This window comes from Campylobacter sp. RM16188, assembly GCF_012978795.1.
Classification (GTDB): Bacteria; Campylobacterota; Campylobacteria; order Campylobacterales; family Campylobacteraceae; genus Campylobacter_A; species Campylobacter_A canis.
In genome coordinates this window covers 57,672-115,033 of record NZ_LIWQ01000005.1, presented here as the reverse complement: position 1 = coordinate 115,033, position 57,362 = coordinate 57,672, and the positions used below count along the sequence as shown (strand labels likewise).

Genomic DNA, 57,362 nt, shown 5'->3' with positions numbered 1-57,362 from the left:
TTTACAGGGGAGTTCTCTATAGTAACGCCGTTTTTGAGCCTTCCTAAAAGCTCCACAAGTAGCCATGTCGAGCAGAGTTTTGGAGATATGTTAGCGCCCACCAAGTCCTCAAAATACTTTGCCATCTCGGCAGAACTTACTAAATTTTTAGCATCGTCTTCTTTGATATCGTAATCTTTTATATATCTAGTCACTTTTTGCTCTGCAAGCTCAGGGATTTTGATCGCCTCATTATACATATCTTCAGGAATTTCTACGGGCAATAAATCAGGATCGGGGAAGTATCTATACTCGGCACTATCTTCTTTGCCGCGCATTGACTTTGTAACCAAATTTACCGTATCAAAAAGTCTTGTTTCTTGATAAACTTCCTCATCGTATTTGCCATCTTCCCACGCTATGCTTTGGCGCTGCACTTCGTAATCAATAGCTTTTTGAATAAATTTAAAGGAATTTAAGTTTTTAATCTCAACTCTTGTGTAAAGTTTCGTATCGCCCTTTGGTCTAATACTTACGTTTGCGTCGCAACGAAAGCTTCCTTCTTGCATATTAGCATCGCTTATGTTTAAAAATCTCAAAATAGAATGAAGCTTTTTAAGGTAAGCTACCGCCTCATCGCTACTTCTTAAATCAGGTTCGCTAACTATCTCAAGCAAAGGAGTTCCCGCTCTATTAAGATCAACAAAGCTAACGCTTCCTTCGTGGATGTTTTTACCGGCATCCTCTTCAAGATGGGCTCTGGTGATACCTATGCGCTTTTTCTCGCCGTTTACATCGATAAAAAGCTCGCCATTTTCTACTATAGGCACTTCAAACTGAGAAATTTGATAAGCCTTTGGAAGATCCGGATAAAAGTAATTTTTTCTATTAAAAACCGATTTTTTATTTATAGTTGCATTTACCGCAGTGCCAAAGCTTATAGCCTTTCTAACGGCTTCTTTATTTAGCACAGGCAAGGCTCCGGGAAGTGCTAGACAAACAGGACATACATGAGTATTTGCTTCATCGCCAAAACTCGTCGAGCAGGAGCAGAAAATTTTCGTTTTTGTATTAAGCTGGGTGTGAACCTCAAGACCGATTACGACTTCAAACATAATTAACCTTTTTGTTAAGAATACGCCGTGAATTTATAGCGCAAATTTTAAGCGTTATTTTAGCAATTATTTCTTTTAACTTATCTAAAAACAGCGATTTTATTTGAAATTTGAGGATAAAAATAGTGAGAAATTTTAAATTTTACCGACCGTAGTTTCAGTCGGTAAAATTAAATTTTAATGTTCGTCGCTTATTAAAATAGCGCCCGCAAGATATACATAAGTAAGCATCATAAAGATAAATGTCTGAAGGACGGCCATAAGCGTTAGTAGAGCATACGCAGGAAATGGCGCGATGACAGGTGCAAGCGCAAGCATAACCATAAGAAATAGATCATCACCCTTGATATTTCCAAAAAGACGGAAAGATAAAGAAACTATACGTGAAAGGTGTGAAACAACTTCAACTAAAAACATAAGTGGCGCTAAAACCTTGCTAGGTCCCATAAAATGCGCAAAATACTTAACAACTCCGTTTTTTCTAATGCCTTCAAAGTTATAATAAACAAACACGACAAGAGCAAGTGTCAGTGTCAAATTTAGGCTTGAAGTAGGCGACTCAAAGCCGGGAATAATACCGATAGCGTTTGAGAAAAATACTACAAAACCTATAGTTGCAACAAGCGGAAGGTATTTTCTGGCTAGCTGCTCGCTTCCTAGCACGTCTTTACCCATAGCTGTAACGCCTTCCAAATATGCCTCAACGACATTCTGAGTGCCTCTTGGAACAAGCTGCATATTTTTAGTGGCAAGCTTGGCGACAACTAAAATAATAAGCGTAACAAGCAAGAAATGCGCCGCATAAGTAAAAGAGTGTGAATGTGAAATAAGACCTGAAAAGAGAAACAAATCTTTCATGCATTAACCTTAAATTTATAAATTTTGGTGAGATTTTAGCAAATTTATTGTTAAAAGTTTTTTAACTTTGCCCTATTTTGGCACTTATTTTGATTTTTGAACTTAAGAAGCGAAATAGTCATAAAGAAGTTTTAAGATAGTAGCTCCAACCACAAATAAAAACATCGTTCTTATAAATTTAACCTCTTTTTTAATGACTAAATTTGAGCCTATGAAAGAGCCTAAAATTTGCCCTACCCCCATTAATATTCCAACCTTCCAAAGAACTTGTCCGCCGATGATAAAAACACCTAGAGATACGATATTGCTAACGAAATTTAAAAGCTTTGTGTGTGCAACAGCTTTTTTCATACTAAGTCCTATCAAAGCCACCATAGCGAAAGTCCAAAACGAACCGGCCCCTGGTCCGAAAAAACCGTCATAAAAACCAAGCAAAAGCCCAAAAGCTATGTAAAAAATTTTATAATTCATCCTTGCTTTTTTATCACTATCGCCAATCTTTGGAGTGATGAGAGTATATATAAAAATAGCGATCAGTAAAAATGGAATTACTATTTTTAAGAAATTTGGATTTAAAAACAGGATTAAAGTTGCGCCGAGACATGCGCCGATAAAAGTAAAAATAATGCCCAAAAACGCCTCTTTATAGTCAATCATGCCTTTGCGGGTAAAATTTAAAGTCGCCGTAAAGCTTCCAAAAGATCCTTGAAGCTTGTTCGTCCCAAGCGCAAGATGAGGTGGCACTCCCATAGCCATGATAGCCGGAAGAGTTATAAGTCCGCCTCCACCGGCAATAGAGTCGATAAATCCGCCTAAAAACGCAGCGCCAAAAAATATAAAATAAGCTAAGAGATCAAATTCCATAATTTTTCTTAAATTTGAATTTAAAATAGGCAAAAATAATACTAAAAAATTTATTAAATTTTAATGATATTTTGTGATTTAAAGAATTGAAAGAAAATTTAAAGAGAGCGGCTCCAAAAAAGGAGCCGAGAAAATTATTTTATAACGCCACAAACTAGTCTTGCACCGCCACCGCCAAGTGGTTTTGGATGATCGTGGTGATTATCTGCGCCAACGTGAACCATTAGTGAGTGTCCTTTTAGCTCGTCAAGCGATTTGATCTTTGGAGCTAGTACAGGATATACTGCGTTACCGTCTTTGTCAGCATAAAGGATAGGCAAGTCACCTTTGTGTCCCATATCATCCCAAGGGAATGAGTGTTTTTTAGTATCTGTCGGATCCCAGTGACCGCCGGCTTTCATACCTAGACCTTTTTCAGTAGCACCACAGTCCGCATTCATATGAACGTGAAATCCGTGAGCACCACTCTCGATTCCTTTTAGATTTGGGAAAAATGCTACGCCGTAGTTTGTCTCGATAGCTACAACTTCACCTACGTTTGTATTGCCTTTTTCACCAAGTTGTTCCATAGGGATAACGATATGTTTTTGAGCTTTAGGGTCAAAATGCATATGCTCGTGGGCAAATAGCATAGTGCCAAGCAACGCGCTAAGTAAAAGAGTTTTTTTCATGAAATTCCTTTAAAATAAAATTTATGCGTAACTATATCAAAACATTGTAAATAAAAATTAATAGTAAATATTAATTTTTCCTTTAACTTCGTTCAATAGCCGTTTTAAATGTGTTAAATTATTTTTCTGGATCTAAAATTTTATCAAGCTCTTTGCTCTGCCCTATCCTATAAAGTGCAAAATCATAGCGTATAGGATCAAGCGGATCAAATTCCTTTAGCCTATTTGTAAGCTCACAAACAGCTGTGAAATCATAGCTTTTGCGATTTATCAGCTTTAGTGCAAGCGAAACTCGGTGAGTATGCACATCAAGAGGGATTAAAAGCTCGCTTTTAGGCAAATTTTTAAAAAGCCCAAGGTCGATATCGCTATCTCTTACCATCCAACGAAGAAACATATTATAGCGTTTATATGGTGAATTTGGTTTGTTCTCAAAGCTCTTTCCAAAAAAGAATTCATATCCGTCGGATCTATACGAATTTAAAGAGTAAATAAATTTGATAAGCTCGTTTATGCCCTCAACCATAAGCCCGTTTTTATCAAAGCCGCTTTTGATAATCGCCTCAATATCTCCATCTTTTTTCAGCCTAGATAGAGTAATAAAAATTTGCCTCACGTCTTCAACGCTTTGAAATCGGTATTTGAAATTTTGCAAATTTGAAACGATCTTGCTTTCGCTCTCATCAAGCAAGCTAAAGTCAAGCGAATTTAGAAATTTGAGTATCAAATTTGCATTGCCGTAAGCAAACAAAGCGCATATTAAAGCTATGTTAGGCTCTTTAAATTTGCTTGCCGCTTGAAGCGGATCCGAGGCTGAATAAAGCCCCAGATCGGTATTTTTCTCAAGCGCATGAGCGTCAAGTAAAGATTTTAAATCCGTCATTGTTTAAGCGTTAGTAGAGTATCAAGCATCTTTTCAACAGTCGTTATTATCTTAGCTGCAGCACCGTAGCTTGACTGAAATCTTATAAGAGAGGTTAGCTCTTCGTTTAAATTTACGCCACTAACTGATTGATGCTCGCTCATGGCGGTTTTATTTATCGCTTGGTTTGTATCATGCAAGTAGTTGTTGCCCTGAGTCTGGCTTGCGATATCGGTTGTGATAAATCGATAAAAGCCCTCTATGGTCTCGATCTTATCCGCATGCTTGTTTGAATAAAAATATATCTTTTTATATTGAAGCTGGACCATATCGTTTGCTACGTCATTGTTGCCCGGAGTCGGATTTGAGTAGCCCTTAAGCTTATGCGGATTTTCAGCTAGCTCGGTTTTAACGCCGATATCTTTTGCACTATTTCCATTGAAAAATTTATTTGTGCCGATAATGCCCGGGAAATTTGTTCCTTTATCCACAAACGCTATACTGTATTCGCCCGAGTGTCTTAGAGCCGATACGCCAAACGTTCCCTTTTTGGTCGCTGGATCATACTGATAATAAGCCCTAAAATAATCATTTACGTCGTTGTGTATGTTATTGTCTTTATTATCATCCGTATCTGCGTTAAAGTCTTTGATGATAGAAGTGCCTCTAGTAGGATCATCCATCGTCGTAGTAGCGTCTATGGTTATGGTTTTTCTGGCTACTTCTTGACCTTGGTTGTTATAAACTATCACATCAAAGCTTCCATGCTTGATGTCATTGTTAAAATTCATAAGCGTTCTTGAAGGCTCAAGGAAGCTAAGCTCGTCTGTTGTTATATTTTCTACGGCTGATTTGGCGTAGATGTTATTAGTCTCGGTTATCAAGCCTTTGGCAAAAGTGTTTAGATTGTCTATATATTTTTGAATGATTCCGTCTTGAAATTCTCCGCCCTCGCCAAGATATCTTCCTCTTAGATCAAGCGCCGCTCCTAGTTTGCCACCTGTAAGCTTAGAGGACATATCCACGCGTTTGCCGTCTTCTCTTTCGTAGTAGATATTGTGAAAATCAAATTTATTGGTTGAATTATCAAGCGCAAGCGGATGGAAATTTACACCGTCCACTATAGAAAATCCCGAAATATTAAGATTGTATTTTGAACCTATATCAGTTACCGTAGGGTCTATATAAGCGCTTCCTTGAAGCTCGCCCTTAAAGGCGGTTGCATTAACGAGCTTTGATATCGCAAGCTCAAGCTCATCACGCTTATCGCGCAGGTCATTGGCTCTTGTAGTGCCTACTGACTCCACGCGCTGAATTTGCTTATTGATCTCGGCTATCTCTTTTGCGTATTTATTTATCTCATTTACCGTTACTTCTATCTGCGAATTTACATCTTGCTGAATTTTATGCAGCATATCAGATGTGCCTTTAATGCTCTTTGCTAAAGTCTCAGCCGCATTTAGCAAATTTATCTTTTGAGAACCTTCGGTAGGATTTGAAGCAAATTTATTCCATGCATCAAAGTAGTTTTGTATATCTCGCCCTATTCCTACACTTTTTAAATCAGGAAATCTCTGAGTAATCTCTTCTAAAATTCTCTTTTTATATGCTGAAAATTCAAGATTGCTAGAAGAACTTCTAAGACGGGAAAATACAAATTCGTCATGAATTCTTACTATAGTATCTACCTTGGTGCCTCGTCCGATATCGCCCGGCATCCCGTGCTCAGGCTCTCTTGCAGATTGGATTACGCGCTGTCTTGTATAGTGCTCGTTATCGGCGTTTGTGATATTGTGTCCGGTAGTTGAAATTTGCATCTGGGCAGCATCAAGCCCGCTTATACCGATTCCTAGCGAAGAAAATATATTAGCCATTTTAAACCCTTGTTTTTAGTAGCGTCTCAGGCGTAGGAGTAGCCTTTGCGTAGCCGCTATCGTCTTTTGCGTCTTTAAACATATCTTTAACCAAACTGTCAAAAAATTCTTTAACCGTTACCACGTATCTTGCATACTCTTTGTTTTTTAGATGAAGCTCTTCAAGCTTGCTTCTCATATTGACCAAATTTGCCTTTACTTCATCGTCAAGTATGCTTGCTAGATCAGAGCTGTTTTGCTCTTTTGAAATTCTTAAAAGCTCTTTGTCAAGTAGTGATTTTGTGTTTTCAAATTTTTTTATGAGGTCGTTTTTTAATTTCACACTCTCTTCAACGGCGGAGTGTTTTGCCTCTTTGATATTTTCAATATCAGAATTTGTAGTTTTAATAAGTTCATCAAGCACGCCAATCGCGTCATTTAAATAAGTTTTAAGCATATTTGTCCTTTCTGCAAATTCACACAAAGGACAAATTCATGCTACATAATCTCATCGGCAATTGCGCGAGCGGTTTTTGAAAGATCTATCTTGTAAGTTCCGTCGGCTATCGCTTGCGAAATTTTCGCTACCTTGCTTTCGCTTTTATCCTGTGTGTTTTTAATCTCTTCGCTAACTTCACTTTTTTTAACTTCATTTCGTGAAATTTGCTGAGGGCTAAGCCCAAATTTTGAACCGAGTGTCGATATCATTGTTATGCCTTTTTAAACATTTGATTACCAAATCGGCATAAATGAAATTTTCTTAAGCCCTTTCCTTTAAAAAATTATAAAGTAGCTCACTAAAGCCTAAATTTCCGCTCAAAGCCCTACTCATCGTGTCGTTATACATAGATGAGTAAATTTTATCTCCGGCGTCCTTTGGAAAGAGCGGATTTTCATCTTTAAGCGCAATATCAAGCACGCTTTTAACCAAAAACGCCTCAAAAGCATCTGTTTGCTCTCTTAAGAGCTTATCGTTTTCCTCTTCACTTCTGCCTGCTTTATTCGTGATAGAATTTGTCGCGATACTGTTATATGCGTTTATAGCTAAGTGATTGTCAACGTTCATTATATAATCTCCAAATCAACATGTATAGCACCTACTCGCTTTAAATTTTCAATTATCGCGATGATGTCGCTTGGGCTTGCTCCGAGTTTATTTAGAGCCCTTGCTACGCTTGCTACGGTGGTGCGCTCCCCGCTTACCTTTATCAAATTTGCCACCGGATCTATCGCCGTGTTGTCTTTGATATCTATAGCGCGCTCGCCGTCTTCATAAGAGTTTGGCTCGATCTTTATCGTGATATCTTTATGCGTGATTACGACGGGATCAACGGTGATATTTACGCCACTTACTATCGTGCCCGTGCGCTCGTCTATTATTATCTTATCAAGCGCTTTATAATCAACATCTATCTCTAAAATTCCGGCAAGAAACTCCACCATACTGGCATTTTCAGGCTTACTGACCCTAACTGTTCTTGGATCGATAGCCACGGCCACATTGCCTCCCACATGCAAATTTATAGCGTTTTGGATATTTGAAGCGATTCCAAAGTTTGACTCCTTAAGGCTTAAATTTATAGCCTCTTGATTGTAGATATCATACACTATCTCGCGCTCCACAAAAGCTCCGCCAAATACCGTTCCCGCGGTTGCGTGATTGCCGCTATTTCTGCTTGCACTTTTTCCGCCTATGGTAAGCGAGCCTTGAGCAAGCGCGTATATATCGCCGTCAACGCCCTTTAAAGGGGTCATAAGAAGCGTGCCGCCTTGTAGACTTTTGGCATCGCCGATTGAGGATATCACCACATCAAGCTTATCGCCCTGTCTTGCAAAAGCAGGAAGCTTAGCCGTAACCATAACGGCTGCGGTGTTTTTTGATTTTATATCGTTTGGATCGATTTTTACATTTACGCTTTGAAGCATGTTTGAAAGGGATTGGATGGTAAATTCAGAACTTGAGCCGTCGCCCGAGCCGTTAAGTCCCACTACAAGTCCGTATCCTATCAGTTGGTTTTCTCTAACTCCTACGACATTTGCGATATCTTTTATCTGAGCCGCATTTGCAAATACGCCAAGCATACACGCAGCAATCAGTGATGAAGCTAGCTTCATAGCCGTCCTTTTAGTTTATTTGCCTAAAATAAAGCAAGAAGCATTCCAAATTTACGAGTAGTAGCTTAAGGAGGTGTTTCCGAATTTTTTATTTTTTACAAGAGTAAATTTGCCGATATTTTCAGGCAGAGTGTAAGAGCTTGCATGCTCTATTGCGATTAAAAAAATTTGCTTTTCGTCTAAATTTGATATCAAATTTAAGCACTTTTCATAAATTTCTTTAAAGCCGTCTCTTATATCAAAAGGCGGATCAAGATATAAGATAACGCTTTTTTCGCCAAAATTTTCGCTTTTTAAAATTTCTGGCGTGAGCTTAAAGGTATCTCCGTTTAGCACGCGCAAATTTAGCTCATCGATACTTTTTGCATTTTCGCAAGCTATCTTAAAGGCTGCTTTATCAAGCTCTATAGCATAAGCTTTTTTAGCCTCGTTACTAAGCGCTTCGCACGCCATAAGCGCACTTCCGCAAAAAGCTTCGATGAAAATTTTACCGCGCAAATCATATCTGAAGCTGTCAAAAAAAGAGCCTTTTACTATATTTTTTGTGCTTCTTGTAGTGGCAAGAGAGGGCAAAGCTAGTTTTTTACCTTTAAATTTACCGCTTGAAATAGTTGTAAAAAGCCTTTTCATAGATAAGACTTTATAAGAGCTATGAGATCTTTTTTAAATTTTTCCACCAAATTTGAAATAGCCTCTTCAAGGGCTAAATTTTCATCTTTTTGCTCTATCTTAAAGCTTGCTTTTGGAATTTGGATAGCGGAATAAAACTCTTCAAGCGTATTTAAAAGAGTCTCTTTACTAAAAGGAATTTCAAGATGAGCGGAATTTGCAGCGATTATAAAAACAGGTTTTTTACTATCTATCTTTCTGTCAGAAATTATAAAATCGCAATCCTTTTTATGTGCAATGAAATCTTTTAAAAACAGTTCAAGAGAGTTTTGAAGCAATATACAATCGCAATCAAATGAGATTTTCATACCGAATTTCCTTTTAAAAAGTAAGAAATGTTAGCAAATTTAAGCGTAAATTTTAATTAATTCAAAGAGAGAATTTATAGTATAAAGAAATTTAAAATTATGACGATGTAGGGGAATAATATTGATTAAAACGGCAATCTTTAAAGGAGAAAAGATGGAAATTTTTAAAGTCGCTAGCCAGCAAATGAATACTGTAGCGCACCCTAGCAACGCTCAAGCGCATACTCAAACAAGGGAAGTTGAGCAAACGCACTTACAACAAAACAGCGCGCAAAATAATTTAAGCATAGACAACGAAGATTTAGCAAAAAGACTAAACGAAGCGACCGAAAAATTAAATAGACAGATGGAAGCCCTTGATACTAATGTTCGCTTTGCATATAACGATAAGATAAATTCGCTATATGTGAATGTAATGGAAGTAAAAACGGGCGAAGTTATAAGAAAAATCCCAAGCGAGCAAGTAATGAAACTAAGCGAATACTTCAGGGAGGCTGTCGGGGTATTATTCGACAAGGAGAGTTAAAAATGGCATTAGGTAAGATATCTTCACTAGGTCTTGGAAGTAGCGTTTTAACCCAAGAGGTTATAGATAAGCTAAAAGTCGCCGATCACAAGGGTTTAGTAGATCCGATTTCTAAAAATTTAGAGAAAAACCTAACTAAACAAAAAGATCTTTCGGCAATAAAAACCCTTGTAAGCTCTTTTAAGTCTTCCGTTGCGGCACTTGGCGATGAAACGATGTTTCTTAAAAGAAACGTTAGTACAAACGGAAAAAGTGCCGATTTGAAAGCAGATCCCGGCGTAGGTCTGCAAGATATCGAGATAGACGTAAAACAACTTGCACAAAAAGATATCTACCAAAGCAAGAAATTTACGGCTCCTGAGTCTTTTGTCGGCAAAGAGGGTTCGTTTGCTATCAAATTTGGCTCAAACACATACAAAATAGAGTTAAAACAATCAACTTCGTTTGAAGAGCTAGCCACAAAGATAAACGACGCCACAAACGGCGAAGTACAAGCTAGAGTGCTCAAAGTGGGCGGAGATAAGCCGTATCAGCTGATTTTACAATCCAAAAATACGGGTGCCGAAAACAAGATAGAATTTAGCACCGATGACGGCAGCGGTAATCCGCTAACAAATGCAAACGAAATTCTAACCGAACTTGGCTGGGATAGCGCAAACGTAGCAAATAATAAAATTTCAACCGCTCAGGATGCCGAATTTACATATAACGGCATAACCGTAAATAGATCTACAAACAATATAAAAGATCTTAATATAGGACTAAATTTAACTCTTAAAGAGACGGGTAAAACGACATTTAGTATAAAAGAAGACAATAAAGACATAAAAGCTGAGATAAACAACTTAGTAAAGACTTATAACTCACTTATGAACAATCTTGACGTAGCTACGGACTATAACAGCGATACGAAAAACGCGGGCACGTTTCAAGGTGTTAGCGAGATAACGAGTATCAAATCAACCATAAACAAAGCTCTTTTTGAAAATAAAGCCATAACAATTGACGGCAAAACAAAAAATCTAAATTTGACAGATTTTGGCTTTGAGCTTACTAAAGACGGATTGCTTAAAGTCGATCAGTCAAAACTAAGCGAAAAACTTGATAAGAATTTAGACGAAGCCAAGATGTTATTTACAGGCTCGACAAGCTACTCTCAAGTTATCACGGGAAGCTCTAAGGCTATAAATAGCGGAGCGCTTACGATAGCAAATGAGGAATTTACAATAAACGGCAAAAAGATAAATTTAACCACATCTGCGTCAAATTCGTCAAAAGAAAACGCAATCGCGCTTTTAAAAGCCATAAATGAAGCAGGCATTAACGGAGTACAGGCAAGCCTTAATCAAACCGAAGATAGAATCGTGCTAAAAAGCATAGACGGCACAAACATAGAGGTAAAAGGCGATCCTAATATCCTTGATAAACTAGGACTTGCAAATAGCAACATAGGCGCCAAAAAGACAACGACGGACGGGATTTTTACAAATTTAAACACAAAATTAAAAGACATAGTCGGCAAAGAGGGCTCATTAACGATTTTTGCTCAAAATTTAACTAGCGAAAAGGAAAAATTAGGCAAAGACAAAGAGCGTGCGGTAACCGATCTGAATACCAAATACGACATGATGGCGGAGAGATTTTTAGCTTATGATAAGATGATTAGCAACTTGCAAAATCAATTCTCGACGCTTAAATCAATGATCGATGCCGAACTAAACGCAAAGAGATAGGAAAAATATGATAAATAACACAGCTTACGCGGCATATTCTCAAAACGCTGTAGGAGGCATTGAGTCTCCTCAAAAGCTAATAGAGATGCTATATGAAGGAATTTTAAGATTTATCTTTAGAGCGAAAAAATCGATGCAAGAAAATAACATCGAAAAAAAGGTCTATTTCATCAACCGAGCAAACGCTATCTTTATCGAGCTTTTAAATTCGCTTGATTACGAGCAAGGAGATGTGGCGCACTATCTAAGCGGTCTTTATACGAGGCAAATTCAGCTTCTTTCACAAGCCAATATCTCAAACGATGAAAAGATTTTAGAAGAGGTTGTAAATGTTACCAAGCAACTTCTTGAAGCGTGGAAAGAGGCCACCAATTAGCTATGAAATGGCTGGAAGAATTTAAGATAGCCGTTAGTAACGGCGATGTCGCAAGTCTGGAAAAGCTGATAGAAAATTTTCCGCAGGAATTTGAAAATTTAGAACAGCTTAGCGAGGCTGCAACGCTAACCGAAGGCGCCATAGAGATCATTAAAAGCAAGGTCGATAAGCTAAGCGTGGAGATGAAAAAACTAAAAGACGCTAGAAATTACATGCAGTAAAAGGCTATTTGAGTAATTTTATAGCTATCTAGCCTTTACTCTTTTTGTCGATATTTTTTGAAATTTGCCTATCAAAAATAGCGCAAATTTCAAAATCACAAAGATTACAACAACCTCAAACCAGAAATTTATCTATCAGCTCTTACTGCAAACAATCTCTTCAAAATCACGAAACACAAAAATAATCCAAAACAGCTACGCTTTGTAAACACAAGATAGTTAAATTTGTAGGATTAAATGCATAAATAAAGGCACGGCGATAAGCCGAGTTCTGTCGTGAGTGATTATTTATCTAATCCAAATTTCGCAATTTGGCTCTAGCGAAGGGTTTAACATAAGACTAAAACCATCCCTTCTTGCTGCAAGTCGGGTTTATATAGCCGCCATGCTTTCGCGTGGCGCTGGTGGGCTCTTACCCCGCCGTTTCACCATCACCGCCGAAGCGGTAGTCTGCTTTCTGTTACACTATCCCTTAGGTTTCCCTAGCCATCCGTTAGATGGGACTTTGTCTTATAGCAGCTCGGACTTTCCTCTTTTAAACCGGAATTTAAAAGCAATCACTTGCCGTGCCGATGAGATTATAGCAACTTTGCGCTTAAAATAACCGCTTCTTCATCCCGAATTAAAATCGCTTCGGAGTTATTTATCGCTTTTAGATCTATTTTCTCGCCAAATTTTGCGATTATATTATTACATGCTTCTTCAAACGGAAATTCGCCCAAGTGAGGCAAAGTATAAAAACTCACCAAATTTAAGCCGCTAAGATCCTTTAGCTCCGCTAAATTTTCATCCATTAGCCCTATATACTCGATATCAGGCGATGTTATCACGGCACCTGCCGATTCGCCGATATAAATTTTGCCGCTATTTACAAGGCTCTTTAGCTCGCTTATAACTCCCGATTTTTTAAACTCACTTAAGAGATAAAATGTATTTCCGCCACATACGTAGATGAAGTCGTTTTGGCTAAATTTCTTCAAAATTTCTGCCTTGTCGCTTACCGAGATATCAAGCTCATCAATTCTCACGCCCGCATTTTTAAAGCACTCTTTTGCCTCATCTACGTAGAAATTCACCTCTTCAAATTTGCCAGCCGTTGATATGAAGCAAACACTCTTGCCTTCGCAGTCAAATTTATCCGCAAAGAGCTCAAAGACTCCTGCAAAATAAGAGCACAAAAAGATATTTTTCACGATTTTCCTTTTTGGTTGCTTTTTGATTTTTTAAAATTTTCTTGCTCCTCCTTGATCTCGCAAGGATCTTTTATGTATTCGATATTGCCCTCAAGCTCGCTTTCCCACTCAAGCTTACCGTCTTTGTTTTTATCAAATTTTTTAAACTCCGCTTCGCTAAAATCTCCAAATTTAACTCTAAAATTCTCCATACTCTTTACATTTTTCCACTCGTTCATATCAAGTACGCCGTCTAAATCCATATCATTTTCATAGACGAAAGCTTCCGCAGCAGGAGGAGACTCACAAGCCTTTGCAAATCCCAAAAAACAGGCTAAACACCCTAAAACAATCACAAAATATCGCATATTCTCTCCTTATTCGAAAATATCCTTATGCAAAATTTCTTCCAAAACCACAGTCGCATAAGAGCCCTTTTGCAAAGTAAAATTTATGCCAAAATGCGCTTTTTCAGGATTGTATTTATATTGGACATTTTCAAGATAGCTCCAAGCAAAACGCCTGCTTCCGCTCATTTTTGCTTCAAATTCACTTGCCTTGCTAAAGATCCCATCTTCTATCTTTTTAGCAAGCCCCTCGCTCTTATACGCCCTACTTCCTGCGATAAGCCCACAGCTGGTTCTATCTTTGAGATTAAATTTCTCAACCTCACTTTGCAAATCCTCACACAAAAAGTACTTGCCAAAAGGATAATGCCCCAAAACTTCGCCACGAATTAGCTTAAAAAACTGCTTTTGACTCTTTAACTCCCTTATCTCGTCCACACTCATAAATTTATAAATTTCAGCTAGCTCTTTTGCGCTAAATTCATCTGCAAATCGCGAAATTTCGATACGCTTACTAAGCCAGCGGTTAAAAAGATCGCTTTGATAAGCTGAGATTAAAAACTCGCTCATTTTTGGATTTTTAAGCTTTTTGCCATTTAGAGTTCCGTGCTTTAAAATTTCAAATCCACTAGCTGCATTATCGCCAAATTTGCCAAACCTCTGATAGCCAAAATAGTTCGGATATCCGATCTCATCTAGCTTCTTAATAGCCTGCTCAAGCTTAAGAGCATCGGTTGCAAGGACCTTTTTAAGACGGATAAAAAAACTATTGCCCTTTAAATGACCTATTCTTAGCTTATTGTTATGAGCGTTCATATTTAGAATTTTCATTTTATCGTGGCTAAAATTTGCCAAATTCGTCTCAAATTTACGCGGCATAGAGATAAATTGAGTAGTCATTCCCTGCTTATCCTTAAGCCCCGCATAGCCAAATTCTCTTATCTTAACGCCCGTAAAGTCGCTTAAAGCCTTTAGGGCTTCTTGTGTCGTCATATCTTTTTTGGAAATTTCAACGATAAGATGCTCACCGTCTCCGCTAAATTCGTAAAGCGGTATTTCACGCACCACAAAATCATCCGAATTCTTGCTGAAATAAGCATTTATAGGAGTGTGAGCGAGTGCGTATAAGGGCTTAAAAGTGGTGTTGTCTTGCATGGGTTTTATATCTTCCTTTTGTGATTTTTCCAAAAATATTTATTTTTATGCGAGCTTTTTTGGCTTCGTTTTTGATCCTGTGCAGATTTTTTTTGCTAAACGTAAAAAGCACCTCGTACTCTTCGCCGCTTAGCATTTGATTTTTAGGGATTTGCTTGATAAATTTTACCGCACAACCGCTTGACTTGCAAAGCTTAATCAAATCCGCACCAAGCCCGTCGCTAATATCCATGGCGGAATTTATAAACCTGCTAGCCGAATAAAAGAATTTATCCCTTAAAATCGGTCTTTTAAAGCGAGAATTTCTACTTACCGCTCCGCCGTTCATCAAGGCTTTTAATCCCTTTAAACTTCCCCCAAGCCTTCCGGTAAATGCTATAAAATCGCCTTTTTTAGCACCGCTCCTAAAGATAGGCTTATCGTAAATTTTTGAAACAACGGTTACGCTTATAAAGATTTTATCGCTACTTATCGTATCGCCGCCTATTATCGTTAATCCAAACTCATCGCACGCCTTTTGGATACCTGATTTAAATAAAGAAATTTCAGCGGGCTTTATCTCCTTAGGAAGTCCAAGCCCCAAAAGCGCGTATTTAGGAACCGTATTCATAACGATAGCGTCTGAGATATTTACGATCATCGCCTTATAAGAAACCTCATCAAGGCTAAGCCAAGATCTCTTAAAGTGCGTATTTTCGTAAAACAGATCCTTACTATAGACCCATTTTCCCGCAACTGCACCGTCATCGCCTATAAATGAGTTGCTAAATTTATCGATTATCAGCTGTTCTTTATCCATGCCACATTTTATAAAATTTGACGTTAAAAACTACTTCAAACATTAGTTAAGCTAAAATTTTATAAACTACCCTTAAAAGGACGGCAGATGCTTGAAGTGAGAATTTTTAGATTTAACGCCAAAAACGATGTGTTAAGATACTACAAACCATATTTTTTTGAAAACTACAACTTTAAAAACTTACAAGATTTACTAGACGATATTAAAAAAAACGATCCGTATTTTGATTTTGAAGGGGTTAAATTTGTAAAGATAAACGGCATGGTAGTTAGTCTAGATACTAGCTTTGATCTAATATTAAACCGTTTTAAGAGCACTCTTATCATAGAGCCTTTAAGTACAAAAAGAGCGGTAAAAGATCTCACCATAAACGACGATGACTTTATGGGGAAAATCAAGCTGTTTAGTAATTTTTATACAAAAGAGGATGCTAAATTTTACGAGAGCCTAAAGCCATATTTTTATGCAGGATTTATGAACGAATTTGAGCCAAATTTCATAGGCTCAAGCGCGATAATATTTGCTAAATTTCTATGCGAAAAATATCCTGATAAAAAAGATGAAATTTTAGCCGTCGTAAGCGATAGCAAATTTGGCGTATGGATAGCGGGAGATTTAAAAGAGTGGATATTTTGGAGTGATGAAATTTACAAAGGGGCTTTAGAATTCATAAAATCAAATTTAAAAGAGCCCGAAAGAAAACTGCCTGCTCTGAGTGCTGAAATGAAAATAGAAAAACTAAATTTAAAACATGATTTTAAGGATTTTACAATCGCAAGCTACGGTGAAATTTCGGACGATATAAGAAGTCTAAAGGCGAAATTCATCAGCACCGATAGCCAAAAATTGCCTTGTGGATTTGAGTTGATCGGACTAAATGACGAACTTGCTTTTAAACTTGCCGGCAAAATTTTATTTGACGCGTTTGATAGCGGGGCTGATTTTTTACTGGTTGATAACGAACAAGCCTTTTATATGTTTGATACGCTTTCAAACAAACTGCAAAAGTCAATCGGTAGAAGCTTAGAAAAATTTTATATCCTACGCACAGCCGAGCTTGTAAGCCTAGCAAACGGCGAAATTCCAACAAGTATAAAAAATCATAAGCTAAAAGTAAGATTGGTCTAAATTTAAAATTCTAATCTCTCAAACTTGCTCTTTATGATAATCTAATCTTAAATTTAGCAAATTCCTTTGCAAAAAATTGATTAAGATCCCTTAAACTATCGTCATTCATCTCGATTAGCTTAAGGCAGTTTTTCTTATAAATTTTAATCTTCTTTTTCTTGCGTTTAAGATAAGCGGGCGTTTCAAGCCCCCAAAATTCGATATAAACATCATAATCAACTAGATAAAAATCGCTAATTACTCGCTGATTTGCATTGGGCTTTTTCTCGTAGATAAATTTTACTCCGCGATAAAAGAGCCAGTTTGCTATTATAAGCTCCGCTCTACTCTTTACCATGTCGCCGATATCGCTTTTATAGCGAGTTTGTTTGATCTTTGTTTTTCGCGAAAGCCTTATTAAAAGAGCTATCAGGATCAAAACAAGTATTAAGATAACGAGAGTTTTTAAGTCTATTTGCAAAAGATCTCTTTAAATTTAAACACCGAATTTAAGCCCCAAGATATTTGCGCCTGATCTCGTCGTTGCCTATCATATCTTTTGCAACGCCTTGCATAGCGATTTTTCCGTTTTCAAGCACGTATGCATAGTCGCTTATCTTAAGTGCTGCAAAGGCGTTTTGCTCGACTAAAAGTATGGTTATACCCTCCTCTTTTAGCCTAACGATTGTATTAAATACCTCTCCTACTATCTTTGGAGCAAGCCCAAGGCTAGGCTCATCAAGCATAAGTAGCTTAGGCTCGCTCATTAGCGCACGTGAGATGGCTAACATCTGCGCCTCTCCGCCACTTAAAGTTCCTGCAAGTTGCTGCTTTTTATCGGCCAGACGAGGAAATAGTCTATACATTTGAGAGCGTAAGTGCTCGTAGTTTTCGTCATTATTAAAAGCGCCCATTCGCAAATTTTCATCAACCGTTAGGTTTATAAAGACTCTTCTTCCCTCAGGAACTAGCGCTATACCATGCCTAACTAGAGTGTGCGTCTTGTGCCTTCTTGTATCATAACCCAAGAAATTTATCTCGCCTGTCTTTTTTACGCTGTTTAAAAGTGCGTTTAAAGTGGAGGTTTTACCAGCACCGTTTGAGCCGATAAGAGAGACGATATCTCCTGTTTTAACCTCAAAATCTATCCCTTTAACAGCCTCTATAAGTCCGTAATAAACGTGCAAATCTTTAACGCTAATCATTGAATAAAATCTCCTAAATAAGCAGATACGACCTTTTCGTTACGCACAGCATCACTTGGCTTACCCTCAAAAATTACCTTACCGTAATCAAGCACTAAAACGCGCTCGCAAAGGCGGTTTACAAATTTCATATCATGCTCTATAAGCAAAATGCTAAGTTTGTATTTTTCCCTAAGTATAAAGATAAGCTCGGCAAGATCTTCGGTCTCTATAGGATTCATACCTGCCGCAGGCTCATCTAGCAGCAAGAGCTTTGGGTTTGTCGCCATAGCTCTTGCTATCTCGACCTTCCTTTGAACCCCGTAACTTAAACTTGTAGCAGGCTCATTCGCATAAACGCTTAAATTTAGCTCGTTAAGTATATCCATGGCTTTTTCGCGTGCGATTCGCTCCTCTTTATGAAAGCGTCCCATGTGCAAAAAGCTCTCGATAAAGCTATATTTGATATGTCCGTCAAGTCCGATTAAGACGTTTTCAAGCACGCTCATAGAGCTAAAAAGGCGGATATTTTGAAATGTCCTTGCTATGCCATGCCTAACGATAATGTTTGGCTTTTTGCCGTTTAGCGTAACGCCGTTAAATTTAACCTCCCCGCCGCTTGGTTCGTAATTTCCCGTTATGATATTAAAGATAGTCGTCTTACCCGCACCGTTTGGACCTATAAGACCAAAAATTTCACTTTCGTTTACATGAAAGCTTGTGTCGTTTATAGCGGTTACTCCGCCAAATTTCTTGCTGATATTTTTTAGCTCTAAAATCATCGCTTAAGCCTTTTGATAGCCGATCTAGCTACATCCGTTAGCTCTCTTTTGCCAAAAATTCCCTCTCTTGCAAACAGCATAACAAGTATAAGTATGACCGAAAACACAATCATTCTAAGCCCAGGCATCGCATCAAATGTATGCCCAAACAGACTTATCGGCTCATCTAAAAATCTAAGCCACTCTCCGCCTCCTATCACCAAGATAGTGCCTAAAATAGCTCCCGTCATAGAGCCAAGTCCGCCAAGAACGATGATAATAAGCAGCTGGAAAGTTAGATAAAAATCAAACTCATTCGGCACAATAGAAGCAAATGAGCACGCCCAAAGGCCTCCGCCGACACCTTCTAAAAACGCCGATGTGCTAAAAGCGGTAGTCTTAACGGCAAATGTATTTACACCCATAGCAAGTGCCGCATCCTCGTCATCTCTTACGGCTTTCATCGCGCGACCGAATTTTGAATAAACTATATTTAGCACCATAATAACGCTAATAATAGCAATCCCGCCCGTATAATAAAGCGTAGCGTGCTGAGGTATGGAGCTAAGTCCAAGCGATCCGTTTGTGATAGACGGATAGTTGATGGCTAAAATTTTAATAATAAAACCAAAGCCAAGCGTAACGATAGCTAGATAATCTCCTCTTACGCGAAACACAGGAAAAGAAAGCACCAAAGCTAAGATAGTAGCGCAAACTCCTGCGGCAAGCAATGCTAGCAAGAAATTTGAGGAGTGAAGCCAGAGTATAAAGGCTGATGGACTCTCAAGGTCAAACTGATAGTTTTTAGCATCCGCATCAAGTAAGATAAGAGCCGCCACGTAAGCGCCAACTGCGACAAAGCCGTTTGGCTCGAGCGAAAACTGCCCCGTAACGCCGTTTATGAGGTTGTAGCTAACGGCTAAAATGATAAAAATGGCGATATTGTTTAAAACTCTCAAGGAGTAATCATCAAAAATATAGTGAGAGGTAACCAAAAATCCTACAGCCAAAGCAAAAAATATGATATGCGTAATCTTTGGAACTCTCATCTAAAACCTACTTTTCTCAAAGTTATAGCCTAAAATTCCGGTAGGCTTAAATATAAGAATAAGAATTAAAAATATAAAGGCAAAAGCATCTTTAAAGCCTGAAAATTCAGGACTTAAAGATACTACAACAACTTCGGTAAATCCGATAATAAACCCGCCAAGCACGGCTCCGCCGACCGAACCTATACCGCCAAGAACGGCTGCGGCAAAGGCTTTAAGCCCTATCAAAACTCCCATCATAGGCTCGATAGAAGGATAGTTGAGCGACCAAAACACGCCGCCGATAGCTGCAAGCATGGATCCAAGCGCAAATACTATCGCGATGATCAAATTTGCGTCTATACCCATTAAATTTACGGTATGTATATCAAATGCAAGCGCTCTTATTGCCATGCCGTATTTCGTGCGGTAGAGTATAAAAAGCGTGATAGCAAGCAAAACAAGAGTGATGATAGGCACTAGCACCGCACTCATCGCAACCGTAACATCGCCAAAGGTTAAGACTGTTTGCAGATATTCAGGCACGATAAAGGCTTTAGGCTCGCTACCGAAAATCACGTTAAAGAGATTTTCAAGCAAAAAGCTAATGCCAATAGCGGTGATAAGTAGCGAAATTCTAGGCGCTTTACGAAGCGGCTTATAAGCGATGGTATCTGTAATGATACCAAGTGCCGCACATATCGTCACGGCAAATACAACCGCCGCTATAAATGGCAAATTTAGTGAAACCATGCCAAAAAAGCAGACATAAGCTCCAACCATCATGATATCGCCGTGAGCGAAATTTATAAGCCTCAAAACGCCGTAAACCATAGTGTAGCCTATGGCAATAAGCGCGTACATACTGCCAAGGCTAAACCCGTTCACCATATTTTGTAAAAATAGTGAAAATTCCATCATCACTCCGAGTTTAAAGTATTTAAATTTTAAGGATTAACGTTTGCTTTAAACGTCGGTTTGCCGCCAACTATCTCTTTCATAACGACAGAGCGGATAGCATTACCCTTCTCGTCTATACTGATAACTCCTGAAACGCCTGAAAACTCTTTTGTCTTGTGAATTTGATCGTTTATGCAAACGCTGTCACTTGGATCTGCACACTTGTCCATAGCCTCAACCATTACAAAATACGCATCCGCTCCAAGAGCCGTAAAGCCCGCTATATCCCTTGTGCCCTTTTCCTTCTCGTACTCATCTAAAAATTTCTTAGAAAGCTCGGTAGGAGGATTTGAAGCGTCAAACGAATCGCTAAAGATAAATCCATTTACAGCGTCTCCGCCAAGTTCGATAAACGTAGGATTTGCCACGCCGTCAGATCCGACCATAGGTTTGTTTAAATTTATCTGCTTAGCTTGGCGAGCTAAAAGCGACGCTTCAGGATGATACGTAGGCACATATACAAAGTCTGGATTTTTGCTCTTTATCTGCGATACTATGGCTTTGAAATCCTTATCGCCTGAGCTTATTTTAAGCTTTGATAGAACCTTGCCGCCGTTTTTTACAAATTCACTTTCAAAGGTCTTAGCAAGCCCAAGAGAGTAAACCTGCGCTTGATCCACTACGATAACAGCTGTTTTATACCCAAGCTCTTTTGCGGTAAATTCTGCCGCAGCCTTGCCTTGAAACGAATCCATAAAGCAAACTCTGCTACCAAATTTCACATTATCAAGAAGCTTGTCCGATGTCGCAGCAGGTGCTATTACGGGAATTTTGTTTTTATCCGCTATCGCCATTACCTGCATAGTGTTAGCGGTAATTAGCTCGCCGATGATACCTACGGCTTTATTTTGTGAGATAGCCCTTGTGGTGGCGTTTGAAGTCTCAACCTTCTCGCCTCTTGTATCAAGCAAAACAACCTTGATCGTATCGCCGTTTTTTAGAGTCGGACGCATTTTATTTGCCAAGGTTACTCCCTCGTAAGCCGTCTGTCCATAAGCGGCAACAGCACCGGTTACCGGCATAACCGCAGCTATAGTTATCTCTTTTGCAAAGCCAAACGAACTGATAGCCGCCAAAGATAGCGCTAAAGTAGTTATCTTTTTCATTTTTACTCCTTAATAATTTATGTGTTACATTATATTACAATTTTAAGAGCAAATGAGTGATTTTGATCCCATTATGATAATTTTAAATGCGTATTAGTTAAGAATTTACTCAATCTATATAAAAGTTATTGTTAATTAGTAACATTTTAGTAGGATATCTTATAGCAAAAAGAATTGTAAAAAATAAAAATATAAAATTTTACGCCCGAATTTAACAAATTTACTCAATCAAATTCGGGCAAGGGCGTAATCTATCCAAATATCTCAAATTTTTTAAACAGCTTCTCATCGTTTTCAACGATACCTCGCTCAATGAGGCTTCTTATGACTTCAGGAGTGCAATCAGTCTGCTTTGGCCACCCTCTATCATAGCCATCCTCAACCCCTTTTTGCGTAGCATCTACAAAAACCACGCTTTGTTTTATGTATATATCGCGCATAGCGTCTATGTTATTAGTAACTCTCCAAACGAGCATATATGGATTTTCAAGATAGTTTTCAGCCCCTACGAAAACAACTATTTTAAAGTACTGTTTAAGCTGCATAAATTTATCAAGCGTCTCTTTTAAAGGGCGTTTTTTATTGTATTTAATAACGCAGATAGGAGATTTGGTATCGGTTTTAAACTGCTTAACCTCAAGAACATCCTCATCAATCTCTTTAAATTTCTCAAACAAAGTATCATCGGCTAAAATTTCCACCTCACCTTCGCTAAAGTCCGCAGTAGCGTCTATGCCAAGCTTGCCTCCATAGCAAGAATTTGGACTAGCATGATCAAGCTGATCGCAAACTCCTTCTGTTATCAAAAGCCCTTTTACTCCAAATCTGTTTAAAACATAATCGGTAAATTTATCATACTCGCTAGGATTTGGTGCGCTCTCATCTACAAACACCGCATGCTTGACAAAACTCATCTGTCCAACGCCCCAAAATGCATGCATAGCCTGCTTGGCATGCCCCGGATATAACGTCTCAAGCTTTGCTAGGATAAGATTATGGAACACTCCATTTTCAGGCATATCATAATCAATCAGCTCAGGCACCGTAGTCTGAAGAAGCGGTAAGAAAATTCGCCCCGTAGCCCAACCCATATACTTATCCTCAAGCGGCGGCTTACCCACAACGGTTGCATGAAAAATCGGCTCTCGCTTATGCGTAATCGCCGTAACATCCATCACAGGAAAAGGCTCAATCGGCGTGTAAAAGCCCGTATGATCGCCAAAAGGACCCTCAAGCTCGGTTTTAGAAGTATCAACAAATCCTTCAATAACAAAATCCGCATCATGTGGGATATAAATTTCATTTGTAAGAGATTTTACGAGCTTTGCAGGGCTTTTTCTGATAAAACCGTAAAGAAGCAGCTCAAAAATTCCCTTTGGAAGAGGAGCCTGACCGCACCAGATATAAAGCGGATCACCACCGACCGCTACGGATACGGGCATCTTCTTGCCGGCACGCTTATACTCGTTAAAGAAATTTGCGCCGTCTTTATGTATCTGCCAATGCATTCCAAGGCGATTTTTATCATAAATTTGCAAGCGATACATACCCAAATTCGCAAGCTCTCCATCAAGGCTTTGAGTATAAACTTGCCCCATCGTGATAAACGCGCCTCCGTCAAGCTCCCAAGTCTTAAGCACAGGCAAGCTAAAGAGATCAACCTCATCGCCTTTGAATTTCACTTGCTGGCACTCGCCTTCGCCTTTTATGCGCTTTGTAAATACATTTCTTAAACCAAAAAGATAGCTCATGAAATTTAGCTTTTGTGCAAAACCCTTTGGTTTTTTTGGCTTTAAAAGATTTGAAATTTCCTTAGCTACCTCATCAGGATCTACTCCCATTATAAGCTTGGTCGCTTCAAAACTACCAAATACATTTGTAAGTACGGGAGCAAATTTACGACCCGATTTTTTACAAACTGGATTTGTAAAAAGCAACGCCTTGCTATCAGGCTTTTTAACCTCAATATAACTTGCATGTGCTATCTCAAGGTCTATATCTACTGGCTTATCAATGATTTTTAAGAGATCATGCTGCTTTAATAAATCAATATACTTTTGCATAAATTTTCCTTGTTTTATTTTATGTCGTCTTAAAAAGATACCATTTAGGAGCAATCTTTTCTATCATTATATAGAGATTTTCATGCATAAGAGGAGCGGTCCTCTTCTTTTTCTACTCTAAAAAATCCGACTATATTATCAACAATACCGCCGACTACTATCCTAAAAACATCGTCGTTATTTTCTATATGCGATAGATGTAAGGATTTCAAAATTCGCTCTATTTGATCGTTTTTGTCTGAAAAATTTGAGCCGTAAATTTCAAAAATTCGCTCAAATTTATGCAAATTTTCTTTGCCGAATTTGATAAGCTCACTGTCTTTTTCCACGGTAAGTTTTAAATTTTCAAGATCAAGATCTTTCCTCTGCTTATCACTAATCTTTTCATAGTGATAAATCAGATCTTTTATAACGCCTGTCATCGCCAGCGATCTAACTGCATAAATTCCGTCTTCAATCATATAAAAATAAAGATCAAAATGCTCGCTGTCGTCATTTGAGCTTAAACTAACTCTAAAAACATCAAATTCATAACCTCTGCCAAGAGGAGTTATTTCGGTTATATAAAAACCTTTAATATTAAAATCATGATTTCGCCTAGCGGCTTCACCTCTAAAATGCTTAGCTTTATCAAAATTCGGATTTGTAAAAAGCTCTTTTATGATATCTACATTTGAACTTCCAAAAGCAATAGCAAAGCTTAAACCTAGAGCCGCAAGCGCTCTCATGCCTAGTTTGCCATCTCTTCGGCTCGCCTTAAAAGCTCCTTGGCGCCCTTAGAGATAAATTCGCGCGCAAGCTCTTTGCCGGCAGTTGCAAATTCGCTCTTTGCCACAGTTAAGCTCTTTTGCAAAACTTCGCTTCCGTCAGGAAGTCCCACGATCGCATTTATATAAATTTGTTCTTTATCAAGCTTTGCATTTATGCCGATAGGCACTTGACAACCGCCCTCAAGCAGCGTTACGAAGTCGCGCTCTACGGTTGTCTCTATCACGGCTCTTTCATCACGCAAAAACTCTATGGCTTTTAAAATTTCATCGTTTTCTACAGCCTCTATCCCAAGCGCACCCTGCCCCATTGCAGGTATCATCTGATTTAGTTCAAACGGATAAATAAATTTTACCTCTTCTTTTAAATTTAGGCGATTTATGCCCGCCATTGCTAGGATAATTGCGTCAAATTCGCCCTCCTTTAGCTTTCTTAGTCTGGTTTGGACGTTTCCGCGAAGCGAGATGATTTCTAAATCAGGACGCATTCTTAAAAGCTGCATTTTGCGCCTTAAGCTCGTAGTTCCTACTTTGGCACCCTTAGGCAATTCTTCAAATTTAGAGTATTTTTCGCTTATCATCGCATCTCGCACATCCTCACGCGAGCAAATAGCAGCAAGCACGAGCCCATCAGGAAATGCCACGGGCACGTCTTTTAAACTATGAACCGCGATATGCGTTTCGCCTTTTAGCATACTATCTTCAAGCTCTTTGGTAAAAAGCCCCTTACCGCCGATCTTAGCAAGCGGAGTATCAAGTATAACGTCACCTTTTGTCTTCATGCCTACAAGCTCTACGTCTATATCCTTATGAAATTCTAAAATCTTAGCCTTTATATGCTCGCTTTGCCACATTGCAAGGATACTTTTTCTGGTTGCTATTTTTAAATTTTTCATTTTTTACCTTTATTTATATTTGCGCTCTTCTTCGACAACTTCAACATCTATGATTTCGCCTTCCTCGCCGCTTCTTTCATTTTTATAGCTACGAAATTCGCCGCTCTGCTCGCTTTTTAAAGATGGATTTTTCAAATTTGAAAACAGAGCAAAGATTACAAGGATAACGCCTAAAGTATCCGTAGCAACACCCGGAAGAAATAGAAAAAATCCGCCTATAGGCATTCCTAAGACACCGAAAAGATCGCTCGGCTTAAGAAGCAGTATCCTTGAAAAAAGCTGGAAAAATCCAACTCTAAACATAAAAAACATCCCCAAAACAGCAGTAGAGATAACCTCTAAAACAAGAGTTAAAAATCCATACTCGCTAATAAAAAAATAAGCGCATATCGCTTCAATCGCGACATAAGGCATAAAAAGAAATCTTAGCATAACGCCTCTTTGATCTTTGCTAAAATTTTATCTTTTGCAATGGAAGTCTTTTGCAAATTTGCTCGATTTATAAACTCGACTTCGCCGCCTTCAAGACCTTTTCCGATTACGACTGCATAAGGAATTCCTATAAGTTCAAATTCACTCATCTTAACGCCAAATCTCTCATTTCTATCATCAAGCAGAGCCGAAATACCAAAGCTTTTAAGCTCACCATAAAGCTCATTTGCAAATTTTACTCCCGCTTCATCTTTTAAATTTGAGATTATAATATGAACATGAAAAGGCGCACACTCCTTTTTCCAGATACAACCCTTTTCGTCATGGCTGGCTTCTATCATAACGGCAACCAAACGACTAACTCCGATACCGTAGCAACCCATATAAAAAGGCTTGGCTTTGCCGTTTTCATCAAGGAACGTCGCATTCATCGCGGCTGAGTATTTCTGTCCAAGCTGAAAGATATGCCCTACCTCAATGCCTTTGCTAACGCTGAGTTTTCCGCCGCAATGCGGACATCTGTCGCCTTGCTTAACTTCAGCTAAATCCTTAAATCTATCCGAGTTAAAGTTAGTAACGCTAACGCCCACGAAGTGATAATCCTTCTCGTTAGCTCCGCAAATCATCTGCGTTTCGCCTTCAAGCTCTTTATCAATAAAAAACTCCACGCCGCTAAGTCCGACCGGTCCGCAAAATCCCGCCACAATGCCAGCTTTCAAAATCTCTTCTTCGTTAGCATCCATTATCTCAAGCGCTGCGCACGCATTAGTAGCCTTAACCTCTTGAAGCTCGTCATCACCACGGATAAAAAACACTACGATCTTTTCTTCGTCTTTATAAATAGCCTTTTTTATCACCGCTTTTATGGTATAAAATTCGCTAACTCTAAAAAATTCGGCTATGTCCTTTATGGTTGTTGCATTAGGAGTATAAAATTTGCTCGCATCGGCTTCAGGCCTTTGGGCATCGCTAGTTCGCTTTTGTCTTTTGGCAGCTTCTATATTTGCTGCGTATTTACAGCTATCGCATACCAAGATATCGTCTTCGCCGTTGTTTGCAAGAACCATAAATTCCTTACTTCCGCTTCCGCCTATCGCTCCGCTATCTGCTTCAACCGCACGAAAATTTAGCCCCAAACGGGTAAAAATTCTTGAGTAGGTCTCTTCCATAAGATCAAATTCGCGCTTTAGATCCTCTTCGTTTGCATGAAAGCTATAAGCATCTTTCATCAAAAATTCACGGCCTCTAAGCAGTCCAAAGCGAGGGCGCGCCTCATCTCTAAATTTAGTATTTATCTGATACAAATTCAAAGGCAGCTGCTTATAACTAGTAACCTTACCACGCACAAGAGCTACAACCGACTCCTCGTTCGTAGGGCTTAGAACAAAGTCGTTTTCTTTACGATCTTTAAATCTCAAAAGCTCTTTGCCAAATACATCAAATCGCCCGCTCTCTTTCCAAAGTTCGCCGCTTGTGACCATACTCATGGAAATTTCTTGCGCTCCCGCGTTATCCATCTCCTCTTTAACGACGCTTTTTATCTTATCAAGCACGATTTTACCAAGCGGCAAGAAGTTATAAAGCCCGCTTCCCGTCTGCTCGATAAATCCGCCCCTAAGCAAGTAGATATGACTTGGCAGGCTGGCGTCTTTTGGCGCTTCCTTTGAGGTAGGTGCGTATAATCTTGAAAATTTCACTACTCGTTCTCCCATTCAAATTCTTCATCTTTTATCTGCGCTTCGTCGGACACATCAAATATCGTCCCGACAAGCTTTGCCGTTATATCGGCCTTTGCACCCTCTGAAAGGTGTTTTAAATTCACCGTAGGCTTATGCAAAAACGCCTTAAAAACCTGATGTATCAAGCGATACGCCTCATCCTTGTCGGAATTTTTAAGGTAACCCTTTTTTATCGCCTTTTCAAGCTCTCTTTGGGCACACTGCTTAGCCTGCTCTCTTATGCCTTTTATAACGGGCGTTACCGCAAGCTCTCTTATGTGCTTATAAAACTCAACCGTATGTTTACCCACTATACCGTAAGCTACTTGAGCCTGCTCTTCTCTTAGGGCTAAGTTTTTATTTACGATCTCTTGCAAGTCGTCAACCGCGTAAATTTGCACCTTTTCGCTAGGAGTTACGGCGATATCCCTAGGAACGGCGATATCAAAGAAATATCTTGTAAATTCCCGCTCCTTAATCATCGTATCATCTATAATCGGATAAGGCGACGCTGTAGCCGAAAAGATCATCTGATATTTATTTACGTATTCTTTTAAATTTTCTAAACTATCATAGGCGTTATTGCACCCCAGCGACATTGCCAAGCTCTTAGCACGCTCGATATTTCTGCTAAGCACTTTTACTCTGGCACCGTTGCTGATTAAGTGTTTGGCTGCAAGCTCCGCCATCTCTCCTGCGCCAATTATCAGCGCCATAGCTCCGCTTATGTTTCCGCCAAGCAGCTCTTTAGCCTTTGCAACCGCTACACTTGAAACCGATATCGGATTTTTAGAAATTTCGGTCTTATTTCTAACTTCCGCAGCGCACTTAAAGGCATGGTCTATCGCCATATTTAGCTTTACACCGCAACTTTCATTCGCACAGGCAAATCTAAAAGCCTCTTTAAGCTGACCTGCTATCTGAGTTTCGCCGATAACCAAACTATCAAGCGAGCTGGCTACCGCAAAAAGATGGTGTATCGCACCGTTGTCCTCGTAAATATCGGCTCTGCTTTGCAGCTCCTCGTAGCCAATCCCGCAAAGTACGGCTATGCACGACAAGATATGCTTGCTTGCCCCATCAAGCTCTTTTACGTTTGCCATGATCTCAACCCTGTTACAGGTGCTTAAAACCATGCATTCGTTTATGTTTGAGCTTGATTTTAAAAGCCTTAAAATTTCCGTTTTACGCTCCACATTTGAAAACGACAATCTCTCGCGAACGGAGATGTCGGTATTTTTATGCGTGAAGCTCACACTTGAATAATGCATTAAAATTCCCTATCAATCATACTTCTAACTATATCTTTAAGTCCGTCTAAGCCAAATTCTTCTATGTTTTTTATGGCTTCTTCGCCTAGATCTTTAGCCTCTTTTATAGAGCGTTTTATGATATTAAATTCGCTCATCTTAGCCCTTACCCATTCGTTTTCTTCGTCGCTTAACTCTTTTTTAAAGAGATTTAAAAGCCTGCTTTTGCCATCTTGGTCTAAATTTTCATAAAGATAGATGTAAGGAAGCGTGGTTTTTCCTTCTTTAAAATCGCTTAAATTCGGCTTTCCAAGAGTTTTTGCATCTTGGGTTATATCTAAGATATCATCGATTATCTGAAAAGCAAGTCCTAGATTTTTACCGTAAATTCTAAATTTACTCTCATCAAGACCCGCCAAAATAGCTCCTACGGCAGAGCTAGCCTCTATAAGAACGGCGGTTTTATAATAAATCATCCTTTTATAGGCTTCTTTATCGGTATTAAAAGAATTTGAAAGCTCCACATCCATCATCTCGCCGATACTTAATTTGCATACCGCATCAGATATTACGCTTGCGATTTTCTCACCGAATTTGCAAAGTTCAAAAAATCCCTTAGAGTAAAGTATATCGCCAAGCATTATGGCGTTTTTGGCTCCGAATTTTGCATTGATACTAGCCTTACCGCGCCTAGTATCAGATCCGTCTATCACGTCATCGTGAAGCAAGCTTGCAAGGTGAATCAGCTCAATAACGGCACAAATTTTAAGGCTCTCTTGAGTTTCGCCCGCTATCTTTAAAATCAGCTTTGAGCGAAGCTTCTTGCCGGAGCTAATCTCGCTAAAAATTTCATCTGCACGCTCATAGTCAAGCTCGGCTATAAAACCTCTCATTATTTCATCAATCTTATCCATAAAACCCCTTATTTACTGCCTTTTGGGATCTTTAAATTCAATCTCAAGGCGTCTTGGCTCATCTTTTATATAAACTTTAAAGTTCGCTTTCGCGTCCTTAAAATCCTCAAATTCAAGAAGTAGCCAAGCTATGTCGTTTGGCGGCATTTTGTAATCGGGAATAAGGCTTTGCTTATAAGATTTAAGACCTCTTCTAAGCGAAAGAACAAGTTGTCTTGGATAATTTCTATATCGAGTATGGACTATGATGTTAGTATTATCAAAAAGCGTCCATCTAAAGTCAAAACTATCGCGATCGCTAGTGCCTTTTTCGGTTACAAAAACCCTTGCCCACTCGTCTTTTTTAAGCTCGAAAAGATGCTCTTCTTCAAAGGCGATATTTGCCGCTTGCAAGGGCGCTAAAAAAACAAAAAAAACGAATAGTATTTTACTCATTTTGACTTAAAATATCCCCACTAATCCCGATATAGATATCGTTCAAGCTATCGTGAATTTCGGTTTGATTTTGTGTTATAAAATCATTTTGCGCAATTTCGTTAAATCCGCTTTGTTCGCAATATATACTCATTGCCACGAATTTTTCAAGAAGTTTTTCTATTTCGTTTTCTACCAAATTTCTGTTTGCATTGAATAAAATATCAAAAAATTTATCTCTTGGATTTTGAGCAAAGATATCATAATCCATAAATTTCCTTTAAATAAATTTTAAATTTATTATAGCCAAACAAACTTTTATTTTGATTATAAAAGACGCTTTTTTATTATGTATATATTTAAATAAAATAATATTAAATAATAATTTTATATAAATACGAATTAGAAATTTGCAAGCTGATTTTTTGTATTTTTAAAAAGTGCCAGAGCAAATATTAATATTAAATAGATTGACAAAAAATGATATGACAAGTTAAAATAACAATACAAATATTTTTAATATCGGCTTGAGCTATAAAATGAATCTTGCAAGAAGAAAAATATATATCGGTAAAATACCAGCGATTTTATGGGGTCAGTCATGCGAAAAAATATGCATCTACATACACGGACAATACGGCAACAAAGAAGAAGCGGAATTGTTTTCAAAAATAGTATGCAAACACGGCTGGCAAGTTATTAGCGTTGACTTGCCTGAACACGGCGAAAGAGTGTATGAAAAAGATAAGTTTAATCCTTTAAATGTGGTTGCGGAATTAAAATCACTTATGAATTTTATCAAAAATAGATGGTCTAAAATATCTCTGTATGCAACCAGTATAGGCGCTTATTTTAGCATACTGGCATATAAAAATGATAAAATTTATTCTTGCTTATTTGTATCTCCAATTTTAGATATGAAGAAGTTGATTTTAGATATGATGTCCTACGCCAATGTAACAGCTACTCAACTAGAACAATGCAAAATTATCAAAACAGATTTTGGACAAATCCTTTCTTGGGAATATTTTAAATATGTTTTAGACAATCCTATTGAAAAATGGGATTTACCTACCGAAATACTATATGGCAAAAAAGATGAGATGGTTAAAATAGATACCATAATTAAATTCGCCAGTAATTTTAATTGTTCTGTGACGATATGCAATGAAGCAGAACACTGGTTTCATACAGAAAAACAGTTAAGATATTTGAAAATTTGGATATTGGAAAAATTTTGTAAAGATAAGAACTTTTCCTGAAGAAATTTGGAGTGAAATTTTAAAGTTATAAAAAGATAAAAATTAAAATTTGGCTTAATTTTAATATATTTTAAGCTAAATTTATATGTAAAATAATTAGTATTTTTATATGTATTATTTTATGTAGTTACTACAAAGACTCGATATGCTGCCATGCTTTTTGAGTATCGTATATATTTATAGCGTCCTTACTCTTAGCTCCAAACCCCCAGCATACGTTTATATAATCCACCTTAGCATTGATAGCCGCAAGCTCATCTTTATAACTATCTCCCACAAACAAAACCTTACTAAATCCACCCATATCCTTAAGCAAATTTATCATAGTCGGATCAGGCTTTTGAGGCACATCCTTGCTGGCTCCTATGATATGATTAAAATATTTATAAATATTACTTTTTATCAAAATATCTTTTAATGTTTCGTTGGGTGCATTACTGGCAAGTGCTACGAAATAGTTTGCCTCTACACATTTTTTAAGCAGTTCGTCCACTCCTTGATAAGCTCTTGCATACTTATCATAATTTATCTTAAATTTGACCTCAAAGCCGTCTCTAAGCTTTGAATTTATGACGTTTAATCCATAAAATTCCTTGCCGAGATCTCGTCCTACTTCGTTTATGGCTCTTACTATAAATTCCTCACTTAGATCACTCTTAAATCCAAGCTCTCTACGAACTTCATTTACCGTCACACAAATGGCCTTTGAGCTATCTATCAAAGTGCCGTCCATATCAAAAATTATCGTTTTCAATCTTCATCCTTGTATCTGTTTTTATGTTTATCTTTTTTATATGTTTTGGAATTTTTTAGCTTTTCAAGCGAATTTGCCGCGTCCAAAAGTTCATTTCTATCGTTGTTTGCGATGATTAAATTTACAAATTTTTCAAGCGCTTTTGAATAAGCCGAATCAAGATATACAGGTTCTATTTTAGCCAAAATTTCGGCATTTTTAGCTACTCTTAAGCGAAATTGCTCCTTGTCATAATCCTCTCTTTTAAGACCGTTTATAGCCGACTTTGCAAATTTTTCAAGTCCGCGCAGGTACTTTACACGCCTAAATTTATCATATCCCACATTGTTCATCTAAATCTCCAAACAAAAAAATACAATTATACCCTACTTTCGCACTTTGAATTTAAGCCTAAATTTTAATTTCCAAAACGAAAGCGTTAATAAAATGTAACCTTTTTATCTGTATAATACCGAAATTTAATTTATCACAAAGGCAAAAAATGAAGCAAGAAACCATTGCCACTCACTTTGGCTACGACAGCAAAACAGGTACAGGCTCAATGGCGATACCTCTTTATCAAACTACGGCTTACGACTTTGGCACCGCAGAAACTGCCGCAAATCGCTTTGCGCTAGCGGAACTTGGACCTATCTACACAAGACTAAACAACCCTACCACAAATATATTTGAAGCTAGAGCGGCGGCTCTTGAAAACGGCGTGGCGGCTATAGCTACCGCAAGCGGTCAAGCTGCTATATTTTATGCGGTTTCAAACATCGCAGCAGCAGGCGAAAACATCATCGTAGCCAAGAAAATTTACGGTGGATCAAACACTTTGTTTCACCACACGCTAAAGAGATTTGGCATAGAAGCAAGAGCTTTTGATAGCGACAACGCGGACGATCTTGAAAATTTGATAGACGGTAAAACCCGCGCGATATTTTTTGAAACGCTATCAAATCCGCAAATCGCCATCCCAAATATCGAAAAGATAGTCGCTATCGCAAACAAACATGGCATTATAACAATAGCCGATAATACCGTGCCTACGCCGATATTATTCCGCCCTATAGAGCATGGAGTGGATGTCGTAGTACATAGCGCAAGCAAATATATGAGCGGTCAGGGGCTTAGTATTGGTGGAGTGGTGGTTGCCGGCAAAGGGCTAAATCAAAAGATAATAACAAGCGCAAGATACGCACATTTCAAAGGTCCGGACGAGAGCTATCACGGACTCATATATGCAGATCTTACCGAGAATTTTGACATATATACGCTCAGAATGAGACTTTCGCTTATCCGCGATATAGGAGCTACAATTTCTCCGTTTAACTCTTGGCAACTAATTCAAGGGCTTGAAACGCTTGCTATTCGTATGAAAAAGCACTCGGATAACACGCTAAAAATAGCTGAATTTTTAAATTCTCACAAAGCGGTTAAAAGCGTAACATACCCTGGGCTTAAGAGCGATGCGGGATACGAGAGAGCTCAAAAATACTTTGACGGCGGTATGGCAAGCGGACTGCTTTGCTTTGAGGTTGAAAGCTTTGAGCAAGCCAAAAAAGTGCTTGATAAAGTTAAAATTTTTAGCATTGTCGTTAATATCGGCGATTCAAAATCCATCATCACCCACCCGGCTTCAACCACACATCAGCAAATTCCGCCTAGCGAACTAGCTAAGATCGGAGTGCCTGCAGGGCTTATCCGCCTAAGCATAGGCATAGAGGATGCTGATGATTTGATCGAAGATCTAAAACAGGCTTTAGAAGCGTAAGCTTAAATTTATGAGAGAGTTTAGGCTCTCTCGTTTTTTACTATTTTTTAACCTAATTACCTAAAATAAACTATAATTACAAATACTCTGTTAAAATATAACGACGATAGTCGCTTTAAATGAATTTTAGTTGATTTAAAGCCGAAATAAGCGCATTAGCTTAGAAATTTAATTAAAATTTTTAACTGAATTTTGATATCAATGCCGTATTTTAATAGAATCTTTTATTTCGTATTTTTATAAAATATTTTAGTATAATATGTTTTAAATAATCTTTTATAAGCAAGGAGTTAAAATGCCGGTAACGAGCAGTAGCATCAGCTCCCTCTACATCACGCTTTTTAACAGAGCTCCGGAGGGTTCAGGGCACAAGTATTGGTTTGATCTAGCCAGAAACAACGGTTCTAGTTTAGACTTAGTAGCAGCTCAAATGCTAGCTTCAGCTCCGTCAAAAGAGTTCTTTAAAGGCAAAGACTCAAATTTTGACTTTGTAAATCATATTTACAAAAATTTACTAGATAAAGATAGTATTTCGGATTCGGAAGGTGTAAGTTTCTGGGTCAATCATCTGAATGCAGGCAACTCAAGATCCTCTATAGTAGTAGAGCTTTTAAACGCCGCAACTAACAATACCTACACAGAGCCTGCGGCTATAAAGGCTCAAAAATTATTTTTAAATAAAGTAAAAGCAGCCGAAATCACGGCTAAAGTGATAGCCGATATTCCTACCGCCGGCACGCTTGCCGATAAGTTAGATGGATTTACAAACATTTTAAAACATATCAAAGACACAAGCACTCCTATTAATATAGCTCAAGCAATCAAAAAAGAAGCTCTTAAAGCCAATCTTGACATACTAACGGATCAAAAGATAGCCGATGCCACAGTGGCGACATTTGGTAGTGCAAGCGTAGATACTACGGCGCTTTTAAATACATTAGCCAAAACAACAGCCGATACGGATATATACGCACCTGATCCTAAACCTGATCCTAAACCTGATCCTAAACCTGATGCGGGAGATGTAAAAGTCGGCGATATGACTTATAAAGTAGATTCTAACGGCAAAGTTACTAGCATAAAAGACGGTAGCGGCATCATATATACGTTAAGAAATCCTGCCGACCTAGATATAGCGAAGGGATATTCCATAGCGACCATAAAAACTATGTCTAGTATGATTCAGTCCGGATCGGACAAATTTATACTTAATGAACAATCAAGAGTGAGGTTGATACAAACTAGTCACAAAGGTGAAGCGGACGCTATCAAAATTGAGATAAGCAATGCAGATTTTAAGAATGCGAATATATCATCATATATAAGCGATAAGAAAAGTGTAATGCATAAACCTATAACGTATAAAAATGAAATGAAAGGATTTATATCAAAAGAAGCTCAAAATTTGGGAGACTTGGAGATAAGTGAAGTAGCTTCAAAATCAGACTATGTAATAGTACTAACCAAGAGTATCAAAGCATCGGAGTTTTTAAATTCCTCTATTGTAGCCCCCAAAGGCTCAAGCATCAACAAGGATGTTATGCTTAAAAAAGGTAACGGTGAATATGTCGAGGGAAAAGCATATTATATAGATAGCATACAGGATAATTTTACATACACTACAAAACCTCTAAAACACTCTGAGTATCCTTATAAAATGACCGACTATCAGCTGACAATCGTATCTAATGACGATTCAAGAGATAAAACGATAATAACAAACTCCGAAGGCTTTGTCAAAGAGGAAAAATATAATAAAACGGGTCTTTTAAATATATCTTTTAAAGGAACGGATAAAACGGATATTATTAATATCTACATAAGTAAAGGTGTTTACAACAAGAATATAGACAAGGTTAATAAACAAGCCACATACACTTCTATTGATAATTTACTAGATAAGAATAAAGTTAGTATCTCAAACATAGAACAAGCCAGGCTTATAGCACTTGATGAAGACAATAACTCTCTTAAAGAGGTAGTACTTAACGGCAAAACACTAGAAATTCTAAACAACTATAATATACAAATATTGATGGATAATGGCAGAGATCTCCATATTCAATCACACGGATGCAAGTATTTAGATGCAACAAACATTTCGTCCAACAAGATCTCATTTACCTTAAATGATGTATCAAGCGATGTTATCAAGCTTGGGCAATATAATAGAGACGTTCAAATTAAAGGCTTTTACGCAAACGATAAAATTAACTTTTCTAATTTAGGAGTTACCAAAACGTCTACAGATAATATATCCTATATGCCTATGCAAGATAAGACGCTTTATGTCTTAACGACGACAAAATATTTTAGCTACTCTGACAACTCTACCTCAGACTTATTCGAAAAGACTTTTGGTAAGAATTTAAAAATGTCAAGCGCAAGCGATAAAGATGCAATAATCATACTGCAACAAGCAGGGACAGGAAGCACAAAGACTCAGCTATACAAAGTAGATAACAAGGACGACGCAGCCGTAACTCACGACGAGGTGAGCCTAATAGGCACAATCTATCACAACGGAGAAGTGAGTTTTAGTGCGGATATATTAACAAACTCATAACTTGTGAAGCTTATCCGCCTAAGCATAGGTATAGAGGATGCAAATGATTTGATCGAAGATCTAAAACAAGTTTTAGAATCGTAAGCTTAAATTTATGAGAGAGTTTAGGCTCTCTCACTCTTAGCCAATTCTTCAATTGACTCTCAAAAACAAGCTATAATTTTTTATAAGCTGAAAACTGTTTCTTAAGTTTTATCAAATATCCAATCGATACACATCGCTAAAAATGAAAGAGTGTAAATGTTAGCTATTGTTTTAATACTTATAATTTCTTTTGCTTGGGCTGTAGTGATAAATCAAATTTATGTGTCAAATTTTAGCAATATCATAAAAACTGTGTTAATACTACTATACCTAATTATATCTAGCGTTTCACTTCTAGTTTCTATACTATTAATACCAATTTTTATAAAGATAATACAAAAAAGACAAGCCAAATTTAATAACAGCACTACTTTGATATTAGCCACAATATTAATCGCTACAAGCTTTGTTGATATTATAAATAGTAGCATATACGAGTACAAATGCAATATTAGCAAAGACTATGAAATTGTTGTAGTTGATAATAATTTTACTATAAGCGATTTGGAAAGTATGTATGTAAAATCTTCAAACAATCAAAGTGATTTTAAATTTACGCAAAAAATTAATTCTATTAATGTTTACAAAGACACAAACGCAACTAAAATAATAGCTAAAATTTATAACATACACTGCCCAAATTCACTGATTTTATCAAGTATTCAAAGAGAAATATCCGGAACTAGCGGTGGTTTATCTTGTGGCTATGTCAAAACCGGATTACTTAAATACAACTATGAAATAAAGCAAATTTTGAAAGATAGCCTACTAAATAATAATACAAAAACTATATCAAAATTCTAATTCTGCGGAACAAAATAAGTTTTTAGAATTTCGTTGTATTTGTTTTCATCTTCGCATTGAATGAGCAATAAATCACCCTCTTCAAACACCGATGAGCCCGTAGGCTTGATGTATTCGCCCTTGCGTTTGATAAGCAGGATAAGAAAATCGCTCGGCAACTCAAGCTCGGCTAGGTTTTTTTCGATGATCTCAGAGCCAAAATGGATAGTATGCTGCCTTAAAGTCTGATAAAAGATAGGTAAATTCGACGCTTCTATATCTTCTGCTTTTTCGCTATCATCCTCTACTCCGCATTTTTTAGCTACAAATTCAAGCGTAGTTCCTTGGATTACTATAGAAATAAGAACGATAAAAAATATAGTATTAAAGATAAGCTCGGCATTTGGTAGTTTGCTTCCGTAAGGATATGTCGCAAGCACTATGGGAACTACTCCGCGAAGCCCGACCCAAGAGATAAATATCTTTTCTCGTATCGCGTATCTTGAAAACATAAGCGAGATAAAAACTCCTATCGGGCGCGCGATAAACATAATCCAAAGCGCTATAACAAACCCCATAAGGGCAACCGACGGCAATGCCGAAGGAAATACAAGAAGCCCTAGCGTAAGAAACACAACTATCTGCATCGTCCAAGCGATACCGTCGTGAAAACCTACTAAATTTTTCTTATGTGCAAATTCTTTTTTATTTATGAAAATTCCTGCGATATAAACCGCCAAAAAGCCGTTTCCTCCGACTTTGACCGCAAGAGTGTAAAGAAGCAGGACCCAAGCTATGGAAAAAACGGGATACAGCCCCCAGTATTCAAGCCTTAGCCTGTTAAAAATAGCAGGCATCAGCACCCCAAATATATATCCCATAACTCCACCCAGCAAAAACTGCTCAAGCAAGACAAGCGCTACATCAGCAGGTGCAGGTATGGTCGCAAGCGATATCATTTGAATAATAGTCATGGTTAAAAATATCGCCATCGGGTCGTTTGAACCTGATTCTAGCTCAAGTAGCGGTCCTAGATTGTTTTTAAGCGAAATTTCCTTAGCCTTTAAGATGGCAAATACCGCTGCAGCGTCGGTTGAAGAGATAATCGCGCCAAATAAAAACGCCTCCATCCACGAAAAATCAAGCAGATATTTCACTATCACGGCAACGCCGCTAGCAGTTAGCGCAACGCCGATTGTAGCAAGGATTATGCCATTTAGCATGACAGGCTTTATGGCTTTAAATTTCGTATCAAGCCCACCTGCATAAAGTATAAATATAAGTGCTATGGTGCCCACATCTTGTGCTACTTTTTGGTTGCTAAATTCAATCCCAAGCAACCCGTCAGATCCAGCTAGCATACCGACGGCAAGAAATACTATAAGTGACGGGATACCGAATTTATCTGAAATTTTGCTAAATACGATACTAGCTATCAACAAAATAGCAAAAAATAGCAAAAAATTTTCCAACTCTCACCCCGTAACTATACTCAAATTTGAACTTTAAATTTAATTATTTATAAATCAAATTTCAACTCTTAGTCTTATATATAAGCCCGCTCATAATAGGCTTTTGCTATAAAAATTATAGCAAAAGCAAGCTTATTTTATTTAAATTTTATCCTTTTCTTCATAAAAGATAAGATCAAAGCTGTTTTTGCGCTTTACCAGAGCTTTTTTAGACGGCACACTTCCTGCGCTTGAGAGTCGTTCTATCTCGCCTCTCATCTCATCCACGGTTTGCTCGAACTGATCAAGCTGCTCTTTTAGCTGAAGGATGATATCAACGCCTGCTAAATTTACGCCCAAATCACGCGTTAAGCGAAGTATCATCTTGATTCTGTCTAAATCCTTTTCAGAATAAAGCCTCATTCGCCCATCCGTTCTTGAAGGCTCTACAAGCCCCTCACGCTCGTATTGACGCAAGGTTTGAGGGTGTATACTAAGCACTTTTGCCACTACGCTTATCAAATAAACCGGTTCATCATATCCACGCATTTTATCTCTCCGGAAGTTTTTCTTTCATAAGTTGTATCAAATTTTCATCAAGCGAATTTACATCAGGAAGCCCCACTCTGGCTCTTAGGTACAAATCTCCATAAAGCCCGCTCTTGCGGTTTTTTACTCCATATCCTTTGAGTCTGATCTTTTGTCCTGTTTTTGAGTTTTCAGCTATCTTTATCGTAACATCTTTTTGCAATGTAGAAACAGCGAATTTGCCGCCAAAAAGCATTATCTTAAGCGGAATTTCAACATCTTTATAAAGATCGTCGCCATCTCTTTCATACTCACTGCTTTCATCCACACTTACGGTCAATATAAGATCGCCGGTGCCCGCGTTCTTAGAAGTTTTACCTTTGCCTTTTATGCGAAGCTTCTCGCCGTCGTTTATACCGTTTGGAATTTTGATTTTTAAGCTTTCACCGTTTAAATTTATCCTATGCTCTCCGCCTAAAACCGCGACTTCAAATGGTATATTAACTCTTGCTTTTATATCCAGATCCTGAGCAAAACCGCCAAACCCACCATCAAAATCACTGCTTGAAAATCCGCTAAACCCGCCGCGAGAAAAGCTACTAAAGCCTCCTGCCGCACTACCAAACCCGCCGCTAAAGATATTTCTTAAAATTTCGTTAAGATCGCCCATATTAGCAGAGCTGCTTGCAAAATCATGGAAATTTTGACCGCCAAACATCGCATCGCCATATTGGTCATACTGCACTCGTTTTTTATCATCGCTTAAAATTTCATAAGCGGCATTTATCTCTTTAAATTTATCCTCAGCGCCTGCGTCTTTGTTAATGTCAGGATGGTATTTTCTAGCCAGTCTTCTGTAAGCCTTTTTTATCTCTTCACTTGACGCACTCTTTGAGATGCCAAGCGTATCATAAAGACTACTACTCATCTTGTTATCCTTATGTTTAATTAATTTTATAAAAATTGTAGCATAAAACTTTAGTCTATGTCAATCAAGCTTAGAGAAATTTACAATTCATCAAACCTATAATTAAAGTATTAACTTTGCGTTAAGCGGGTTATTTTATAATTTCACTTTAAAATTTAAACAATGTAAAGGACGCACATAAAAATGAAAAAGATATTAGCAATATCTCTGGTGGCAGCTTGTTCTTTATTTGCTACTACGATAACATTTAATGAAGCAAGAGATGATGCGACAAGAGTAAATCCTGAAGAAACTCAAGGCGTAATCCTCTCATATAATAGCTCAATATCAGAAGCCAAAAAATCGGTTGTAAATATCTCGACTACAAAGACATCTACGGTAGATAACGGCATAGATCAGATGTTTAACGATCCGTTTTTTAGAGATTTTTTCGGCTTTAACTTTAGAATTCCTCAAGATAAACAAAAAACCACATCTTTAGGCTCTGGCGTTATCATCTCAAATGACGGATATATAGTTACAAACAACCACGTGATCGAAGATAGTGATGAGATAGTAGTAACCTTGCTTGAAGACGATCAAGAGTACAAAGCAAAAGTTATAGGTACAGACCCAAAAACCGACCTTGCAATCATAAAAATAGACGCTAAAAATTTAAAAGCCATCAAGATAGCTGACTCATCTAAGATAATGGAAGGCGATATAGTATTTGCCATAGGAAATCCGTTCGGAGTCGGCGGAAGTATCACTCAAGGCATCATTTCAGGTCTTAATAAAGACAATATCGGACTAAACCAATACGAAAATTTCATACAAACGGACGCTTCTATAAACCCCGGCAATTCAGGAGGCGCACTTGTGGATAGTCGCGGGGCTTTAGTCGGTATAAATTCAGCTATCTTATCAAGAAGCGGCGGTAACAACGGCATAGGATTTGCGATTCCTTCAAATATGACCAAAGAAATAGCCAAAAAGCTTATAGAAGACGGTAAGATAGAGCGCGGATACATCGGCGTTATGATAGCAAATTTAACAACCGAGCAAAAAGAGATATATAAAAACAAAGAAGGCGCTCTTATAAGTAGCGTAGAAAAAGGTCTTCCTGCCGATGCCGCAGGACTTAAACGAGGCGATCTAGTAATACAAATAGATGATAAGAGAGTTAAAAACGCAAACGATCTAAAAAATATCATAGGCTCTCTTGCTCCTGATAAGGAGATAACCGTAAATTACGAGCGCTCCGGCAAGATAGAATCTACTAAAATAAAGCTTGTAAATATGCAACAAACCACCGACACAAAAGGAACTTCATCGATCGAAGGACTTAGCGTTGCATCAATAACCGATGATATCAGATACAAATATAAAATTCCTCAAGATATAGTAGGCGTACTGGTAACTGATATCAAAACTGACTCAAAAGCCGATAAATTTGGATTTAAAAAGGGTGATATCATCATACAAATAGGCGAAGAAAATATTAAAAACATTGATGATTTCAACAAAGCCTTATCAAATTCAAAAAACAAAAAAACTCTCGTTTGGGTTAATAGAGGTGGCATAATACAAGGGCTCGTTATAAAATAATTCTTAAGGGCGCTTAAATTTGCGCCCTGCTCTTTTTTGTAACATTTATCAAAATCTGCTATAATCGGGCTAAATTAATTACAAGCTAGGAAGATATTATGGTAGAAATTTTAATGATTGAAGATGATTTTGAACTGGCTGAAATCCTAACCGAATACCTAGAAAATTACGACATAAAAGTAACCACCGCAGAAGAGCCTTATATAGGGCTTTCCACTTTAAATACAGGCAAATTTGATCTTGTTATACTTGATCTTACTCTTCCGGGTCTTGACGGGCTTGAAGTTTGTAAAGAGATAAGAAAAAGACATGACATACCTATAATAATATCAAGCGCAAGACACGATATAACGGACAAAGTAAATGCTCTAGATAATGGGGCTGATGACTATCTACCAAAGCCATATGATCCGCAAGAGCTGTTAGCTCGTATCAAAAGTCACTTAAGGCGCCAAAGCGTGTCTGTCTCTCAAGAGAAGAAAATAGCACCTAAAGACCTTGTATTAAACGACTTTGAGCATACTATAACATTTAAAGGAGAGGCTTTAAATTTAACCGCGGCAGAATATGACATTCTTAAATACCTCATCAAAAAAGAAGGAGGCGCCATAACTCGTGAAGAGCTTATATACAACTGCAACAGCATAAACGAAGACTCCTCAAACAAAAGTATAGATGTCATAATCGGAAGGATAAGAGCAAAGCTTGGCGAAAATCCAAAAGAGCCTACATATATACATGCGATTCGTGGGATCGGATATAAGCTGATACAATAAATTTAGGCTCCAATGAAACGCTCATCGGTATTTTACACTATCACTTTTATATTTATCCTAGCGCTTACGAGCATATTCTTAGCCTTTTTGTGGCTGATGGATTATGATAAGCAAAACTACACCAGAGAATTAAACGCAAAATACTCTACAATTGCCAGAAACACTCTCTTTTACATGAGCGGGATAATAAATGAAAAAGAGTACGATAGGCAACTTGAGGGCATAAATATGCCTGAGATAACCAACGATACTCAAAAGGAAGAAATTTTAAAAAACGCGATGGTTTTAGAAGAAATTTCAGCAGATATCGGCTCAAGCGCAATCATGCTTTATGACAAACACCACTATCTTAAAATTCAGCATATAGATAAAATTTTGTTGCTAAAAGATAGCGACTATCAGCCATATCGTTACGACATTATAAAAATTATATTTATACTGGTTGCGCTCATACTACTTGCTGCTTATGTGTTTGTTATTAAAAAACTAAAGCCGCTTAGAAAACTAAAAAGACAAATAGACATTTTCGCTAAAGGCGAGATAGATAAGATAAAAAACGTAAGTAGCGGAAAAGATGAAATTTCAGAAGTTGCAGAGGCATTTTATGATGCAGTCTCACAAATAAAAAGCCTAAACAACTCGCGCAAACTTTTTTTAAGAAACATAATGCACGAGCTTAAAACCCCTATAACAAAAGGACGAATCACTGCTGAAATGATACAAAAAGATAAAAATCAAGAGCGCCTTGTTGCAGTATTTCAAAAGCTTGAAAGCCTGATAAACGAATTTGCAGCAGTCGAGCAAGTCACATCAAACATCGCGCTAAACAATACTAAAATTTGCCTGATTGATGACATTATAGATGAAGCGCTTGATATCGCGATAGTCGAAAAAGAGAGTGTAACTATAAACAAGCTTGATGATTTTAGTATAAATGTGGACTTCAAACTCTTTGCAATCGCAGTTAAAAACATGATAGATAATGCGTTAAAGTATTCACCCGACAAACATGTAAACATCACGATAAACAAAGGAAGTATTAAATTTATCAACAAAGGCGAGCCCCTTAAGCAAGAACTGGCTCACTACATAGAGCCTTTTACCAAAGGCGAGGATGCGCAAAAAAGCTTTGGTCTTGGCCTTTACATAGTGGATAACATCCTAAGAGCGCATAAGTTAAATTTAGCATACACATACAAAAACAGCCTAAATATCTTTAGTTTTGAAAATTTAGAAAATATAAGATCTAGTTAAAAAGAAAATTTATCTCATTCGTTTCTAAGTGTTTCAAGCACGTTTATCTGAGCTGCTTTTTTGGCAGGATAATATGATGAAAGCGCTACTATAAAGATCGCTCCTACGACTATAGAGATAAAATCAACCGCCGAAAGCTCCATAGGTAGCTTACTATCGCCATAAACATCGGCAGGTAAATTTATAATATCAAAGCTACCAAGCAACCAAACTCCAAACAACCCAAGTATCACGCCAAAGACAATTCCGCTTCCGCCTATAGTAACGCCAAGCGCAAAAAAGCTCTTTTTTATCTCGTTTTTACTAGCCCCAAGAGAGAGTAGAAGTGCGATTTCTTGACGACGATTCATCACAGTCATCAAAAGCGAGCTTATTATGTTAAGCGAAGCCACAAGAATAATCAGCATAAGCACGATAAAAAGCGCTCTTTTTTCAAGCGCTAGCGCCGAGAAAAAGTTTCCGTTTTGCTGCCACCAGCCGATAGCTCTCATAGAAAAAGGAAGCTCTTTTGCTATATTTTCGATGTCGACAAAAGGCTTATCCGAGTAGACGTGAATTCCGTCATACCTACCCTCTTCGTAGTCTAAAATTTTACGCAGAGCCTCAACCGATGTATAAAGATAGCTTTTATCATAAGCCACAAGTCCCGAATTAAAGCTTGCATTTACGTCAAATCGCTTCATTTTCGGTATGAGAGCAAAGCCGCTTGGATCATTTTTAGTAAATATAAGAGTTAGCTTATCGGCTCCGCTTAATACAAAATCACTCTTTATGCCGCTTCCTACAAGCAACTCGTATCCGCTAAGCTCTTTTTGCCCAAGGGCCTCTTTTACTACCGAATTTATCGTCTTTTCAGCCTTAGAATTTACGCCAAAAAGTATCCCTCCATCAAAGCTTCCGCTGTTTTTGATGATAACTTGAGTCATTATATAAGGGCTAAATTTAAGATGAGGAAATTTAGCCTTAAGCTGCTCAACATCACTATCGTCGATATTGCCGCGAATATGAGAAAGGATAGTAATAGGATAGTTCATGGTAAAAAGTTTGCGTTCAAATTCCTTATCAAAGCCGTTCATTAAAGCCATGGCGATTATCAGCACCATAAGGCCGACACTCACGCCAAGAAACGCCAAAATCGCACAAAGCGTTATAAAAGGCTGGCTTTTATCGAAACGAAGGTATTTAAATAGCAGATATTTTACCACACTCATGAATCTTCCATATTTATTTTACAAAGCAAATTTATCAAATTTCCAAGACAGCCTTAAAGCTTTCCTTGAAAATATCTATATATCAGCCCGCAAAGGCTCCTTTTTTAGGACCGCTCTTGCCGCAGCACTCTTTGTATTTTTTACCGCTTCCGCAAGGGCAAGGCTCATTGCGAGGAATTTTTTTAGCTCTTACCTCTTGTTTTTTATCCTCTTGCTCCTCGTTTGAGTATTTAAGCTGGGCGTTTTGCTCTTCTTGCATAGCTCTTAAAGCTTGTTGCTCAGCCTCGATCTCTTCGGCATTTTTTAGCCTAACGGCATTTAGAATTTTAATTCCTTCAAATTTGATGCGAGATACAAGCTCCATAAAGAGATTAAAGCTCTCTTTTTTATATTCGGTTAGCGGATCTTTTTGGTTATAGCCGCGAAGCCCGATACCTGTTTTTAAGATATCCATTTGATATAAATGCTCTCTCCAAGCCGTATCAACGACCTGCAAGCAAAGCACTTTTTCAAGATACTTTCTTTGCGACTCTTCAAGCACGCTCATTTTTTCGTTATATTGAGCTTCAAATTTATCGGTTATTATTTGAGCCAAATCTTTATAATCAAGCTCTCTTAACTCGCCTTCATCAACTCCCAAGCCGTTTTCTGCGAGTATCGAAACAAGCCTGTTAAGATTAAATTCACTCTTTAAGACTTCAGGGAAAATTTCAGCCTGATCAAGTAGATTTATTACGAATTCGTCTCTATTTTGCTTAATCTTTTCGCTTATATCAAATTCCGGATCAAGCAGCTCGTTTCTAAATTTATAAACCGTCTTTCTTTGTTCATTTGCTACATCGTCAAATTCCAAGATATGTTTTCTGGCTTCAAAATGCAGATTTTCTACTTTCTTTTGTGCGTTTTCAACGGCACGAGTTACCATCTTTGAGTCTATACTTTCGCCCTCTTCTATACCGAGCCTATCCATAATACTTTTTATACGATCGCTTCCGAAAATTCTCAGCAAATTATCCTCTAAGCTTAGATAAAAACGGCTCACTCCCGGATCTCCTTGACGACCCGAGCGACCTCTTAGCTGGTTATCTATACGTCTGCTCTCATGCCTTTCGGTGCCTATGATATATAGTCCGCCAAGCGCTCTAACCTCATCGTTTATACGGATATCCACACCGCGACCCGCCATGTTTGTGGCTATGGTTACGGCTCCTTTGGCACCGGCTTCGGCTATGATTTGAGCTTCTTTTTCGTGATTTTTAGCGTTTAGCACCGAGTGGGGGATCTTTTCTTTTACAAGCATGGAGTGAAGCAGTTCGCTTCGCTCGATAGAAGCTGTTCCCACAAGCACAGGCTGACCTTTATCGTGAGCTTTTTTGATCTCGGCAATAACCGCCTTAAATTTCTCATCTTGAGTTTTGTAAATTAAGTCATTATGATCAACCCTTACAACAGGTACATTTGTAGGGATTGATACAACGTCAAGCTTATAAATTTGAGCAAATTCCGTAGCTTCCGTTTGCGCAGTTCCCGTCATGCCTGAAAGTTTGCTATAAAGCCTAAAGTAGTTTTGGAAGGTTATATCGGCAAGCGTTTGGCTCTCCTCTTGAATTTTAACGCCCTCCTTTGCCTCAAGAGCCTGATGAAGCCCCTCGCTAAAGCGCCTTCCCTCACTAAGACGTCCTGTAAATTCGTCAACTATCACGACTTCGCTATCGCGCACGACGTAGTGAACGTCTTTTTCAAATAGATTATGCGCCTTAAGAGCCTGATCAAGATGATGGCTTAAGATGGCGTTTTCAAGGTTGTATAAATTCTCTACTCCAAATAATTTTTCAGCCTTGCTAATGCCCTCTTCGGTTATAGCTATGGTGCGGTTTTTTTCATCTACTACAAAATCTCCCGTAGCCTTTTCTTGCGGAGTTTCGGGTGCCACACCTCTGGTTAGCGCCTTAGCGACCTCGTTCGCCTTGACGTATCCGTCAAGGGTTCTATTTGTAGGACCCGAAATGATAAGCGGAGTTCTTGCCTCGTCGATTAAGATACTATCCACCTCATCGACGATTACGAAGTTATGCTCGCGCTGAACCTTGTCTTTAAATTCCATTTTCATATTATCGCGCAGATAGTCAAAGCCAAATTCGTTGTTCGTGCCGTATGTTATATCAGAGCCGTAAGCGGCCTTTCTTGCCTCATCATCATATTGACCCGAAAGCACTACGCCAACGCTAAGGCCTAAAAAGTTATAAATTTCACCCATTTGCGTAGCATCACGCTTGGCAAGATAGTCATTTACCGTAACTACATGCACACCCTTGCCACTCATAGCGTTTAGCACCACAGGCAAAGTCGCAACCAAAGTCTTACCCTCACCCGTCTTCATCTCGGCTATCTTGCCCTCATGAAGAACCATACCGCCGATGAGCTGAACGTCAAAATGACGCATATTAAGAGTTCTTTTTCCAACCTCCCTAACGATAGCAAAGACATCGTTTAGCACATCATCCATGCTCTTTGAGCCGCTTTTTATCGCCTCTCTTAACTCGTTAAAGCTAGATTTTAGCTCATCGTCGCTCATAGCCTGATATTTTGGCTCAAGTGCGTTTATGTCCTTAACTCTTTTTGCGTATTTCTTGACCTCTCGATCATTTTTGGTTCCGAAGATTTTTTGCATAATGCTACTTATCATCTATCCGCCTTGTTAGTTATTTATAAAGCTAAGATTTTACCATTTGTTTAATTAAACTTAGCTACAATTCCCGCCAAAAGGAAAAAATAATGAGAAAAATAACAGCTATCTTATCGCTATGTGGCGTTGTTTTGGCGAATTCTTTAAGCTTTAAAACTCTTGAAAGCGACTTTGTGCAAACCGTTACAAGCAACGAATCAAATATCGAGTATCATGGCAAATTTTATGCAAGAGACGACAACAAAGCGCTTTGGATATACGACAAACCCACTCCAAAGAAAATTTACTTTGATAAAAACCGCGTAGTAGTTATCGAAGATGAGCTTGAGCAAGCTATCATATCACGCCTTGAAAATACTCCAAATTTAGCCAATATCCTTAAAAAAGCCACTCGTATCAAAGACGACTTATATAAAGCCGAATTTGACGGCATAGAGTATTTTATAGCAATTAAAAACGAGCTTCCTACAAGAATCGACTACCAAGACAAGCTTGGCAACAAGATAAAAATCATATTTGAAGATGCAAAAAAAAATGAGGTCATAAGCGAAGAGATACTAACTCCTGTCATCCCTTCATTTTACGACGTCATAAATCAATAAATTTCAAATTTGGCGAGCATTTTTACTCGCCAAAATCCTTTCCAAAATCCTTAATCGAATTTAAATCAAGCGGTTGCAGCTCTATCTTGCCGCCTTTTTTAATGATTATATCTTCATCATCCTCCGTTGTTTGAGAGCTTTTTGATCTGCTTTTTGAGCCGCTATTTTTTTGATCCCTTAGCAGATCCAGCAGCTCTTCAAGCTTTGGTTCACGCACGATTTTAAGCGAGATTATAAGCACTTCATCAATATCAACCGAGTGCTTTTTAGATGTGTATTTAGCAAAGGTCTCTTTAAATTTCTCCTTACCCTTTGAGGTTAGCAAATCCTCGACATAAAAGCTTCCTATCACCACGTTTAAGCCATCAAGTATATATGCTTCGCTATCTTGAACATCCCTTCCCGAAACAAGCAAACTAACGCTAACTTTTTTTATCGAATTTTGCGTATCTTTAGAGTAAAGATCGGTTTCAAAGTCCCTTATATCAAGGCTCTCACCAAAGCCTAAAACCGCTAACAAACACGCTATAAAAATTTTTCTCACTGCTCCTCCTTGATATTTTCAAAGATATTTTCTTTATAAAATTTCTCAACTTCTTCGTCTATTTTAACCACATTTCTTAGATAATCTCTAAAATTTTGAGCTCTTGCGTAAATAAGCTTTAAATTTCTAGGATCGGTCGCTCGTGAAAGCGCCACGTAAAGCTGCCCGTTAGCAAAGATGTGATTTAAATCGCAGACCAAGTTATCTATACTCATGCCTTGAGATTTATGAATCGTAAGCGCGTAAGCCAGCTTAAAAGGAAACTGCATAAACGAAGCTCGCACATTTTGCTCTATATTTTCGCCGACAAGTTCAAATTCGCTAAGCTCGAAGCGATTTGGTTCAACTTCGATGATATCGCCGTTTGATTTTTGCACCATGACGCTTTTTATCACGCCGTCCTCTTTTAAAATTTGCATTATTTCGCCGCGCTCACCGTTATAATATTCGCCCCATTTGTTTGTGACAAATATAACTCTGGCCCCGACTTTCATATGCATGATCTCAGGCACCGCAAGGCTATTTATCCAGCCTTCAAGCGTCTTTTCGTGCAAATTTTCATCATAAATTTCAACCAAAGCCTCGCTTATCTCAAGCTTGCTTTCAAGACGCTCAAGCATTTGCGCATTTAGTGCATCAGCCTCGTAATTCCTGCCAAAAAGCACGCTTGTTTCGCTTGAAATTTGCACGTTTTTTACACACAAATTCTCGATATATCTTATAGTTTCCTCATCTAGCTTTCCGATTCTAAGATTTGAGAGAATTTCATAAAATTTAAGATCTTTTGTGCGTTTTGACACTACTAGCTCGATATTTTTTAGCTCAAATTCACTCCAAGCGTGCGAGCTAAAAGCATAAAGAAATTTAAACAGCGCATTTTCATTTGATTCCTTTTTAAGCACGGGCGGAAGCTGATAAAAATCCCCTACAAGCATTATGCGCCCGACAAATTTGGAGTTTATGATCCGATGATAGATCATCTCCATCAAATTTGCACTCACCATTGAAATCTCATCAATCACAAGCAGATCGCAGCTATCAAGCATGGCTTTTACCTTGCTTACTTTTGACTTTTGCTTGCGATCAAGACCCTTTAACTCCTCCAAATTCGAACAAATTCCGAATTTAAAAAAGCTATGGATACTAACTCCGCCGACGCTTACGGCACTTATGCCCGTACTTCCGAGCACGACTACGTTTTTAAGCTCGCTTCTATAGTGCTTTATGATAGCCGTTGTCAAGTAGCTTTTACCGACTCCTCCTCTACCCGTTAAAAAGATATTAGAATTGCGTAAAATTTCTAAAATTTGGTTTAACAAAAATTTTCCTGTTTTTTTGTAAAATTATAACCTAAATCACAGGAGATAAATTTGAAACGAACGATTTTTTTAATTTTTATAGCTATTTTTTTCGCATCTTGCGCCAAGGTTAGTACCCCAAAAGGCAACGAAAACCTATTTGATCAAAGTAACCCAGGCAAAATTTCATACCTAAATTTTAGCATTCCTCAAACCGCTTCAGCGATGCCTCTAAATCCCAAAAAAGTAAAATTTAACGGACAAAATTTGCTTAAAAAGCGCTTTGGCATACTGCTACTTAAAGAGCCTCCTTACAGCAAAAAAGAGTCGCTTTGGGCGATTGATGTCTATAAAAATTCAGCCAAAAGACAGTATTACGGCATGAATTTAAAGCCGATTACCGATGAGTGGTTTAGCGCGCAACAAACTAACTCTAATACAGATGCTTTTGGTTCGCTTTTAGTTCCTGCGATTACGACCACAACGACTTCGCTTAGAAATTTACCGACAGATGAAGCTATCTTGCTAAATCCCGCAAAAGCTGGCGAAGGATTTCCGTTTGACTACTTGCAAACTTCCACTTTAAGTATCGGCTATCCGCTTTTGATCTCGCACTACTCGCTTGATAAAGCTTGGGTGTTTGCATTTAACGATAATATAATGGGCTGGATAAGTGCCGAGGATATTAAAATTTTAAGCCAAGATGAAGCAAACGAACTGCAAAACGCAAAATTTATAACTATCACGCGTGATAAATCGCCTGTTTATGACACAAACGGCGAATTTTTATTTTATTCTAGGATAGGAGCAATTCTTGCCTTTGAAAGCGAGGATGAGTATAAATTTTACGGGCAAATTCACACTCGCGCAGGAGTTAAGAGATATAAAATTTCAAAAACTGTCGCCTCAAACTATCCGCTTGAATTTAGCGACGCTAACACAAGGCTACTAACCCAAAGTCTGCTTAGCGAGCCTTATGGCTGGGGCGGCTTTGCGAGCAAACGCGACTGCTCTTTGCTAACGCAAGACTTTTTAAGCGAATTTGGAATTTGGCTTCCGCGTAACTCCAAAGCGCAAAGCAAGATAGGCAGGCAAATTTCGCTTGCAAATTTAACTAACGAGCAAAAGATAAAAATCATCAAAGAGCAAGCCACTCCGTATCTAACACTGCTTCATCTAAGCGGTCATATCATGATCTACGTAGGCGAAAAAGAGGGCAATCTGCTTGCGCTTCATGACGCTTGGGGCATAAGAACTAAAGACGCAGGCAGAGCGCTTATCGGCGGTATCGCGCTAACCCAGCTTGACATCGGAAAGGATCGTAGCGATATAGATAAAAAAGATCTTTTGCTTTCTAAGATCACTTCTATGAATATCTTGGCAGAACCAAGCGCAAAAAACGCGATAGAGCAAGCTTATGGAGTAAAGATAGAGGAAAATATGCTTAAATTTAAGAGCGGAAGCGAGATAGTATTTGACGACGGATTAGTAAAAGGCAAGGAAGCGCTTTTGTCAAATGCCGATATTGAAGATATCTTTGCCGAGCATTATGAGCTCTTTGGAGAGCTTAAAGTGCCTACAACCGATGCAGGAAGATACCGAAACTACAAGCTTTTAGATGAAATTTACGGCAAAGACGAAGCCGGAGTTAGAGCAAATTTAGTTGATGTAGTTTGGCTTAAAAAACATGTAAATAAAAAGTTTAAATTTAACTCGCAAAATGGCGCAGCTAAAGCTCTTGAAGCGGTTTCAAAGGAGCTTGATGAGCTAGTTGATAAAGAGCCTGACATGCTTAAATTTCTAGATAATCCTTCAGGCACGTTTAACTACCGCGTCATAGCCAAAACAAACCGCAAAAGCGCGCATGCTTACGGAATTGCAATTGATATAAACACCGATAAAAGCGATTATTGGCAATGGAGCAAAGACGGCATTTATCGCAACCAAATCCCTGAAAAAATCGTAAGAATCTTTGAAAAGCACGGCTTTATCTGGGGCGGTCGCTGGGCAAGCTTTGACACCATGCACTTTGAGTATCGCCCTGAATTTTTATATATATGGTAGCTATAAATTCACTAAGCAAATTAAAATTTAAGTAGCCAAAGCACCTTGGCTACTTAACCGATGCTATAAAATTCCAGCCTCTTTTTTAAGCTTATCTATATACATCTGTCTTAGTTTTGGCACATATTTGCCAACTTTTCCACCGTTTATCGCTCTTCCGTCAGCACTTATGACAGGTAAAAGCAAAAGCGTAGCTGCGGAAATAAAAACCTCATCGGCATTATAAACATCATCCATACTAAAGGCACGTTGCTCTATCTTAAGTCCAGCTTGCTCGGCAAATCCAAGGATTACTTTTCTGCGAATTCCGGGCAAAATTTCATTTGAAAGAGGCTTGGTTATCAAGACATCATCTTTGATGATAAAAGCGCTTGAGCTTGTAGCTTCGGTCACCAAGCCATCTTCAACCATAAATCCCTCGTAAGCGCCCTTTTTTACGGCTTGCTCCTTGGCATAGCACTGAGCTAAAAGCGAGATAGACTTGATATCTCTGCGTTTCCAGCGGATATCTTCGACACTTACCACGCTGATGCCGTTTATCGCGTCCAGATTATTTATGATCTCCTTTTCGTAGCAAAATATAAAGCAGGTAGGCTCTAAATTTTTTATAAAGCAAAAGTCCCTATCAGCAACGCCTCTGGTTATCTGCATATACACTCCGCCCTCTTTTAATGAATTTCTTGATATGACATCGTTTAAAATTTCTTCAAATTTAGATTTTTCACAAGGCAAACTAAGCTCTATCGCAGCTAAACTCTGCTCAAATCTCTGCCAAAATCCATCTTTATCCACAAGCTTACCGCCAAGCACAGGCACCACTTCATAAATTCCGTCGCCAAATATGAATCCTCTATCAAATGCACTTACTTTTGCCTCGTTTGCATCGATAAATTCGCCGTTTAGATAGACTATGCCTTTCATTTTTATCCTTATTTTTAAATTTCACATAATTTTAACTTAGAGATGTTAAATAATCTATAAAGTTAAAATTTGAGCGGTTTAAACGAATTTATCGCAAGAATTTGATATAATCAGGCTTACAATTTGAATAAAAAGTGAAAATATGAAAGAAAATCAATTAAAAAATATAATTTTGCAAAACATATTCGTAGTTTCAAAACAACCGGTGCTTTTTCGCGACCTGCTTGAGTCAAACTGCCTCTTTAACGAAGGTATGCTAATTGATCCGGCTAAGCTAAATTTTAAATTTCGCTACATAAAAACCTATATCGTATATGCTATTTTTTGCGCTATTGTATTGGGATTTTTGATTTTATTTACGCACCACCTCTTTACCAGACTTGATTTTCACCTATCCATAATCAGCGCCGTTGTGGTAACCGCAGCGGTTTTTATAGGCTTTGATATGTTTAAAATTTGGGCGAGAAAGGCCATAAGCAAAGAGCTTATAAAAATAGCTTGGGCTATACATTTTCCGTATTTCTCGTATGAAAAATACTCCACAAAAGTCGAAATGATCTATAACGAAGCCATAAAAAACGAAATACCAAAAAAAGATCTTGAAAAGTATGTCCTAGAAAGATTGGTAGCACAATCAAAAGACGAAATTTAAATTTTATAAACCTAAATTTGACTCGGTTTATTTAAGATGAAGCGGGTCTAAAATTTGATTTTTATATCTCATCTTCTCAAGCTTTAAGCTCAATTCTCTATTTTCCTCAAAAAGCACGTCTCTTTTACCGCTCAGATCGGCTATATCGCGGCTAAGATAATAAATTTGGTTGGTGATATAAATTTTAGGCAAAAACAGAGCAAGAGCAACCGCTATAGCAAGATACACGGTTAAAAGCGTTTTGAAGCTTAAATTCTCTTCGCCTTTTTGCTCTTCATCATGAAGGGCTAGCAGATCGTCTCTATCTTGCATTTTTACCTCTTGAAATTTTAAAAATTCTCATCTTTGCGCAACTGCTTCTTGGATTTTGTTTTGTCTCGTCTACGCTTGGCATTATAGCTTTTTTTGTGACAATTTCACCTATGGAGTAGTTATTTCCGCATGTGCAACGCATAGCTTCGTCTGGACAGATACAGCTTTTTGCCCATTTTTTAAATCTGTTTTTTACTATCCTATCCTCAAGAGAATGAAAGCTGATTATCGCCACTACACACTCATTAATAGATGAATTTTCAATAGCGTTAAGCAAATTTTCAAGCTCTGCAAGCTCTGAATTTACTTCGATTCTAATAGCCTGAAAAGCAAGTATCGCGGGACTAACGCTTCTATTTTTAATTGATTTTGTGCCGATTATCCTAGCCAGCTCGCTAGCACTTGAAATTTTTTGTTTCTGTCTTGCGTTAGCTATACTGGCAGCTATTTGCTTTGCGTTAGTTAGCTCACCGTAGTCTTTAAAAATTTGAGCGAGTTTATACTCGGGATAGAAATTAACAACTTCATAAGCGGTTAGCTCTCCGCTTGTGTCCATACGCATATCTAGATTATCGCTCTTTAGTCCAAAGCCTCGCTCGTTTTTATCTAACTGAAGAGAAGAAACTCCGATATCGGCTAAAATTCCTCTAATTTCTTGAATATTAACTTTGCTTAAAATTTCTGAAAATCTGCTCTTAAAGATACTAACGCGATCTTTAAATTTAGCAAGCTTGTTCGTTGAAAATTCTATGGCTTCATCATCTTGATCGCAAGCTATAAGCTTTATATTATCATTTTGCTCCAAAATAAGACTGGAGTGTCCCGCGTATCCAAGCGTACAATCAACAACAACGCCTTCTTTTATATCGCTAAAAGCTTGCAAAACCTCACTCGGCAACACAGGAACATGCGGAGAATTCAAATTTTTCCTTGATGATTTAATTTGATGTATAATAACAAAAAAAGTTTATAAAAGGTTAAAAAATGGATTTGACATACGCCTCCGCAGAGCTTAGTAAAATTTCGTTATCGATGTTTAGAAAGAATTTTTTTGGCGTCTTTCACGGCTCTATTTCTGCCCGCATAGAACACAACCAATTTTTAATAAATAAAAAAAATGCAATATTTGATAATCTCAAAGAGGAAGATTTCATAATGCTAAATTCAAAAAAAGACTATCGATGGAACGATGCAAGTTTGGATTCTGACATCCACCTAAATATCTACAAAAACATAAATGAAGCCAAATACGTCTGCTATGCCATGCCTCCTTACCTCACCGCATATACTCTAAATCATACCTTCATACACCCTAGGGATTATTTCGGATATGTCAAGCATCATGAGCTTCCCATATATGATCCAAAGCAATTTGACGACTGGTACGAGCGAGCCGATACTGAAATTTATCGCTATATGATAGAGAACAAAACAAACATAATGATCATCAAGGGATATGGCGCATACGTATACAACAGAACTCCTTATCAACTAGCAAAAGATGTCGCCATACTTGAAAATACTTGTAAATTGTTACATATAGCTCACTCTTATGAGATATATCGTCACTAACAAAACAAAAAATGTTAGTAAAATTGCAAATTTTTCTACTTGAAAACGACGAATTTAAGGTTACATTCACATAAATTCGGTAAAATAATACATAAAATTTTTAGTTAGTTTAAAGGAAACTAAATGATAACTTGGATGCAAAAGCATAAAAAATACCTCGTCGTAACCATCTGGGTAAGCACTATAGCCTTTGTTGGAGCGGGCTTTGTAGGCTGGGGAGCTTACGACATGAATACCAACCGAGCAACTTCGATAGCAAAAGTCGGACACAGAAATATAAGCATTCAAGAATTTCAAAATAAATACAGCGAATTTTACTCATACTATAATCAATTATTTGACGGAAAAATGTCTGAAGAAAAGGCTAAAGAGTTAGGGCTTGAAAATTTAGCCATAGAAGCTTTGGTGCAAGAAAATTTACTGCTAAATTTTGCAGATGATTTAAGTTTAGGTGTAAATGATGATGATGTGGTTAAATACATCGTAGCGGATACTACATTTCATGTTGATGGAAAATTTGATAAAAATCTCTACAACGAAACTTTAAAAAGAGCTAGGATAAGCCCGGCCGATTACGAAAACGGACTTAAAAAATCCATACTTCTTGATAAACTAAGGCATGCTATAAACCTACCTACAAACCAAAATGATACAAATTTAATGGCTGCAAGCTTTTTGATGCAAGATAGAGTATCTATGCAGATAGTTCAAGCTTTAGAAGATGAGATAAAAGTCGATGAAAACGAGCTAAAAAGCCTATGGGAAACCAATAAAAACAGCTACAAAACACTAACGGAATTTAAAATAAAAACAAAATTTATCGAGCCGGTAAATATCGATGTAAATGAGACCGAGCTAATGGAGTTTTATACTGAAAATAAAAGCTCATATAAAGACCCGTGGGATAAGATACTAGATTTTAATGATACCAAAGAAGAAGTTTTGCTTGATTACAAACAAAAAAAGACAAAAGACGTAGCGCTTAAAGAGTATTTAAAGATCAAAAAAGGCGAATTAAAGCTAGAAGACGGATCATCTGTAGCACTTGAAAATGATACAAGTCTTCCTGTAGATGAGTTAAAAAACGCAAAAGCAGGAGAAGTGCTAAAGCCTGTTGAGCACGAAGATGGCTATTTGATCGTGCAATTAGAAGAAACAATCCCTTCGCAAGTTATGACTTTTGAGCAGGCAAGAGAGCAAGTGCTTGAACTTTATAAAACCGAAAAAGAGCAAAAGATAGTAGAGCAAAAAGCTAAAAAACTCCTTGAAACCGGCTTTGAAGGAAAAGATATAGGCTTTATCAGTAGAGATGTCGTTAGTGCGATTGACGGCTTAAGCGATACTGAATTTAGCGTATTTGTTAGTAAAGTTTTTGATAGCAATAACAAAAAAGATTATGTTATGCTAAACAACAAAGCCGTTGTATACGAAATTTTGGAACAAAAGTTGCTTGATAGTGAAAAAGAAAATGAGTATAAAGATGTAATAACACAAAATGTTAGTTACCTCAAAAATAACGAGTTGATTCAAGATCTAACTAACGCATTG

General features: G+C 37.9%; 61 protein-coding genes and 1 other RNA gene (2 of these 62 cut by a window edge). 18 read left to right on the top strand and 44 right to left on the bottom strand.

Annotated elements, in window-relative coordinates; genetic code table 11:
- The 12 genes from gatB to CDOM16188_RS04120 all read right to left on the bottom strand — a co-directional run.
- Positions 1–1,094: the 5' portion of an Asp-tRNA(Asn)/Glu-tRNA(Gln) amidotransferase subunit GatB gene (gene gatB, locus CDOM16188_RS04175; RefSeq protein WP_172199309.1), read on the bottom strand. The gene continues 325 nt to the left of window position 1, outside the view; the window shows 1,094 of its 1,419 coding nt (coding positions 1–1,094); its start codon is at positions 1,092–1,094; its stop codon lies off the left edge, out of view.
- A 177-nt stretch (positions 1,095–1,271) separates the two neighbouring features.
- Entirely contained in the window at positions 1,272–1,952 is a 681-nt protein-coding gene (locus CDOM16188_RS04170; protein ID WP_169941537.1) for a F0F1 ATP synthase subunit A, read from the bottom strand.
- A 102-nt stretch (positions 1,953–2,054) separates the two neighbouring features.
- Entirely contained in the window at positions 2,055–2,816 is a 762-nt protein-coding gene (locus tag CDOM16188_RS04165) for a TSUP family transporter (RefSeq protein ID WP_172199306.1), read from the bottom strand.
- A gap of 134 nt (positions 2,817–2,950) precedes the next feature.
- Entirely contained in the window at positions 2,951–3,487 is a 537-nt protein-coding gene (locus CDOM16188_RS04160; protein WP_172199303.1) for a superoxide dismutase family protein, read from the bottom strand.
- Positions 3,488–3,605: 118 nt separating this feature from the next.
- Complete coding sequence (locus tag CDOM16188_RS04155; protein ID WP_172199300.1) at positions 3,606–4,370, bottom strand: TIGR02757 family protein; 765 nt, start codon at positions 4,368–4,370, stop codon at positions 3,606–3,608.
- A complete protein-coding gene (flgK, locus tag CDOM16188_RS04150; RefSeq protein WP_172199297.1) occupies positions 4,367–6,223 on the bottom strand; it encodes a flagellar hook-associated protein FlgK in 1,857 nt (618 codons plus the stop codon). Before flgK ends, CDOM16188_RS04155 begins: the two co-directional genes overlap by 4 nt.
- A gap of 1 nt (position 6,224) precedes the next feature.
- A complete protein-coding gene (locus CDOM16188_RS04145; RefSeq protein WP_169941527.1) occupies positions 6,225–6,659 on the bottom strand; it encodes a flagellar export chaperone FlgN in 435 nt (144 codons plus the stop codon).
- Positions 6,660–6,700: 41 nt separating this feature from the next.
- Entirely contained in the window at positions 6,701–6,910 is a 210-nt protein-coding gene (locus tag CDOM16188_RS04140) for a flagellar biosynthesis anti-sigma factor FlgM (RefSeq protein ID WP_172199294.1), read from the bottom strand.
- 52 nt (positions 6,911–6,962) lie between these two features.
- Entirely contained in the window at positions 6,963–7,268 is a 306-nt protein-coding gene (locus tag CDOM16188_RS04135) for a rod-binding protein (protein WP_169941523.1), read from the bottom strand.
- On the bottom strand, positions 7,268–8,317 hold the full coding sequence (locus tag CDOM16188_RS04130) for a flagellar basal body P-ring protein FlgI (RefSeq protein WP_172199291.1): 1,050 nt from the start codon (positions 8,315–8,317) through the stop codon (positions 7,268–7,270). The genes CDOM16188_RS04135 and CDOM16188_RS04130 overlap by 1 nt, the downstream gene beginning before the upstream one ends.
- A 51-nt stretch (positions 8,318–8,368) precedes the next feature.
- Complete coding sequence (locus CDOM16188_RS04125) at positions 8,369–8,947, bottom strand: RsmD family RNA methyltransferase (protein WP_172199288.1); 579 nt, start codon at positions 8,945–8,947, stop codon at positions 8,369–8,371.
- The gene (locus CDOM16188_RS04120; RefSeq protein ID WP_172199285.1) at positions 8,944–9,294 is read right to left on the bottom strand and encodes an ornithine carbamoyltransferase; all 351 of its coding nucleotides are present in this window, start codon (positions 9,292–9,294) and stop codon (positions 8,944–8,946) included. Before CDOM16188_RS04120 ends, CDOM16188_RS04125 begins: the two co-directional genes overlap by 4 nt.
- A 154-nt stretch (positions 9,295–9,448) precedes the next feature.
- Between CDOM16188_RS04120 and CDOM16188_RS04115 the strand changes: the two genes are divergently transcribed.
- From CDOM16188_RS04115 to CDOM16188_RS04100, 4 genes are read left to right on the top strand one after another with little or no spacing between them, the layout of a single operon-like run.
- A complete protein-coding gene (locus CDOM16188_RS04115) occupies positions 9,449–9,820 on the top strand; it encodes a FlaG family protein (protein ID WP_172199282.1) in 372 nt (123 codons plus the stop codon).
- A gap of 2 nt (positions 9,821–9,822) precedes the next feature.
- Positions 9,823–11,553 (top strand): flagellar filament capping protein FliD, encoded by a 1,731-nt coding sequence (gene fliD / locus CDOM16188_RS04110; protein WP_172199279.1) that lies wholly within the window; start codon positions 9,823–9,825, stop codon positions 11,551–11,553.
- Between the two features lie 7 nt (positions 11,554–11,560).
- Positions 11,561–11,929: a flagellar export chaperone FliS gene (gene fliS, locus CDOM16188_RS04105; protein WP_172199276.1), complete on the top strand. Its 369-nt coding sequence runs from the start codon at positions 11,561–11,563 to the stop codon at positions 11,927–11,929.
- 2 nt (positions 11,930–11,931) lie between these two features.
- Positions 11,932–12,150 (top strand): hypothetical protein, encoded by a 219-nt coding sequence (locus tag CDOM16188_RS04100; RefSeq protein WP_169941511.1) that lies wholly within the window; start codon positions 11,932–11,934, stop codon positions 12,148–12,150.
- 244 nt (positions 12,151–12,394) lie between these two features.
- Here CDOM16188_RS04100 and rnpB read toward each other — a convergent pair.
- From rnpB to CDOM16188_RS04075, 5 genes are all read right to left on the bottom strand, one after another.
- Positions 12,395–12,723, bottom strand: an RNA gene (gene rnpB, locus CDOM16188_RS04095) — RNase P RNA component class A.
- 5 nt (positions 12,724–12,728) lie between these two features.
- On the bottom strand, positions 12,729–13,343 hold the full coding sequence (locus CDOM16188_RS04090) for a Type 1 glutamine amidotransferase-like domain-containing protein (protein ID WP_172199273.1): 615 nt from the start codon (positions 13,341–13,343) through the stop codon (positions 12,729–12,731).
- Positions 13,340–13,690 carry a hypothetical protein gene (locus CDOM16188_RS04085; RefSeq protein WP_172199270.1) on the bottom strand — a complete coding sequence of 117 codons (351 nt, stop codon included), beginning with the start codon at positions 13,688–13,690 and terminating at the stop codon, positions 13,340–13,342. Before CDOM16188_RS04085 ends, CDOM16188_RS04090 begins: the two co-directional genes overlap by 4 nt.
- A gap of 9 nt (positions 13,691–13,699) precedes the next feature.
- Entirely contained in the window at positions 13,700–14,833 is a 1,134-nt protein-coding gene (gene truD, locus CDOM16188_RS04080) for a tRNA pseudouridine(13) synthase TruD (protein WP_367649334.1), read from the bottom strand.
- Positions 14,802–15,623: a thiamine-phosphate kinase gene (locus CDOM16188_RS04075; RefSeq protein WP_172199264.1), complete on the bottom strand. Its 822-nt coding sequence runs from the start codon at positions 15,621–15,623 to the stop codon at positions 14,802–14,804. The genes truD and CDOM16188_RS04075 overlap by 32 nt, the downstream gene beginning before the upstream one ends.
- 87 nt (positions 15,624–15,710) lie before the next feature.
- Between CDOM16188_RS04075 and CDOM16188_RS04070 the strand changes: the two genes are divergently transcribed.
- Positions 15,711–16,751: a DUF5644 domain-containing protein gene (locus tag CDOM16188_RS04070; RefSeq protein ID WP_172199261.1), complete on the top strand. Its 1,041-nt coding sequence runs from the start codon at positions 15,711–15,713 to the stop codon at positions 16,749–16,751.
- 31 nt (positions 16,752–16,782) lie between these two features.
- Here CDOM16188_RS04070 and CDOM16188_RS04065 read toward each other — a convergent pair whose 3' ends face one another.
- From CDOM16188_RS04065 to CDOM16188_RS03995, 15 genes are all read right to left on the bottom strand, one after another.
- Positions 16,783–17,211, bottom strand: a complete 429-nt coding sequence (locus tag CDOM16188_RS04065) for a helicase IV (RefSeq protein ID WP_172199258.1) — start codon at positions 17,209–17,211, stop codon at positions 16,783–16,785.
- Between the two features lie 28 nt (positions 17,212–17,239).
- Positions 17,240–17,935, bottom strand: a complete 696-nt coding sequence (locus CDOM16188_RS04060) for an ABC transporter ATP-binding protein (protein WP_169941504.1) — start codon at positions 17,933–17,935, stop codon at positions 17,240–17,242.
- Positions 17,932–18,696, bottom strand: coding sequence for an ABC transporter ATP-binding protein (locus CDOM16188_RS04055; RefSeq protein ID WP_172199255.1), 765 nt, complete (start codon positions 18,694–18,696; stop codon positions 17,932–17,934). Before CDOM16188_RS04055 ends, CDOM16188_RS04060 begins: the two co-directional genes overlap by 4 nt.
- Positions 18,693–19,724 carry a branched-chain amino acid ABC transporter permease gene (locus tag CDOM16188_RS04050; protein WP_172199252.1) on the bottom strand — a complete coding sequence of 344 codons (1,032 nt, stop codon included), beginning with the start codon at positions 19,722–19,724 and terminating at the stop codon, positions 18,693–18,695. Before CDOM16188_RS04050 ends, CDOM16188_RS04055 begins: the two co-directional genes overlap by 4 nt.
- Complete coding sequence (locus CDOM16188_RS04045) at positions 19,725–20,621, bottom strand: branched-chain amino acid ABC transporter permease (RefSeq protein WP_172199249.1); 897 nt, start codon at positions 20,619–20,621, stop codon at positions 19,725–19,727.
- 29 nt (positions 20,622–20,650) lie between these two features.
- Complete coding sequence (locus CDOM16188_RS04040) at positions 20,651–21,769, bottom strand: ABC transporter substrate-binding protein (RefSeq protein ID WP_172199246.1); 1,119 nt, start codon at positions 21,767–21,769, stop codon at positions 20,651–20,653.
- A 251-nt stretch (positions 21,770–22,020) separates the two neighbouring features.
- Complete coding sequence (locus CDOM16188_RS04035; protein ID WP_172199243.1) at positions 22,021–23,832, bottom strand: menaquinone biosynthesis decarboxylase; 1,812 nt, start codon at positions 23,830–23,832, stop codon at positions 22,021–22,023.
- An 80-nt stretch (positions 23,833–23,912) separates the two neighbouring features.
- Positions 23,913–24,560, bottom strand: a complete 648-nt coding sequence (locus CDOM16188_RS04030) for a hypothetical protein (RefSeq protein WP_172199240.1) — start codon at positions 24,558–24,560, stop codon at positions 23,913–23,915.
- Positions 24,561–24,562: 2 nt separating this feature from the next.
- Positions 24,563–25,495 (bottom strand): hydroxymethylbilane synthase, encoded by a 933-nt coding sequence (hemC, locus tag CDOM16188_RS04025; protein ID WP_172199237.1) that lies wholly within the window; start codon positions 25,493–25,495, stop codon positions 24,563–24,565.
- Positions 25,496–25,504: 9 nt separating this feature from the next.
- Entirely contained in the window at positions 25,505–25,927 is a 423-nt protein-coding gene (locus CDOM16188_RS04020) for an FxsA family protein (RefSeq protein WP_172199234.1), read from the bottom strand.
- On the bottom strand, positions 25,921–27,624 hold the full coding sequence (locus tag CDOM16188_RS04015) for a proline--tRNA ligase (protein ID WP_172199407.1): 1,704 nt from the start codon (positions 27,622–27,624) through the stop codon (positions 25,921–25,923). Before CDOM16188_RS04015 ends, CDOM16188_RS04020 begins: the two co-directional genes overlap by 7 nt.
- Positions 27,624–28,916 carry a glutamyl-tRNA reductase gene (gene hemA, locus CDOM16188_RS04010; protein WP_169941493.1) on the bottom strand — a complete coding sequence of 431 codons (1,293 nt, stop codon included), beginning with the start codon at positions 28,914–28,916 and terminating at the stop codon, positions 27,624–27,626. Before hemA ends, CDOM16188_RS04015 begins: the two co-directional genes overlap by 1 nt.
- Positions 28,916–29,809: a polyprenyl synthetase family protein gene (locus CDOM16188_RS04005; protein ID WP_172199231.1), complete on the bottom strand. Its 894-nt coding sequence runs from the start codon at positions 29,807–29,809 to the stop codon at positions 28,916–28,918. The genes hemA and CDOM16188_RS04005 overlap by 1 nt, the downstream gene beginning before the upstream one ends.
- 12 nt (positions 29,810–29,821) lie before the next feature.
- Positions 29,822–30,202, bottom strand: coding sequence for a hypothetical protein (locus CDOM16188_RS04000; RefSeq protein ID WP_253908126.1), 381 nt, complete (start codon positions 30,200–30,202; stop codon positions 29,822–29,824).
- 34 nt (positions 30,203–30,236) lie between these two features.
- The gene (locus tag CDOM16188_RS03995; RefSeq protein WP_172199225.1) at positions 30,237–30,494 is read right to left on the bottom strand and encodes a DUF2018 family protein; all 258 of its coding nucleotides are present in this window, start codon (positions 30,492–30,494) and stop codon (positions 30,237–30,239) included.
- A gap of 268 nt (positions 30,495–30,762) precedes the next feature.
- Here CDOM16188_RS03995 and CDOM16188_RS03990 point away from each other — a divergent pair, with 268 nt between their 5' ends.
- Positions 30,763–31,485, top strand: coding sequence for a carboxylesterase (locus CDOM16188_RS03990; RefSeq protein WP_169941484.1), 723 nt, complete (start codon positions 30,763–30,765; stop codon positions 31,483–31,485).
- Positions 31,486–31,615: 130 nt separating this feature from the next.
- Here CDOM16188_RS03990 and CDOM16188_RS03985 read toward each other — a convergent pair whose 3' ends face one another.
- Positions 31,616–32,239, bottom strand: a complete 624-nt coding sequence (locus tag CDOM16188_RS03985; RefSeq protein WP_172199222.1) for an HAD family hydrolase — start codon at positions 32,237–32,239, stop codon at positions 31,616–31,618.
- Positions 32,236–32,571 carry a hypothetical protein gene (locus CDOM16188_RS03980; RefSeq protein ID WP_172199219.1) on the bottom strand — a complete coding sequence of 112 codons (336 nt, stop codon included), beginning with the start codon at positions 32,569–32,571 and terminating at the stop codon, positions 32,236–32,238. The genes CDOM16188_RS03985 and CDOM16188_RS03980 overlap by 4 nt, the downstream gene beginning before the upstream one ends.
- A gap of 149 nt (positions 32,572–32,720) precedes the next feature.
- On the opposite strand from CDOM16188_RS03980, the gene CDOM16188_RS03975 reads away from it, so the two are divergent.
- From CDOM16188_RS03975 to CDOM16188_RS03960, 4 genes are all read left to right on the top strand, one after another.
- On the top strand, positions 32,721–33,995 hold the full coding sequence (locus CDOM16188_RS03975; RefSeq protein WP_172199216.1) for an O-acetylhomoserine aminocarboxypropyltransferase/cysteine synthase family protein: 1,275 nt from the start codon (positions 32,721–32,723) through the stop codon (positions 33,993–33,995).
- 295 nt (positions 33,996–34,290) lie between these two features.
- On the top strand, positions 34,291–36,561 hold the full coding sequence (locus CDOM16188_RS03970) for a DUF4214 domain-containing protein (RefSeq protein ID WP_172199213.1): 2,271 nt from the start codon (positions 34,291–34,293) through the stop codon (positions 36,559–36,561).
- Between the two features lie 3 nt (positions 36,562–36,564).
- Complete coding sequence (locus CDOM16188_RS11465; RefSeq protein WP_172199404.1) at positions 36,565–36,645, top strand: PLP-dependent transferase; 81 nt, start codon at positions 36,565–36,567, stop codon at positions 36,643–36,645.
- A gap of 156 nt (positions 36,646–36,801) precedes the next feature.
- Entirely contained in the window at positions 36,802–37,449 is a 648-nt protein-coding gene (locus CDOM16188_RS03960) for a hypothetical protein (RefSeq protein ID WP_172199210.1), read from the top strand.
- Here CDOM16188_RS03960 and CDOM16188_RS03955 read toward each other — a convergent pair.
- From CDOM16188_RS03955 to CDOM16188_RS03945, 3 genes are all read right to left on the bottom strand, one after another.
- Positions 37,446–38,900: a potassium/proton antiporter gene (locus CDOM16188_RS03955; protein WP_172199207.1), complete on the bottom strand. Its 1,455-nt coding sequence runs from the start codon at positions 38,898–38,900 to the stop codon at positions 37,446–37,448. The genes CDOM16188_RS03960 and CDOM16188_RS03955 overlap by 4 nt on opposite strands.
- A 141-nt stretch (positions 38,901–39,041) precedes the next feature.
- Entirely contained in the window at positions 39,042–39,428 is a 387-nt protein-coding gene (locus CDOM16188_RS03950) for a helix-turn-helix transcriptional regulator (protein ID WP_172199204.1), read from the bottom strand.
- A 1-nt stretch (position 39,429) separates the two neighbouring features.
- Positions 39,430–40,335 carry a DnaJ C-terminal domain-containing protein gene (locus CDOM16188_RS03945; RefSeq protein ID WP_172199201.1) on the bottom strand — a complete coding sequence of 302 codons (906 nt, stop codon included), beginning with the start codon at positions 40,333–40,335 and terminating at the stop codon, positions 39,430–39,432.
- A 183-nt stretch (positions 40,336–40,518) separates the two neighbouring features.
- Between CDOM16188_RS03945 and CDOM16188_RS03940 the strand changes: the two genes are divergently transcribed.
- The 3 genes from CDOM16188_RS03940 (at position 40,519) to CDOM16188_RS03930 (ending at position 43,952) form a co-directional block, all read left to right on the top strand.
- Positions 40,519–41,922 (top strand): Do family serine endopeptidase, encoded by a 1,404-nt coding sequence (locus tag CDOM16188_RS03940; RefSeq protein WP_172199198.1) that lies wholly within the window; start codon positions 40,519–40,521, stop codon positions 41,920–41,922.
- A 98-nt stretch (positions 41,923–42,020) separates the two neighbouring features.
- Positions 42,021–42,698, top strand: a complete 678-nt coding sequence (locus CDOM16188_RS03935; protein WP_172199195.1) for a response regulator transcription factor — start codon at positions 42,021–42,023, stop codon at positions 42,696–42,698.
- 12 nt (positions 42,699–42,710) lie between these two features.
- The gene (locus CDOM16188_RS03930) at positions 42,711–43,952 is read left to right on the top strand and encodes an ArsS family sensor histidine kinase (RefSeq protein WP_169941462.1); all 1,242 of its coding nucleotides are present in this window, start codon (positions 42,711–42,713) and stop codon (positions 43,950–43,952) included.
- A gap of 14 nt (positions 43,953–43,966) precedes the next feature.
- Here the strand turns inward: CDOM16188_RS03930 and CDOM16188_RS03925 are convergent, their stop codons facing one another.
- Positions 43,967–45,163 (bottom strand): ABC transporter permease, encoded by a 1,197-nt coding sequence (locus CDOM16188_RS03925; protein ID WP_172199192.1) that lies wholly within the window; start codon positions 45,161–45,163, stop codon positions 43,967–43,969.
- Positions 45,164–45,245: 82 nt separating this feature from the next.
- On the bottom strand, positions 45,246–47,849 hold the full coding sequence (secA, locus tag CDOM16188_RS03920) for a preprotein translocase subunit SecA (RefSeq protein WP_172199189.1): 2,604 nt from the start codon (positions 47,847–47,849) through the stop codon (positions 45,246–45,248).
- An 89-nt stretch (positions 47,850–47,938) separates the two neighbouring features.
- Here secA and lolA point away from each other — a divergent pair, with 89 nt between their 5' ends.
- Entirely contained in the window at positions 47,939–48,451 is a 513-nt protein-coding gene (gene lolA / locus CDOM16188_RS03915; RefSeq protein WP_172199170.1) for a LolA-like outer membrane lipoprotein chaperone, read from the top strand.
- Positions 48,452–48,473: 22 nt separating this feature from the next.
- Here lolA and CDOM16188_RS03910 read toward each other — a convergent pair whose 3' ends face one another.
- Complete coding sequence (locus CDOM16188_RS03910; RefSeq protein WP_172199167.1) at positions 48,474–48,995, bottom strand: hypothetical protein; 522 nt, start codon at positions 48,993–48,995, stop codon at positions 48,474–48,476.
- Positions 48,992–50,314 carry an ATP-dependent RecD-like DNA helicase gene (locus CDOM16188_RS03905; RefSeq protein WP_172199164.1) on the bottom strand — a complete coding sequence of 441 codons (1,323 nt, stop codon included), beginning with the start codon at positions 50,312–50,314 and terminating at the stop codon, positions 48,992–48,994. The genes CDOM16188_RS03910 and CDOM16188_RS03905 overlap by 4 nt, the downstream gene beginning before the upstream one ends.
- A 51-nt stretch (positions 50,315–50,365) precedes the next feature.
- Between CDOM16188_RS03905 and CDOM16188_RS03900 the strand changes: the two genes are divergently transcribed.
- Complete coding sequence (locus CDOM16188_RS03900) at positions 50,366–52,357, top strand: M15 family metallopeptidase (protein WP_253908125.1); 1,992 nt, start codon at positions 50,366–50,368, stop codon at positions 52,355–52,357.
- A gap of 63 nt (positions 52,358–52,420) precedes the next feature.
- Here CDOM16188_RS03900 and CDOM16188_RS03895 read toward each other — a convergent pair whose 3' ends face one another.
- Positions 52,421–53,278: a D-amino-acid transaminase gene (locus CDOM16188_RS03895; protein WP_172199161.1), complete on the bottom strand. Its 858-nt coding sequence runs from the start codon at positions 53,276–53,278 to the stop codon at positions 52,421–52,423.
- A gap of 142 nt (positions 53,279–53,420) precedes the next feature.
- Here CDOM16188_RS03895 and CDOM16188_RS03890 point away from each other — a divergent pair, with 142 nt between their 5' ends.
- Positions 53,421–53,930, top strand: coding sequence for a hypothetical protein (locus CDOM16188_RS03890; RefSeq protein ID WP_172199158.1), 510 nt, complete (start codon positions 53,421–53,423; stop codon positions 53,928–53,930).
- Between the two features lie 27 nt (positions 53,931–53,957).
- On the opposite strand, the gene CDOM16188_RS03885 is transcribed toward CDOM16188_RS03890, so the two are convergent.
- Positions 53,958–54,242, bottom strand: a complete 285-nt coding sequence (locus CDOM16188_RS03885) for a hypothetical protein (RefSeq protein ID WP_169941446.1) — start codon at positions 54,240–54,242, stop codon at positions 53,958–53,960.
- Positions 54,232–55,164, bottom strand: a complete 933-nt coding sequence (gene rsmH, locus CDOM16188_RS03880; protein ID WP_172199155.1) for a 16S rRNA (cytosine(1402)-N(4))-methyltransferase RsmH — start codon at positions 55,162–55,164, stop codon at positions 54,232–54,234. The genes CDOM16188_RS03885 and rsmH overlap by 11 nt, the downstream gene beginning before the upstream one ends.
- A 62-nt stretch (positions 55,165–55,226) precedes the next feature.
- Between rsmH and CDOM16188_RS03875 the strand changes: the two genes are divergently transcribed.
- Positions 55,227–55,814, top strand: coding sequence for a class II aldolase and adducin N-terminal domain-containing protein (locus CDOM16188_RS03875; RefSeq protein WP_169941442.1), 588 nt, complete (start codon positions 55,227–55,229; stop codon positions 55,812–55,814).
- 123 nt (positions 55,815–55,937) lie between these two features.
- On the top strand, positions 55,938–57,362 hold the 5' portion of the coding sequence (locus tag CDOM16188_RS03870; protein WP_172199152.1) for a peptidylprolyl isomerase. It continues 39 nt past the right edge of the window; only the first 1,425 of its 1,464 coding nucleotides appear in the window; it begins with the start codon at positions 55,938–55,940; its stop codon lies off the right edge, out of view.

Excerpts from the sequence above, each read along its gene's own strand:
- CDOM16188_RS04170 (WP_169941537.1), bottom strand. The coding sequence starts at position 1,952 with ATGAAAGATTTGTTTCTCTTTTCAGGTCTTATTTCACATTCACACTCT.
- CDOM16188_RS04165 (WP_172199306.1), bottom strand. The coding sequence starts at position 2,816 with ATGGAATTTGATCTCTTAGCTTATTTTATATTTTTTGGCGCTGCGTTT.
- CDOM16188_RS04160 (WP_172199303.1), bottom strand. The coding sequence starts at position 3,487 with ATGAAAAAAACTCTTTTACTTAGCGCGTTGCTTGGCACTATGCTATTT.
- CDOM16188_RS04155 (WP_172199300.1), bottom strand. The coding sequence starts at position 4,370 with ATGACGGATTTAAAATCTTTACTTGACGCTCATGCGCTTGAGAAAAAT.
- flgK (WP_172199297.1), bottom strand. The coding sequence starts at position 6,223 with ATGGCTAATATATTTTCTTCGCTAGGAATCGGTATAAGCGGGCTTGAT.
- CDOM16188_RS04145 (WP_169941527.1), bottom strand. The coding sequence starts at position 6,659 with ATGCTTAAAACTTATTTAAATGACGCGATTGGCGTGCTTGATGAACTT.
- CDOM16188_RS04140 (WP_172199294.1), bottom strand. The coding sequence starts at position 6,910 with ATGATATCGACACTCGGTTCAAAATTTGGGCTTAGCCCTCAGCAAATT.
- CDOM16188_RS04135 (WP_169941523.1), bottom strand. The coding sequence starts at position 7,268 with ATGAACGTTGACAATCACTTAGCTATAAACGCATATAACAGTATCGCG.
- CDOM16188_RS04130 (WP_172199291.1), bottom strand. The coding sequence starts at position 8,317 with ATGAAGCTAGCTTCATCACTGATTGCTGCGTGTATGCTTGGCGTATTT.
- CDOM16188_RS04125 (WP_172199288.1), bottom strand. The coding sequence starts at position 8,947 with ATGAAAAGGCTTTTTACAACTATTTCAAGCGGTAAATTTAAAGGTAAA.
- CDOM16188_RS04120 (WP_172199285.1), bottom strand. The coding sequence starts at position 9,294 with ATGAAAATCTCATTTGATTGCGATTGTATATTGCTTCAAAACTCTCTT.
- CDOM16188_RS04115 (WP_172199282.1), top strand. The coding sequence starts at position 9,449 with ATGGAAATTTTTAAAGTCGCTAGCCAGCAAATGAATACTGTAGCGCAC.
- fliD (WP_172199279.1), top strand. The coding sequence starts at position 9,823 with ATGGCATTAGGTAAGATATCTTCACTAGGTCTTGGAAGTAGCGTTTTA.
- fliS (WP_172199276.1), top strand. The coding sequence starts at position 11,561 with ATGATAAATAACACAGCTTACGCGGCATATTCTCAAAACGCTGTAGGA.
- CDOM16188_RS04100 (WP_169941511.1), top strand. The coding sequence starts at position 11,932 with ATGAAATGGCTGGAAGAATTTAAGATAGCCGTTAGTAACGGCGATGTC.
- CDOM16188_RS04085 (WP_172199270.1), bottom strand. The coding sequence starts at position 13,690 with ATGCGATATTTTGTGATTGTTTTAGGGTGTTTAGCCTGTTTTTTGGGA.
- CDOM16188_RS04075 (WP_172199264.1), bottom strand. The coding sequence starts at position 15,623 with ATGGATAAAGAACAGCTGATAATCGATAAATTTAGCAACTCATTTATA.
- CDOM16188_RS04070 (WP_172199261.1), top strand. The coding sequence starts at position 15,711 with ATGCTTGAAGTGAGAATTTTTAGATTTAACGCCAAAAACGATGTGTTA.
- CDOM16188_RS04060 (WP_169941504.1), bottom strand. The coding sequence starts at position 17,935 with ATGATTAGCGTTAAAGATTTGCACGTTTATTACGGACTTATAGAGGCT.
- CDOM16188_RS04055 (WP_172199255.1), bottom strand. The coding sequence starts at position 18,696 with ATGATTTTAGAGCTAAAAAATATCAGCAAGAAATTTGGCGGAGTAACC.
- CDOM16188_RS04050 (WP_172199252.1), bottom strand. The coding sequence starts at position 19,724 with ATGAGAGTTCCAAAGATTACGCATATCATATTTTTTGCTTTGGCTGTA.
- CDOM16188_RS04045 (WP_172199249.1), bottom strand. The coding sequence starts at position 20,621 with ATGGAATTTTCACTATTTTTACAAAATATGGTGAACGGGTTTAGCCTT.
- CDOM16188_RS04040 (WP_172199246.1), bottom strand. The coding sequence starts at position 21,769 with ATGAAAAAGATAACTACTTTAGCGCTATCTTTGGCGGCTATCAGTTCG.
- CDOM16188_RS04035 (WP_172199243.1), bottom strand. The coding sequence starts at position 23,832 with ATGCAAAAGTATATTGATTTATTAAAGCAGCATGATCTCTTAAAAATC.
- CDOM16188_RS04030 (WP_172199240.1), bottom strand. The coding sequence starts at position 24,560 with ATGAGAGCGCTTGCGGCTCTAGGTTTAAGCTTTGCTATTGCTTTTGGA.
- hemC (WP_172199237.1), bottom strand. The coding sequence starts at position 25,495 with ATGAAAAATTTAAAAATAGCAACCAGAAAAAGTATCCTTGCAATGTGG.
- CDOM16188_RS04020 (WP_172199234.1), bottom strand. The coding sequence starts at position 25,927 with ATGCTAAGATTTCTTTTTATGCCTTATGTCGCGATTGAAGCGATATGC.
- hemA (WP_169941493.1), bottom strand. The coding sequence starts at position 28,916 with ATGCATTATTCAAGTGTGAGCTTCACGCATAAAAATACCGACATCTCC.
- CDOM16188_RS04005 (WP_172199231.1), bottom strand. The coding sequence starts at position 29,809 with ATGGATAAGATTGATGAAATAATGAGAGGTTTTATAGCCGAGCTTGAC.
- CDOM16188_RS03995 (WP_172199225.1), bottom strand. The coding sequence starts at position 30,494 with ATGGATTATGATATCTTTGCTCAAAATCCAAGAGATAAATTTTTTGAT.
- CDOM16188_RS03990 (WP_169941484.1), top strand. The coding sequence starts at position 30,763 with ATGAATCTTGCAAGAAGAAAAATATATATCGGTAAAATACCAGCGATT.
- CDOM16188_RS03980 (WP_172199219.1), bottom strand. The coding sequence starts at position 32,571 with ATGAACAATGTGGGATATGATAAATTTAGGCGTGTAAAGTACCTGCGC.
- CDOM16188_RS03975 (WP_172199216.1), top strand. The coding sequence starts at position 32,721 with ATGAAGCAAGAAACCATTGCCACTCACTTTGGCTACGACAGCAAAACA.
- CDOM16188_RS03970 (WP_172199213.1), top strand. The coding sequence starts at position 34,291 with ATGCCGGTAACGAGCAGTAGCATCAGCTCCCTCTACATCACGCTTTTT.
- CDOM16188_RS03960 (WP_172199210.1), top strand. The coding sequence starts at position 36,802 with ATGTTAGCTATTGTTTTAATACTTATAATTTCTTTTGCTTGGGCTGTA.
- CDOM16188_RS03950 (WP_172199204.1), bottom strand. The coding sequence starts at position 39,428 with ATGCGTGGATATGATGAACCGGTTTATTTGATAAGCGTAGTGGCAAAA.
- CDOM16188_RS03945 (WP_172199201.1), bottom strand. The coding sequence starts at position 40,335 with ATGAGTAGTAGTCTTTATGATACGCTTGGCATCTCAAAGAGTGCGTCA.
- CDOM16188_RS03940 (WP_172199198.1), top strand. The coding sequence starts at position 40,519 with ATGAAAAAGATATTAGCAATATCTCTGGTGGCAGCTTGTTCTTTATTT.
- CDOM16188_RS03935 (WP_172199195.1), top strand. The coding sequence starts at position 42,021 with ATGGTAGAAATTTTAATGATTGAAGATGATTTTGAACTGGCTGAAATC.
- CDOM16188_RS03930 (WP_169941462.1), top strand. The coding sequence starts at position 42,711 with ATGAAACGCTCATCGGTATTTTACACTATCACTTTTATATTTATCCTA.
- CDOM16188_RS03925 (WP_172199192.1), bottom strand. The coding sequence starts at position 45,163 with ATGAGTGTGGTAAAATATCTGCTATTTAAATACCTTCGTTTCGATAAA.
- secA (WP_172199189.1), bottom strand. The coding sequence starts at position 47,849 with ATGATAAGTAGCATTATGCAAAAAATCTTCGGAACCAAAAATGATCGA.
- lolA (WP_172199170.1), top strand. The coding sequence starts at position 47,939 with ATGAGAAAAATAACAGCTATCTTATCGCTATGTGGCGTTGTTTTGGCG.
- CDOM16188_RS03895 (WP_172199161.1), bottom strand. The coding sequence starts at position 53,278 with ATGAAAGGCATAGTCTATCTAAACGGCGAATTTATCGATGCAAACGAG.
- CDOM16188_RS03890 (WP_172199158.1), top strand. The coding sequence starts at position 53,421 with ATGAAAGAAAATCAATTAAAAAATATAATTTTGCAAAACATATTCGTA.
- CDOM16188_RS03885 (WP_169941446.1), bottom strand. The coding sequence starts at position 54,242 with ATGCAAGATAGAGACGATCTGCTAGCCCTTCATGATGAAGAGCAAAAA.
- CDOM16188_RS03875 (WP_169941442.1), top strand. The coding sequence starts at position 55,227 with ATGGATTTGACATACGCCTCCGCAGAGCTTAGTAAAATTTCGTTATCG.